This window comes from Marinomonas sp. TI.3.20 (genome assembly GCF_038155025.1).
Classification (GTDB): Bacteria; Pseudomonadota; Gammaproteobacteria; order Pseudomonadales; family Marinomonadaceae; genus Marinomonas; species Marinomonas flavescens.
The window spans coordinates 1-57,671 of the sequence record NZ_JBAKAS010000006.1; the positions used below are offsets into that span (position 1 = coordinate 1).

The following is a 57,671-nucleotide window of genomic DNA, read 5'->3' on the forward strand; positions in this document are numbered from 1 at the left end:
CATAAGTCCCCTGAAGAGCCGTTCGAGACTAGGACGTTGATAGGTTGGGTGTGTAAGTGCTGTGAGGCATTGAGCTAACCAATACTAATTGCTCGTGAGGCTTGACCATATAACACCAAAGTGGTTTAGAAGAGAGAAAAAACTCATCCAAAAGACACATAGAATTACGATTAAGTACTGAAATTGTTCCTGACAATTTTCAGCATTTCCTCCATCCATGGAGGTCATATCGGTTTAACCTTGATTTACGTTATTTCAAAACGAATTGTTAAAGATCCAAGCATGTCTTCGCGTGTTTTGGTTAGCTAGCTGAAAAGTTAGAACCAGAACGAACGCAGCAGAATTGCTTGACGATCATAGAGACGTTGAACCACCTGATCCCATCCCGAACTCAGAAGTGAAAAGCGTCATCGCCGATGGTAGTGTGGGGGATCCCATGTGAGAGTAGGTCGTCGTCAAGCTTATAATTAAGAAGTCCTGAATTATCAGGCATAAGAAAATTTGATTTTATTAGCCAATTGCTACTAAAACATACCAGTTTTCTTGATGATCATAGAGACGTTGAACCACCTGATCCCATACCGAACTCAGAAGTGAAAAGCGTCATCGCCGATGGTAGTGTGGGGGATCCCATGTGAGAGTAGGTCGTTATCAAGATTTATATAAAGAGAAGCCCGTTCTGGTAATGCAGAACGGGTTTTTTTATGCCTGAAATAAGTCGGAAAAATACAGGGCTCGATCTAGCCCTCCCCCTGCCAAGGGGGAGCTGGAGGGGGTCTTTTTTGGGTCTTTTCACTCTGAAAGCAGTGCTTCGGGTGTTTCTTGTTCTTCCATTTGCTTGCGCCTGTCTCGCAAGCTCGACGCGTCAGCGTAAATGAAAAACAAGCACCTCTCACACTGATTGCACAGGCGTTCCTAAGCTTTTTCATCGATATTAATCGCGCCAGATGTGCAGGGTCGATGTGCAGGGTCAGACCCCTTAAACAGTTGTACAGAGTCCAATCAACCACATTACTCGCCGTTTAAGGGCTCTGACCCTCGTCGTAACCGAAGCTTCAGTAGAACAGCCGTTTCTTATTTTCCATTTGCTTGCGCCTGTCTCGCAAGCTCGACGCGTCAGCACAAATGATAAACAAGAACCTCTTACACCAATTGTGCAGGGTCAGATCCCACAAAGACCAACCAACTACAGGGGTCAACGTTTAAGGACTCTGACCTTCGTCGTCACCGATAAATAGGCTAGCACCTAATGCTGTCTTCATATTCAGGACAGGTACCATAACGTCCATGAGGAAAGCTGTAACCGGTCGTTGCGAATGTAGAACTTAATCCAGTAAATACGGTGCGAATTTTATAGCCATGCAATCGTATGTACTGGCGAGTTTCTGTAAAAAGTTTGCTTTTTTCCATGTGGTTCACAAATGCAAAGAGATACTTTTTAAATATATAGCATGATTTGGACTTTCAAGGAGAGGAGGCGCACTTTGTTTTCGTACTTGCCTGTTTATTCGGTTGGTGATATTTTGATCGTTGATAAAGTCAATAGGTTATTGATTTGGTTTACAAGTTTATATGCCATGTTTACCAAAATAGTGTACGTGCATGCTTTTCTAGAAGGGAATATTCAAGCTATGTTAGGTTTCAGAATAAAATCAATTAGTTGCTGCTACAAGCTCGAAAGATTTTTGCCAGGATATCAGCGACGCACAGGAATAAGCCGTTATAGAACTAGGAGCGTCTCGAAATCCCCTGTAGCGTAATTAGAAATTCAGCTAATGATAAGAATAGGGAGATCAAGTGTTCATTAAAGAAGTACGTATCAGAAACTACCGGTTATTAAAAGATGTCCAAATGACATTGGATAAAAGATCTACCTTAATTGTTGGTAGAAATAATACGGGTAAGACCTCACTAACAGAGATATTCAGAAGCTTTTTAGCAGGTCCCTCACCAAAATTAAAATATGAGGATTTTAATCAATCCTCTTTAAGTGGATTTGAAACTGCTTTAGCTGCTTTCCAGGCGGGTGTTGCGGAGGCAGAAGTGCGGCCACAGATTCCTGCGATTGAGTTGGAGCTGTTGGTTGATTATCGCGATGATGCTGATGTTTATGGTTTACTCGGTGATTTCATTATCGATCTTGATGAAGATTTATACGAAACAAAGATATTAGCTTCCTACCAAGTTAAAGATGGGGGAATTAATAGCCTGTTTAGTGATTTAGATTTAACCGATCGGGCTAGTTACTTCAAAGCATTGAAAGAGTCGGTCAGCCTTAATTTTGAAGCTGTGCTTTACGCGATTGAACCGAACAACTCTGATAATAGGGTGAAACTAGATTTCACTAAAATAAAACGTTTGATTCGCTCAGAAGTTATCAATGCTCAACGTGGCTTGGATGATGAAACGCATAATGAGCGGGATGTTTTAGGTAAATCACTAGGTAACATCTTTAATAGTTCATCCAATGCAGGTGCACCTGAAGCATTTAGAGCGCTATCAGGAGAAATCAATGAAGTTGTAGAAGAGTTACAAACAAGAGTTGATACAGATTTTCAAGAAAAGGTGGAGCAACTTTTACCTACGCTCACAATTTTTGGATATCCTGGCTTGCAAGACCCCAATCTGAGTGCATCTACTGAGTTGAATGTAAAATCGTTACTTGAAAGTAATACTAAGGTTTATTATCAGAAAGATGACCATTTTACCTTGCCTGAAACATATAACGGCCTTGGTTTTAGAAATCTCATCTTTATTCTCTTTCGTATTTATGAATATTTCAGAGCTTATCAGGCTGAAGAGACAGCGCCGAAATCTCATATCATCTTTATCGAAGAGCCTGAAGCTCATTTACATCCTCAAATGCAGGAAGTGTTTATTCGACAGCTCGATGAAATAGTTTCGGAGTTTGAACAGACTTTTAATGAAGGAGTAATCTGGCCTATTCAGTTTGTGATAAGTACACATTCAGCGCATATTGCTAACGAAGCAGACTTTAGCAAGGTGAGGTACTTTCTAGCAAAAAATCCTGGCTCTACTCAAATAAAGGACTTAGGGGCAGAGTTTTCAGCCGCAGATCGTCGAGAAGACAAAGAATTTCTACATAAATATTTAACGCTGACTAAGTGTGATTTGTACTTTGCAGATAAAGCAATACTAATAGAGGGAGCTACAGAGAGAATTATATTACCTGAAATAATCAAAAAGGTAGATGAGAGTGAAGATACTTCACTTAGAAGTAAGTATCTTTCAGTTGTTGAAGTTGGAGGTGCATATGCTCATCACTTCTATAAGTTTATTGACTTTCTTGAACTTAAAACTGTGATTATTACAGACCTTGACTCCGTTAGAAGAGATGAAGGTGGTCAGCGAGTTACCTATCCGGCTTGCCCAGTTACACTAGGTACACATTCATCAAATGCAGGTTTGAATAACTGGTTTAATGAAGATGAAAGGCCAGCTTTAGATGAGTTAAGAAATAAAACAGACATTGAAAAAACTACAGGCTATAGAAGAATTGCCTATCAAGTTCCTGAATTAGAATGTGAAGCGTGTGGCAGAAGCTTTGAAGATGCTTTTATTCTTGCAAATAGAGGTGCATTTGATGGACTTCAGGGGGATGAAGAAGTGGATGTTGAATCCTCTGCATACGGTATAGCAGAATCCATTGGAAAGGGAAGTAAAGCTAACTTTGCGCTTAAATATTCCATAGATGAAACTGAATGGAATGTGCCTAAATATATCGTTGATGGGCTTGTTTGGTTAAATAGCAATACTACCTTGCTAGAAGATGCCCCTCTCGCTGCTGAAGGAGAAGAAGAGGCTGATACTGCTGAGGAGCCTGCTAATGTGTGAAGTTAGCCCTGCAGAGCAAGCATCAGTACAAGCTTTGGATGAGATGTTTTCTGCGATAAATGATGGCAGCTGTTTTCGCTTGGAAGCAGGTGCTGGTGCTGGTAAAACTTACTCACTTCTAAAGGCTTTGAAACACCTTATTGACAACCGATCTTTAGAGTTTTCACAAAAAGAGCAGAAGATTGCTTGTATTACTTATACCAATGTTGCTAAAAATGAGATACGTGAAAGAACAGATAATCACCCTGTAATATTTGCAGATACAATACACGCATTTAGTTGGAGCTTTATAAAATCTTTTCAATCACAGATTCGTAATCTTATGCCTGAGCTAAGTGATAGATGGGGAGATCGTATTACTGAAGCGGGAGGAATAAACTGTCAAAAGGTTATCTATGATTTAGGCTTCCCTAAAATTGATGAAGAAGTCATAGAGTTGCATCATGATGATGTTATTAAATTAATGGCTTCTTTGTTGGAGTATCCAAAATTCCAATCACTTCTTAAAGCCAAGTTTCCTATTATTTTCATCGACGAGTATCAAGATACTAATATTGGATTAGCGTCTTCAATTGTTGATAACCTGATTGATAATAACGCTGGAATTTTAATCGGTTTATTTGGTGATCATTGGCAAAAAATCTATGGAAGGGACGCATGTGGCTTAATTGTAAGCACTCAAGGTAATATTGTAGAAATAGGAAAAAACGCAAACTTCCGCTCAGATAAAAATATTGTTCAATGTCTGAATAATATGCGTCCAGAGTTGCCTCAGCATGAATTTGATCCTGAGTCTGATGGACAGGTTTTAATATATCACTCCAATTCTTGGGTTGGAGATCGTCGTACTGGCGGGCATTGGAAAGGTGATTTGCCTGAAGATATAGCACATGAATATTTTGAACATGTGAAAGGAGTTATGGAAGCCGACGGATGGAATTTTGACTCTGAAAACACAAAGGTTTTGATGCTGACAAATAATGTGCTTGCGACAGAACAAGGATATAAAGAGCTTGCTGATTGCTTTAATTATCCAGAAGATTATTTAAAAAAGAATGATCCATACATCAAGTATTTCGTCGATATTATAGAGCCAATTTCGGCCTTTTTTGAAATGCGAAAGTATGGCGATTTATTTCAAGTCATAAACCAGAAGTTCCCTCAGTTGCAATGCCAGAACGATAAGCGGCTATGGGTTGCAAATTTAAACCGGATAAATGATATTCGTTTGAATGGAATTATTGGAGATTTATTAGATTACCTTTTGAATATAAACAAGCCAAGCTTGTCAAACAAAGTTACTCAACTGGAAGCCAGATATCAAGAATTACAAACTGCTAATATTGATGATTTAGATGATAGAAGTCAACGATTCTTAAGGAAGATAACTTCTTTAAGAGCAATTAGCTATCAACAAGTTATACAGCTAACTAAATTTATCGAGGAGAAAACCCCATTTTCTACAAAACATGGCGTAAAAGGCGCTGAGTTCGATAATGTTCTTGTCGTGCTGGGTCGTGGTTGGAATCAGTATAACTGGAATCAAATGTTTGAGTTTATGGCGAATGGTTATCCTGAAAATAAAAAGGATAGCTTTGAAAGAAATCGTAACCTCTTCTATGTTGCCTGCTCTAGAGCCAAGCATAATTTGACTCTATTGATTACTCAAGAATTATCAGATGAAGCATTAGCTAAATTGAGCTACTTATTTGGGGAAGACCAAGTTGTTGGTGAGCTCGATATCCAAAATTAATATTATTACTTCTGACGGTGTAAGATCATCCTATGACAAGTCACTATACTCGGAAATTTTACCCACTGACGCTTCTAAATTTCCGCTGTTGCGGGCGTTAAATTAGAGAAAAGTTATGGATATATCTACATGGAAAGAAAAATATGTCAATGAGCTAAGTATCTTTGAATTGGCGTATGCACATTTAGGGAACGCTGGCTCTTATCGACTCATAGACGGCTGGTTAAAATCAATTTTGCCAATTACATTACGAGAAATTAATCACGCAAGGCATATGGAGTATTCAAAAAACTTTGTCCCTGTTGTTGGTGCTTTTGGAGTGATTGAGCAAATTGGATTTACCTATAAACGAAATGATAAAGTAGAATACCAAAATCAAAATGCCAGTAGTATTAATAAAGCATTATATTACTTTGCTGAATTTGATGAAGGTAGCGAAGATGTAAAAGCTCTTTACGCCTTAAGGAATTCGTTTTTACATAACGCAAGCTTAATGGCTAAAGCACTATATCCAAATAAACCAAGTTATTATTTTGAATTTGACCGTGAAATGGATGTGCTTGTCAAATATCCAGATACTTCATGGGACGGTGATATATCAACTTTCAAACCAGAGTATACAACTTTAATTAATCCCGATAAGGTTATAGATTTAGCCGAAGTTATCGTAGATTCAGCACGGGACTGTTTAGAAAAAAACATGCTTGAGGTTGACTTAGAATGCGATGAAAGAGAGCTTTTTTATCGTTTTCTTAAGCACTTTCCGGATTAAATTTTTAAAAAATATTACAGTCAAACATAATGCTTATTATGGTCTTTAGCGTGTAGAATTCTTCCAAAAAGAACATTTTCATGTTTTTTTATGGCCTGTTTGTTTAGTCATTATTATTTTCTACAGTAGAATAGACGCTGCGCCGGCATAACCTCCGTCTGTGATGTTGAAGGTTTTCTTGTTTGGTTATTCGCGTATGTTTCATCGTTCTACAGGTCGGTATCATTTTCCTGTTGATGCGATATGATTTTTTCGAAGCGTTTTGTAGCATATTTAGGTAAGGACGTTGGGAGTACATAGTCTCTTAGGTTCGTATCATTACCCACTTGGACTAGCATCACCATGCCGAAGTTGAAGTGTGGCAAGCAGACTATTCTATAAATTCCGTTTTGGGTAAGTGTGGTGGTAAATTCTTCATTTACGGCGCCGCGAAAGGTTTTAGCCCCTTTTGGAATCATGTAGTTTATGGTCATGGCGTTATGACCGAAAGTACCGTTAATAAACTCAATAGAATCTCCTGGCTGTATGTGTAGGAGGCTGGGTACAAAGGCCATTTTCCCCATGGGGCCACGGTTTTCCATTTTTACTTGAAAGGTTTCTGAGTAAGCGGTGCTACAAGCCAAGCTTGTTAAAGCTATCATTGTGAGTATGGTTAATTTGATCATATTTCAGCGCCGTTTTTGTTAATTTTTTTAAGTAAGGTTTAGAGAAAAAAATACCAGACAAGGTCTGGTATTTCTGATTATTAAGACTTTCTTATGTGTTTAAGTTTATCTTTAGTCTAAGAAAGGATAGTCAGTATAGCCTTCTTTTCCAGATCCATACATGGTATCGGTATTCAATGTATTTAGCTTAGCGTCTTGTTCTAATCGTTCAACTAAGTCTGGATTGGCTATGTAGTCTTTACCAAAGGCGACAGCGTCAATGACATCGTTTTTGATCAATTCTTCTGCCTGTGCTTTTGTCAGTGCTTCGTTGCCTATAACCGTGCCGCCAAATTGTTTTTTGATTTGAGCAGTTAGACCAGGTTCATTGAAATGTTCTCTGGTAAAAATAAAGGCAATTTCACGTTCTGCTAATGCTTTGGCCACATAGGCAAAGGTGTCGCTTGGGTTGCTATCGCCCATGTCATGAGCGTCGCAGCGTGGTGACAAGTGAACGCCTACACGGCCAGCTCCCCAAACATCAATAGCAGCATCGGTTGCTTCTAGCAAAAATCTCGCTCTATTTTCTAGACTGCCGCCGTATTCATCATCACGTTGATTAGTAGAAGATTGAAGAAATTGGTCGGGTAAATAGCCATTAGCGCCATGTATCTCTACGCCATCAAAGCCCGCTTTTTTAGCGTTTTGAGCACCAAGACGGTAGGCCTTGATGATGTCTTTGATTTCATTCGTTTCTAATGCTCTAGGTTCTACAAATGCTTTGATCGGACGGACTAAACTAACGTGCCCTTCGGCCGCGATTGCGCTTGGCGCTACAGGTTGTTCGCCGTTTAAATAGATAGGGTCTGAGATACGGCCTACATGCCATAACTGCAAAACGATTTTTCCGTCTTTATCATGAACGGCTTTGGTGATTTTTTTCCAGCCTTCAACTTGTTCATCAGACCAAATACCCGGTGTATCAGGGTAGCCAACCCCCATAGGGTCGACAGAAGTCGCTTCACTGATGATGAGTCCAGCGGAGGCGCGTTGAGTGTAATATTCGACCATTAAATCGTTTGGTACTCTTCCTTCGCTTGCACGGCAGCGAGTAAGAGGGGACATGATGATACGGTTTTTAAGTTCTAATTGGCCTACCGTAATAGGTTCGAATAGCTGAGACATGACTGCTCCAAAATTATAAAGTTTGTTTTAGATAGTCTGCAAATTCGTTAATACATGCTTCATTGCGCTGATAGTAAACCCATTGTCCTTGACGTTTGGATACCACCAGACCAGCACGATGAAGATTGGCTAAATGTGAGGACACTGTGGATTGAGATAATCCCGCTTTTTCAAAAATGAGACCCACACAAACTCCATGTTCAGAGTGACCGCATTGATCAGGAAACTCCGTTTTAGGGGATTTAAGCCAGGTTAGTATGTCCCGTCGTGCAGGGTTTGAAAGCGCTTTTATGATGTTATCAAAATCTTTTTGAGTCATTTCTTTAGCCTAAGCAGATGAAGCTTAATTTATATCGTAATATCTCGATATGCAAATACAAAGATCGGATTGCACAATGTTGTCGTTTTCGAAAATGTTAATCTTCCCATTATACCGTGATAGATGAAATTGGACAGAATGCGAAGTGAAATTAACGAAAAGAGAAAAATAAGATAACAGTTAAAAATATTACAGGACTAATTAATTCTTGAATAGTTCAACTATATTATTTAGTGTAGTAAAGGAAATTGAGCTCATAACTTTAATTTATCCTATGGAAGAGGTCTTTAATGAGGTTTTCAGCAAAGAAATATATTATATCTCTAATTACTTTTGCGATGTCGTTGATTGCTATTTCTGCATCAGCGGACACACTAAATGCAATTAAAGAAAAGGGAGAGGTCACTATCGGTGTGGCTAATGAAGTTCCCTATGGTTACACAACAGCCGATGGTAAGCCTGCTGGGGAAGCCCCTAGTATTGCTGTACATGTCCTTCATGAGTTGGGTGTGAAGAAGGTTAATGTGGTGGTTACCGAATTTGGTTCGTTAATTCCTGGTTTACGAGCCGGTCGTTTTGATGTGATTGCTGCTGGTATGTATGTCACTCCGAAACGATGCAAACAAGTGCTTTTCTCTAACCCTACTTACAGTATTGGGGAAGGCTTTTTGGTTAAAAACGGTAATCCAGCCAAACTTCATGGCTATGCTGATGTTAAGAAAAAATCAGTGAAATTGGGCGTTATGTCTGGTGCTGTTGAGTATGGTTATGCAAAAGACTTCGGTATTGATATGAGTAAAATTGTTACTTTGCCGGATTATCCGTCCGGTGTAGCCGCATTGAAAGCCGGTCGTATTGATGCTCTTGCAGGTACTAGCTTGACGATGGCGACTCTAGCTCATAAAGACAGTCATGTTGAATTAGCACAACCTTTTGACGCTTTGATTATTAATGGTAAATCGGTGAAAGGTTATGGTGCATTTGGTTTCCGTCCTGGTGATAAGTCATTAAGAGATGCGTTTAATAAAGAGCTTTCAACCTTTATCGGTAGTAAAGAACATCTTGCGCTGGTTAAGCCTTACGGTTTTGGTACCTATACATTGCCTGGTGATGTAACGACTGCGAAACTTTGTAAATAGTGTTTAGGGAGTAGCTCAATGGAATTTGGAGAAATTGTCTCCGTACTGCTCCAAGGTGCCATTGTCACGATTAAAATCGTGGCAATGGCACTGCCTCTTGCTGCGTTAATGGCATTCATCTTTGGTTTGACCCGTCTTTACGCACCATCCCCCATTAAACAGATTGCGGTTTTATACATAGAGTTTTTTCGTGGAACGTCCGCACTCATTCAGTTGTACTGGATTTATTTTGTATTGCCTTTTTTTGGTATATCCATCGATGCAATGACGGCAGGTGTTGTTGCCTTGGGGTTGAATATAGGTGCTTATGGTACTGAGGTTGTGCGAGGTGCTATTCAATCGGTTCCTAAAGGCCAATACGAAGCATCTGTCGCATTGAACTTTACCTCTACACAGCGTGTGTGGCACATAATTTTACCTCAAGCGCTGGTTAATATGATTCCTCCTTTTGGTAATTTGGCAATCGAGCTAGTGAAAGCAACCTCGCTTGTTTCGTTAATCACTATTGGCGATCTAACATTTAAGGCGAAGGCGCTTGCGGATATGACGTTGCAAGTTGGGGAGATTTTCGGCGTTGTTTTAGTTTTGTATTTTTTAATGGCTCAGTGTTTATCATTATTTTTCCGCTATCTCGAAAAGCGTTTGAGCAGAGGATTAGGGCGTGGGGGGATTGATCAATGATTCAAGTTACTTGGGATTGGGCATTCGCTTGGGAAGTTCTACCAATGATCCTGTCTGCCGCCAAAATCACCTTGTTGGCCACTTTGTTAGGGAGTGTGTTAGCCATAGCCGTTGGATTGGTTTTTGCTTTATTGAGAAGGGGTCGAAGCAAGCCTATTCGTGTCGGTGTTTATTGGGTGATGGAGTTTATTCGTAGCACGCCATTGTTAGTCCAAATATTTTTCCTGTATTACGTGATGCCTGAATTTGGCATTAGCATGTCACCCTTGCTTACTGGTGTACTGGCGCTTGGCGTTCACTATGGTGCTTATTTGTCAGAGGTGTTTCGTAGTGGCATAGAAGGGGTTGATAAAGGGCAATGGGAAGCATCTAGAGCGCTTAATCTATCCACTCTTGATACCTACAGAGACGTTATTTTGCCTCAAGCTATTCGTCCTATGATTCCTGCAACCGGCAACTACATTATTGCGATGTTTAAAGAAACGCCGCAATTGTCAGCGATTACATTATTGGAAATGCTTCAAGTTGCTAAAATTATCGGCTCAGAGAACTTTAGATATATAGAGCCTTTTACTATGGTTGGGGTTTTATACTTAATTTTCAGTGTGGTAGCAGCGTATGGCATTCATCAGGTTGAAAGGCGTTTTCCAAAAGAAGGATTTAATTTGAAATGAAAAAGCCAATTATCGAGTTCAAAAATGTGCAGAAACGATTTGGTGATACGACTATTTTTAACGATTTTAGTTTTCGCGTCGAAGAGAATGAGATTGTTTCAATTATTGGTCCCAGTGGTTCCGGAAAAAGTACACTGCTAAGGATTTTAATGACCTTAGAAGGTATTGATGGCGGTTATATTAATGTTAATGGCGAATCTTTGTGGCATATGCCTTGGAATGGGGCTTATGTACCAGCGTCTAATAAGCATTTGCATAAGATGCGCAATCATTTAGGCATGGTATTTCAGCATTTTAACTTGTTTCCTCATATGACGGTTAAACGAAACATTACTGAAGCACCTATGCGAGTAAAGGGGTTATCTCGACAAGAAGCAGAGAAAGCCGCAGATGATCTTCTTGAATTAGTCGGTTTGGCAGATAAGGCAGATAGTTACCCTAATGATTTATCTGGTGGTCAAAAGCAGCGAGTAGGGATTGCGCGAGCGTTGGCTATGCGTCCTTCTATTTTATTGCTTGATGAAATTACCTCTGCTCTGGACCCAGAATTGGTGGATGAAGTATTAGATGTCATCAGGAATTTGGCGAAAGAACAGAGTTTCACTATGCTGTTAGTGACTCATGAAATGTATTTTGCCCGGGAAATTAGTGACCGTGTTTGCTTTTTTGACAATGGGGCCATTGTTGAAGAAGGTAAGCCAGAAGACATTTTCACAGCCCCGAAAGAGGTTCGTACGAAAGCCTTTCTAAATGCTTATTTAGGCCAGTAAAAGGTAGATAGCAAGTGTGGTTGTTTTAGGTTAAACATAATAGAAGATTTTTTAAAGCCGCTTTGCTTATTGCAATAGCGGCTTTTTTTATGAAATCTACCCAGCTGGCGTTAAAAATGTATACAAAAATAAGATCGTTTCAAATATAGTGATCGTTATCAAAGCTTTGTTTGGAGTGAAAAGGTGATATCTGTATTAAAAGATTTCAGTATAAGTGCCGTTGTTGCAGGTTTTATTGCTGTTTTGATCGGTTTTGCAAGTTCTGTCGCCATTGTTTTCCAGGCTGCGCAAGCGTCGGGTGCGGATTCACATATTATCGTCTCTTGGATCATGGCTTTAGGGTTGGGAATGGGGGCGAGCTGTTTTTTTCTTTCTCTTTGGTATAAAGCCCCTGTCATTACCGCTTGGTCTACTCCAGGAGCGGCATTGTTGGCGACAAGTCTTGGGCATATTACGTATGCCGAGTCGATTGGTGTTTTTATTTTTGCGGGATTGCTCGCATTTTTAACGGGTATTACGGGGTTATTTGATAAGTTAATGCGTTTAGTGCCGTTGCCAATAGCCTGTGCCATGCTGGCTGGCGTGTTGTTCAAATTCGGGTTAGGTATTTTTGAATCTTTGCAAAGTGACACATTTCTTGTTGCTGCTATGCTGTTAACGTATTTAATTGTTAAATGTTTTCTGCCTCGTTATGTCATTCTTGTTGTTCTAGTGGTTGGCGTGCTTTTCTCTGTGTTGAGATCAGATGGGACTATGATGAGTCATATTCCATTGTCTGTTGGCCAGTTTGTTTGGGTATGGCCTGAGTGGAACTTGAGTGCGCTTATTGGTGTGGGAATTCCATTATTTATTGTCACCATGACATCTCAAAATATCCCTGGAGTGGCGGTGATGAGGAGCAGTAATTATCAAATACCTGTATCGCCTTTAATTAGCTGGACTGGATTTACTTCTGTCGTATTGGCGCCGTTAGGAGGTTTTGCGTTTAATCTAGCGGCCATCACAGCGGCGATTTGTTCAGGTGGTGAGTGCCATCGAGATCCTAAACGTCGCTATATTGCTGGCTTATCAGCAGGCGTGTTTTACTTCTTATCTGGGTTAGCTGGTTCATCGGTCGTTGCGTTATTTTCTGTTTTTCCTGACACTATGATTGCTACATTGGCAGGGGTTGCACTGCTTGGCACGATTGGTATGAATTTGAAAAATGCGGTATCAGATGATACGTATCGAGAAGCAGCATTGGTGACATTTTTAGTGACAGTATCAGGTGTATCGTTTTTCGGTATTGCATCTGCTTTCTGGGGTATTGTGTTTGGCAGTCTGTTTTTACTTGCCTCAAAGTTAACAAAAAAGGTGGTTTGAGTTTTTATTATGCTGCTTTATCAAAAAATAAAAGATGATATTTTAAATAACCGATTACCTGTCGGGCGACCGCTAAGACAAACGGAGCTGTCTGATCGTTATGGTGTCAGTCGCATTCCTATTCGTGATGCACTTTTGCGGTTAAAAGCGGATGGTTGGCTTGTTCCTCATGGAAAAGCTGGGCATATAATTCCTGATTTGAATTGGCAGGAAGCAGAAGATATTTTCTTGATGCGATTGGACCTTGAGCCTAGGTTATTTGATTATGCGTTTGATAAAATTAATAAGGTGAATATTGAGTGTGCGGCCCAGCTGATTGAAAAATTGGATAATACGCAATTAACTTTATTAGAAAAAGGAGAGTTGAACTGGGATTTTCACAAAGAGTTATATTTTCCAGCCGATAGACCCGTTTTATATAAAACAGTCCAATCATTAAATCAGCAATATGCCCGTTATTTGGGGTTTCAGTATGGACCTATGGGCTATAAACAGCATAGCCAAAATGAGCATGTTGAGCTATTGCGCTTTATCGAGCTAAACGACAAAAAATCAGCGATGTGTTTGCTTAATCAGCATATTAAAGATGCCGGTCAGTTATTGGTAACCTATTTGAAATCCATCAAATAATAGTGAATTCATAATAAAAAATTAACTATGGGGCTGATTAGGCAATAATTCTTTATTAGGAGGTGGGTGGTTTAAGAGGTTGCACCTGAGTGATAGAAGTGAAGCTCCTTTATGGCATCCTTCACTTCTTGAACAGAGGCTACTGAGGCAAATAAATCGCCAGTTTTGCACCACCTAAACCAGTTGACTTCTCTTTTCTTAAAAAACCTTCTTTATCATTACTGACATGAGCGCTTGCGGAGAGTTTAGCAAAATAAAGTCCAAGCCCTGTATTAGACTCAAGGAATTCCTCGTCTTCCTGTTTGGCTGTGAATCCTTGGCCATCATCTTCAATGCTGATCACTAAAAAGTCATCTTCTAGAGATGCGTTAATTTGTATTTCGGATCGCGCAAAACGAAGTGCATTATAGACAGCGGTACCGACGACGGCAGTCATTAAACGCTCATCAAAAAAACCTGTGAGCTCTGAATCGCAGTGATAGCTTAATTCAAGGTTCTTAGCGTTAGCAGAGGCTAATAAAGCAAATACTTGATCGTCTAAAAATTCGTCAAGTAGGAATTTATCAACATGCAGTTCATAGCCATTAGACGCTAATTTATAGAGATACAGGTATTCGACCCATTCATCATTCAGCTTTTTAAGGGATTCTTCAATGACGATAATTCTTTTTTCATTAGCATTATTCGCTGGCAAAGACTCTTTAAGCCCCTGTAGTTGATATAGTAGGGTACCAACTTGGTTTTTGCTTTCATGTATTGCACTGGCAAGAATTGTACTGATGTCCATTTTTTTCATTTTATACCTCGAAAGCCAATGTGTATTGGGAGCTTTGCTTATCAGTGGGCGCGACAGCAATACCAGCTTCAACATCCTGCGTCCATAATTGAAAGGTGTTCTTTGCACTGTTTATTTCGTTACTATTGAGGAAAACACTGATCTCATATGAATAAGATTTGGCTCTGACAGAAGGATCATCAAAAAATAATTGATGTACCTTTTTCAATGTTATTTGAAATGTCTCTTTCTGCCGTGATGAAATAGGTGTTTTCTCTGACAATTTTGCAAACGTTAACAAGTGATTTAGATACACTTCTGGTGTGTTATAGCAAGAATGTTTCGCTAAAGACACCGCTCTTCTAAAAGCAAATTCAGCGGTAGGGTAGTCTTCAATTATGAGGCTTAGTCTCCCCAATTCCATTTGGCGTAATAAATTTTTCGGTGAGCGTTCCAGTGCATCCACTAAAATAACTTGTGCTGCTTTGTTATCTTTTTGTGCGATCTTAATTTTCGCTAACCAATCGTAGGCACTGACAAAAAAACGATTGTCGAGCATAAGTTGACGAAATTTATTTTCTGATTGTTCTAATTGATTTAAATAGAAACAAGCTCGTGCTTCACCAAATAAAGCCCAAGGCATTTTTCGATTTACTAAAATACTTGAAAAGAGAGATTTTGCTTGTTGATACTCTTTCATTTCTAAATAGCATTCACCAATCACTCTCTGACACTTACCCTCAAGTGAAGGGTATTTTTCCATCACCTTATAAGCTTCTGCAATGGCTTTTGGTAAGTTTTTTTGGTCTAAAGCTTGGTTGACATCAATCAGCTTGTGTTTCGTTTCAAGCAATTTTGATAATCGGCGTTGGAGTACCGCCTGAGAAAAAGGTTTTGTAATATAGCCATCAGGTTGAAATTCAATGGCGCCCATCACCATCTCAATGGATGTTTCGGCAGTGACCATTAAGTACGTTGTGGTATTAGGAATAAGTTTTGAGTATCTGACTTCTTCAAGTAATTGCTGGCCGTCCTTGCCATTACCAAGGTTATAATCAGATAGGATTACATCAAAAGATTGTGTTTTTAATAAATCGATTGCAGTTTCGGCTTTCATCGCTATTTCAATAGTTTCGAAACCAAAATCGCTTAACATCTTTTTTTGCATTATTCTTGCTTCAGCCATATCTTCAATTAGTAAGGCTTTTTGGCTAGAAAAATCAGATTTTCGCATGATAGATGTTCCGTATCTTATTAGTTATGTTAAAGAAACGATTTATTTGGATCCACTACTAAATCTTCTGAAAAAACGTCATCTTCTTCTGAGGTTTGCTGTGGTATAGCATAGCTTTCACTGGCCCATTCGCCTAAATCGATCAACTTACATTTAGCGCTGCAGAATGGACGGTCTATATTTTCTTTAGACCAAGGTGTTTTTTTCTGGCAGGTAGGGCAGGCAATCAACGTCATTTTCTTATTCTCTTTTCTCTAATCTATCTAAAATACGCTTATGCAGCTCCATAACTTTATCATTTAAATCAACTAAATTGCTATCGTTTTTGAGTGTCATGTCAGTAAGGCTGAGACGTTCAGCGTTGCTAAGCTGAGTGGAAATAATACTTTCTGCGAGCGCGTTATCCATATTGTCTCGAGTAATGATCCTTTCAATTTGAAGGCTTGTAGGTACATCAATGCCGACAGTTAATTGGCAAATTTGATCTTGTTTGGTTTCAAATAGCAATGGATGGACGAGCAGTACATACGAAGAGGTTGCTTTTTCTAATTGAGTTGAAATTAACTGGCGTATTTCTGGATGCGTTATCGATTCAAGCCAAAGTCGTTCGTTTTTGTCCTTAAAAACAATCTCTCTAAGCGCTCTGCGATCCAACTGACCGTCACTCAGTAATATATTAGCGCCAAATCGATCAATTATTTTGCTTAAACATTTAGAGCCTGGAAGAACAACCTCTCGGGCAACGTCATCCGCATCGACACTTTGGATGCCTAGCGCATTAAATAATTTCGTTACGGTACTTTTTCCAGAACCTATACCACCGGCAAGTCCTACAATAGGTGAAGCATTGTTTTTTTTCATAATTGAATATAGTAAAAGTGTGCAATTCCAGACAGGGTTAAAAAAGGTCCAAAAGGAATGTTTTGTCTTTCTTTTTTGTGACAGACAGCAGTGTATAAGATCCCTAATAGACTTGCATAGAGCAAAGTAGTGAATAAATGATCTACATAGAGCCAAGCGCCCAAAACAGCCAGTAATTTAGCATCTCCTAGGCCAATGCCTTCCGTGTTTCTAAAATGAAGATAGAGTTCTCGTAGCAGATAAATCATCCCATACCCAAATATGGCACCTAGTACCGACGAATCAAGATTGACCGTTCCGATATTGAGAAAAAAGGCAGCGGCAATGGCAAGGCCACAGCATTCATTAGGAATCAGTTGGTGTTCGTAATCAATAATGGCGGCCATGAGTAAAGAGCTGATAATGAGTGTAGTAAGTAGGAGCTGGTAAGTGCTGCTACACAGGAAAAATAAGGGGAGGCAGACGATTAAAAATAAAGCTTCAATTGCCCAATAGCGGGGTGAAATTGAGTGTGAACAATAGCGACATTGACCTCTTAGTAGGATAAAGCTTATTAACGGGATAGTGTCTTTCCAAGATAAGCTATGTAAACAGTGCATGCATTGGGAGCGTCCGAACGAAATAGATTTTGGACATGCTCTTGTGAACTTCTGAGAGAGTATTTCATGAGCTTCTTTTTCTGCAAGGTATTGATTGGTTCTTGGCCAGCGAATAGAAAAGAGAGCCGCAAAGCTACCAAGACAAAGCAAAGTGCTGGCGTAAAGGAGTAGGTTAAATATCGTTGTCTCTATCATGATAATTTAAGCAAAGGTTTGTAGATGGTTAAAAGAGACGTGACAACAAAGCCCGCTGCAATAAAAAGGCAGCAGGCTGGAATGATTTTTTCAAACCAATAAATAACTCGATGACATTGTTGCTCATGTTCTTGTGCTGCTAGAGTGAGAGCTCTATCTATATCACCATTTTTTGTGGCGGCATGCAGGGCAAGGGCAGATTCTTTTGGAAACCAATAGCTCGGAAAGCTTGCCTGATAGCTTTTTCCTAACTGAAGTGAATAGTAAGCTGAAATAATATCTGTTTTTAAACCTGAATGGCTAAAATGAAGAGGCATTGATATTAAAGCTTGCTGCAGAGGCTTGCCTGTTTTACGGCTAGCATTTAATAGAGCGAGAAGTTTGGTTAGTCGAAAGCTTGAATTTATTTTTTCAAACCAATTGCTTGCGTTCCCATTAGTGAAATTTATTACGATAATTATTTGTATTAACGTTGTAATTAAGTAAATCACAAGATTTAAAATAAGAGATTGGCTGAGACTGTTTTCAGTAAAAAAAACATGTAATAGATTAATGACTAATGCGACTTGAATAATAAAGAAAGGGTATGTCATGCCTTTTAATAGCTTAGATGACCAACTTAACAGTTCCTGTAATTGTTTTATTGAGGTCTCAATACTCTTTTCACAATCCTCTCTTGAGCCGTCTGTTACCAAAAGTTGGCAGTAAGGTTGGCAGCGTTTATCCGATAAACGACTCAATACCTTATTAAATGGCTTCCCAGCATTCAGTTCGTATGTCATGACAAGACAGTTCTTTGCAAGTGCTGAGTTAGTTGAAGACTTAGAAAGGCTGTTAATTGCTTCGTTTAGTTGAAAGCCGTTGTTAAGTGAGCTTTGGATTTCACAAAAAAAGACTAGCAGCGTTTTGTAGTTAAAGAGTTTTGGCTTATAAACCGTGCATTCTAGCTCCCATAGACCTAACTCAACATAATGGAGTAACAGCTCGCTTTCTGAGTTCGCATAATGATAATGGGTCCCAGTATTACATTTGACGCTAAACCAAGGCATTTTTTGCTCCTATTGAACTATGTGTATACGCCTTCCAAAGTGAAGGGGTGGAAATGAGAGCTTCATAGTCCTTAGGTAAATGCTCGTCCCATAGTGGTTGAAGTCCACTGAATAGTGCGTTTTGACTGTTTGATCGGTACTCCATGGATTGGTGGATGATGAGTTTAAGAGAGCTTACTAACGAGAAAAAATCAACCTGCCAGCTGCTGCATCGATGAATAGCATCGAGTGTGGAGTTAGTGTGTAAGGTGGCTAAAACTAGGTGGCCAGTTAAAGACGCATTAATAGCAAGGTTTGCCGTTTCTGCATCTCGTATTTCACCAATCATAATAATGTCGGGGTCTTGCCTTAACAAAGATTTAAGGATGGTTATGGCGTTAAGGCCAATCTCAGGCTTTGGTTCACTTTGGTAAAGCCCATTAACTTCGTGCTCCACTGGGTCTTCAATCGTAAAAATAGTGCGCTTTTCATCATTTATGTGCTCTAAGCATGAGTAAAGTGTTGTACTTTTCCCTGCGCCTGTTGCACCGCATACTAGAATTAAGCCACTTGGTTTTTCTAGTTGGTCTGTTAACTGTTGTTGCAGCAAAGGTGGTAAGCCGAGACTGTCTAAAGTAAATCGGTTCTTTTCGGGTAGTAGGCGAAGTGCAACCTTTTCACCTTTTATGGTGGCGATGATGCTGACACGTATGAACGTGACCTTGTCTTGGTAAGAGAAAGAAAATTGCCCTTCTTGTGTTCGTCTAGTCTCAGAAAGGTCTAAGTTAGAACGCATTTTTATTCTGTTAATTAATGTGTTTTCTGGGTCCAATGTGACGAGCGAAGTGATAATGCCATATTGGCGTGTGCAAACATGTATTGATGACGGTTTTTGTTCAATGTGGATGTCAGTAGCATCCGCATTGATTGAGTTGGATAGGATTTCTTCTAAAGTCATCACTCTTCCTCCTCAACAGTAGTGCATTGTCGAGGCAAAACGTTGCTGGATAAATCTGACTCACACAGCCAATTTCTCTCTTCATTTCGTGAGTATTTGAGATAATTCCCTTCAGAGATCCCTGTATCGTCATTTAAGGTGATAGTGACGCTTCCAGTTTCCTTGTCTTGGTCGCTTACTTTAATGCTTTTAACGATAGAGTTGCTTAGTACAGTAGGTACTATTTCGTTGAAGTTGGATTCCGACGGAAACTCTCCGTTGAGTAGAATATATTCCTCAATGAAAGATTGACTTTGAGTGGCTAGATTCTGAGCTTCAACTAATTTAGCTTTGGTTATTTGTCTAGTGAATGTGGGGGCGGTGATAGCGGCAAGAATTGAAATGATGGCAATAACGACCATCAATTCCAATAACGTAAAGCCATTTTGGTTGGCGCGTAAGCGATTCATATCTTCACTCCTTGAAGAATGTATTGGTAGCGTTAGCGTCCTGCTAAGCATTATTAAAACACTAGACCATTTTTGAGGAAAAACCACGATTATGTTTATTATTATGAATTTAATTAAGTTCAGATTATTCAATCAAACATTGAAAGTGGGGTGCGGTTAATGCTTTTCTAATTGTCACGGAGGGCGTGAAGAAAAATATAGGACGATTTTTTGATTGTTCGGTGAAGAGCTAAATGTCTTAATTTAACAGGTTATTGAGTACGAAAGAGACCTGTTAATTACATTATTCAACGTGTAATTAACAGGTCGTAAATCGCAATGGCTACTATTTGTGTCCTAGTAGTGACTGTCCTGCCTGAATTGCCGTGATGGCAATGGTGTAAACAATGTCATCGACTAAAGCGCCACGGGATAGATCATTTACTGGTTTACGAATGCCTTGAAGCATAGGGCCAATACTAACAACATCGGCACTTCGCTGAACCGCCTTGTAGGTGGTGTTACCGGTGTTTAGATCTGGGAATATAAATACCGTCGCCTTTCCTGCCACCTTACTGTCTGGTGCTTTCTGTTTCGCGACTTTTTCCATAATGGCAGCGTCATATTGCAATGGGCCATCGATGAGTAGGTCAGGGCGACGACGCTGAGCAATAGCGGTCGCTTCTCGTACTTTATCAACGTCGTTTCCGGTGCCAGAACCCCCAGTGCTGTAACTGATCATAGCGACTTTTGGTGCGATGCCAAAAGCAATAGCTGAGTCAGCACTTTGAATGGCAATTTCGGCCAGCTGTTCAGCGGTAGGGTCGGGGTTGATTGCGCAATCTCCGTAGACAAGTACTTGATCTGGTAGGCACATAAAGAAAACAGAGGAAACTAATGAGGCATTTTCAGATGTTTTGATCAACTGCAGCGCAGGTCGAATGGTGTTCGCTGTAGTATGAATGGCACCAGAAACAAGTCCATCAACGTCATTAGTCTGTAGCATCATAGTGCCAAGAACAACATTGTCTTCGAGTTGCTCTCTGGCAATAATATCAGTCAGGCCGCGGTGTTTTCGTAATTCCACCATGGGTGCCACATAGCGTTCACGAATACTATCAGGGTCAAGGATTTCAACGCCATGGCTTAATTCAATGCCATTGTTTTGTGCGATGCGCAGGATTTCAGCTTCTTTACCTAATAAAGTACAACGGGCAATGCCTCGCTCTGCGCAAATCGAAGCCGCTTGAATCGTTCGGATTTCTTCACCTTCAGGCAGAATGATTCGTTTGTTGAGGGATCTAGCCTGTTCAATTAAGCGATAGCGAAACGCTGGAGGCGAAAGCTTTCTTTCTTCTTGATTTAAGGCAAAAGAGTTAACCCAATCATGATCAATACAACGAGCAATATGCTCTTTTACTGTAAGTATGCGCTCTTTGTCATCAAGTGGTATTTCTTGATTGAATGATTGCATAGTAATAACGGTTTCCCAGCTATTAGTATTGACAGAAAGCACGGGCAATCCTTTTGCCATTGCCTTGCCACAAAGGACCATTAGCGCTTCACTTGGTTGGTAGCCGCCAGTTAAAACCAACGCGGCTATTTTGGTGTCATTAAGCGCGGCAATAGCGGTTGCCATAATAATGTCAGTACGATCGCCAGGAGTGAATACTAAGACTCCCGGGCGTAATGCCTCTAGCATGTTTTCAACGCCACGAGCACATAAGGTGTACGACTGGACTCGACGTGTGTCCATTTCCCCAGCATTGACTACTTTTGCTTGAAGAAAATCGGCGACATCTTTGACGCGAGGGTACGTTAGCTCTTCTGAAACAGGTATTTGTCCTAGCAAACTAAAATTACGCTTAAAAATACTACGCTGAGCAAATAAGTCGCCGTAGGATTTAGCGCCCAAGGAGCCCGGCATCGTTTTATTTAAAATACAGCCAATAACATCGTGTGCTTTAATTCCGCCATATGAGCCAGCAGCGATTTCAACATGATGCTCGAGCTCATTGACTCTCATATTATTAGGTGCAGTAACAAGAACAAGTCCAGCATCTAAGGTTCGAGCGATGGCCTTGTTGAGGCGTGTTGCGTAGGGGTGGCCAGGAATAAGAGCAAGCCCTTCAACGATGACGGTCGAATCCGGTTCTACGCTGGCTTGAAAGCGGCCGACAATCTCTTCCATCAGTTCTTCAATATTGTCGTTATACAGATAACGCTCAGCCTCATGCAAAGGAATGGGCTCGGCAGGTGTTAATATTGAGCCTTGAGCAACCATTGCTGTGGATTTATCTGGGCCAGTATCGCCAGGATGAGGTTGGGCAATTGGCTTGAAAAAGCTTGCTTTAAGACCTTGTTGTTCTAAGGCCCGAACAAGTCCAACAGAGACAGATGTTAAACCAACACCGGGACCTGTCGGTACTGTCATTAGCACATTGGTTGACATAATTAAAAGTTCCTACTTGAACAATATATTTGATAAAGATTGCTAAACACTATTGTCGAATCAGATTAATTGTATCCAAAGCAATCATGAGTTCTTCGTTGGTTGGAATGATCCAGACCTTTGTTTGACTCTTTTTAGATTCAATACTCATCGTCGCGCCGCGCAGTGAGTTCTTGTCACTATCAATGTGGATATTAAATGCTTTCAGCTGTTGGCATATGGCTGCACGGATGTAAGAGGAATTTTCACCTATTCCGCCAGTGAATACCAAGTGATCAATACTATTAAGCGTAGTGGCAGTACTTACTAGGTATTTCGCCGTTCTTATGGCAAACATATCTAGAGCTAATTTGGCTTGTTTATTGCCCAGGGCCATTGCTTCTTCAAGAGTACGGCAATCATTAGACAATTCGGATATGCCTAATAAGCCGCTTTTTTTGTTTAAAATATCCAATGCTTCTTCTGAAGAAATATCTTGTGCTTGAGCAATAAAGGTGAGCAAACTTGGATCAAGGCTACCACATCGAGTGCCCATCATAAGCCCTTCAAGTGGTGTGATTCCCATACTGGTATCAGAAGATTTGCCTTTATGAATGGAGCAAGTGCTAGCGCCATTGCCTAAATGAGCAACAAGAACGCCTTGCTCTAAGCTTTTAGGATGAAGTTCTGCAAGCCGACGGCTGATGTAACGATAGCTTGTTCCGTGAAAACCATATTTACGAAAGTGATGCTGTCGATACAGTTCCATTGGAATAGGGTAAAGGTACTGTTCTTGGCTGAGAGTCTGGTGGAATGCAGTATCAAATACAGCGACCTGAGGAATGCCAGGAAAAAGCTCAATAGCGGCATTCATCCCAATAATGTGAGCTGGGCTATGGAGAGGGGCAAAATTAGCGCATTCTGCAATGCCGTCAATAACACTTTGATCAATTAACACAGATTTGCTAAATGTTTCTCCACCATGGACAACCCGATGACCAATGCCGGTCAAGCTATCCAAAATAGCGGGTCTTTGGCTAAGCCATTTTTTTATTTCGGCCACCGCACTTTTATGACTACCGTCTGCTAAATGAATTGACTCTTTATTACCATCTTTTTTAAACGTTACCGTACTGTTGCCTACTCCAAGTCGGTCCGCAATACCTTCTAGTAGTATTGATTGTCCTTCATCGGACAAAACCGCAAATTTTAGAGAAGAGCTACCGCAATTAATGACTAATATACTTTCGCTCATTATGCTTCCTTATTTATGGACTCTTAGTGAAAGATCTATTGCCTGAACATGTTTTGTTAAAGCACCAATAGACACATAGTCCACCCCTGTTTTTGCAACAAGGTGAAGCTTTTCTTGGTCCATATTACCAGAGGCTTCAAATTTTACTTTACCTTTAAATCGAGTGACAGCGGTCGCCATATCATCATAAGTAAAATTATCTAGCATGATGATATCCGCACCGGCTTCAACAGCTAAGGCAACCTCTTCAAGATTTTCGGTTTCAACTTCTATGGTTTTTCCGGGTGCAATCTTTTTTGCCATTTCGACGGCATTAGTAATCGAACCTGCCGCCATTATGTGGTTTTCTTTAATCAGAAAAGCATCATAAAGACCAAAGCGGTGATTTTGAGCTCCACCCACTGTCACCGCGTATTTTTGGGCGCTTCGTAAACCGGGTAACGTTTTTCTAGTGTCTAAAATGGTTAAATTCGTTGCCGAAACGTCTTCTGTGTATTTTCTAGAAATAGTGGCGGTGTAAGACAACGTTTGAATGAAATTTAACGCAGTTCGCTCACCGGTAAGAATAGTGCGAGCATGTCCTTTTAAGGTTAAAAAAGGTTTGTTTGGCTCTAGCAGGTCCCCATCTTTAGCAAGCCATTCTAATGTGACGTTATGGCCTAATTGTCTAAAAACCTCATTAACCCAATCTTGGCCGCATAAAACAGCAGATTCTCTTGAAATAACGGAAGCGGTGATCTCATGGTCATCAGGGATAAGTTGGGCCGTTATATCGCCAGAACCAACATCTTCTTTTAAAGCAAAAGTGACGTTTGATGTCATGTGATTGATTGAATTTTCATTCAACAGTGTCATATTACTTCCTATTTATGATTTCGAGAAAAGATCCATTGTAGCGATAATATTGGGTGTCGTCAGTCTGTGATACGCAGACTTATGCATTTTTCGCTCTTAACTTAATGATGGAAATCACAATTTTGTAAATATCATAAGCCATTGTCACTCAAAGGAAGGTTTTTCATGCACTGGTGTTTAAATATTAGACAAATTTATGGGTTTTGCTGAAATGTAGGCTTTTTAAATATCCATGAAAACCTAGAAGTTGACTAAGTATTGTACCTTTTCCATATAAATTCACTAAAGTTATGGTTGGGATGTCTTTTGTGAATGATCCTGTGCACCTCCAGTATTCTAAAGGGGTTGGCTATATTGGGAGGTTAAAAAACATACTACAAGTGAGCGTTCGTCGCTTTTTTCTTGTATGAAAGTGATTCATTCTTGAGATAGGAGTCTAGGCGATTCTGTTATTAGGTGTTAACCTTACGTTTGATTTGAATACCTATAAGGGATGTATAAACCACCGATTTACTGTAAAAATTAGTAAATCGCGATAGGGAAAATGTTTGCAACATGTCTATTTTAGCAGTAACAAACAACGTGGTTAACAATTTTTCAGCTTTCTATGAACATCCTGCAAAACGGGATGTTATTTTCATATTTAGCTAATTAAGGGCTTAATTAGATATAAGCCCATATGGAAACGAACCTACCAAAACAATTTGGTGGTCGAATTGATGGCAAACTCTAAAATAATAACAACGCCGTTTATTAGACAGAAAAAACGATACCGCTAAACAAATGGTTAGGTATCGTTTTTTCTTGTGTCGGCTGGTTTTTATAGTGTTCTGACTATAGATTCCTCTGGTTCGTTTAAGTCACCTCCAAGGTAAACAATTAAAGTCCTTGGTAGGTTTGAGAACTGTTTTAATAGCGGGGGTTATTATCACTATGACGGAGCAGCATATCCTCGAAGATATCGATCCGATCGAAACAAAAGAATGGGTTGATGCTATCGAGTCTGTCTTTCGAGAAGAAGGACCAGATCGCGCACGATACATTTTGGATCGTTTGACAAAAGAGGCTGCGAAAGCAGGCGCACCAATGCCAGCCTCCATTACAACGTCTTACCGTAATACGATTTCTCCTCAAAATGAGAAGCCGTTACCGGGAGATTTATTTATGGAGCGTCGTATTCGTTCCATAATCCGTTGGAATGCACTGGCAATGGTTATGAAAGCAAACCGCCAAGATTCAACACTTGGTGGCCACATCACTAGTTTCTCTTCTGCAGCAACGCTGTATGACATTGGCTTTAACCACTTTTTCCGTGGTTCAGACAGTGATCAAGAAGCAGACATGGTTTTCTTCCAAGGTCATATTTCTCCAGGCATTTATGCCCGATCTTATATTGAAGGCCGGTTGACAGATGAGCAACTTGATAACTTCCGTCGTGAAGTTGATGGTAAAGGGTTACCTTCTTATCCTCATCCTTGGTTAATGCCTGATTATTGGCAGTTCCCGACCGTTTCTATGGGTCTAGGGCCATTGCAAGCGATCTATCAAGCGCACGTTATGAAATATCAGCATAACCGTGGTTTGATTGATCAAGGCGACCGCAAAGTATGGGCTTTCTTGGGTGATGGTGAGTGTGACGAACCTGAATCTCTAGGAGCTATCGCACTGGCAGGGCGTGAAAACTTAGATAACCTTATTTTTGTTATTAACTGTAACTTACAGCGCCTTGATGGCCCTGTACGCGGTAATGGCAAAATTGTTCAAGAGCTAGAAGGTGTCTTCCGTGGCGCTGGCTGGAACGTTGTCAAATGCTTATGGGGTCGTCATTGGGATGCTCTATTTGAAAAAGACGACAAAGGCTTATTAATTAAGCGTATGAATGAAGTTTGCGATGGTGAACTACAGAATTACAAAGCCAATGGCGGTGCGTACACACGCGAACATTTCTTCGGTAAATACCCAGAATTGTTAGAAATGGTGAAAGATTTATCTGATGACGACATCATGAATCTTAACCGCGGTGGACATGACCCTTATAAAGTTTATGCAGCGTACGCTGAAGCAACGTCTCATAAAGGTCAGCCGACTGTCGTTCTAGCGCAGACAGTTAAAGGCTACGGCATGTTTAAAGCAGCCGAAGCTCAGAATACAGCGCACCAAACTAAAAAATTGGATGAAGAGTCTTTGGCTCAATTCCGAGATAAGTTTGGTATTCCGATTACCGATGAAGAATTGAAGGATCTGCCTTACTACCGTCCAGCGGAAGACAGTCCTGAGATGAAATACTTGCGCGCTCGTCGTAAAGAGTTGCATGGGGATTTCCCTGTTCGTCGTCGTGATTGTGAAGCGTTAGAAGTTCCTTCATTAGACGCTTTTAAAGCTCAAGTTGCCGGTACAAAAGGTCGTGAGATTTCTACGACTATGGCATTTGTTCGCGCTTTGAATGTGATGGTTAAAGACAAAGAAATTGGCAAGCGTGTCGTGCCAATTGTTGCCGATGAAGCTCGCACCTTTGGTATGGAAGGCATGTTCCGTCAGTTGGGTATTTACTCTTCTGAAGGTCAACGTTATACGCCTCAAGATCATTCTCAAGTAATGTTCTACAAAGAATCTGCTGAAGGCCAGATTCTTCAAGAGGGTATTAACGAGCCAGGTGCATTCTCTGCATGGTTAGCGTTAGCAACATCATACAGCAACAGTAATCTACCAATGATTCCTGTGTACATTTACTATTCAATGTTTGGTTTCCAACGTGTTGGTGACTTGGCTTGGGCAGCAGGTGATTCACAAGCTCGTGGTTTCTTGATTGGTGCGACTGCTGGTCGTACGACGCTGAATGGTGAAGGCTTGCAGCACGAAGATGGGCATTCCCATATTCAAGCTGGCTTGATTCCAAACTGTGTTTCTTATGACCCAACTTACTCATACGAAGTCGCTGTTATTGTTCAAGATGGCTTGCGCCGCATGTACAAAGAGAAAGAAAGTGTTTTCTATTACCTAACAGTAATGAATGAAAACTATGCACATGAAGACATGCCAGAAGGTGTTGAAGACGGCATCATTAAGGGTATGTATAAGCTTAAAACTCATGAGAAAAAAGCCAATAAGAAACAAGTTCAATTACTTGGTTCTGGTGTGATTCTTCGTGAAGTTGAAGCGGCTGCAGAAATTCTCTTTAATGACTACGGTGTAAACTCTGACGTATGGAGTGTTACTTCTTTCAATGAATTGCGCCGTGAAGGCTTAGATGCAAGTCGTTGGAATATGTTGCACCCTGAAAGTAAGCCTCGTGAGTCGTATGTAGAATCTTGCTTAACAGACAAAGGTCCAGTGATTGCATCAACAGACCATATTAAATTGTTTGCTGATCAAATTCGCCCTTTCATCAAAGGCACATTTAATGTGCTAGGTACTGATGGTTTCGGCCGAAGTGATACGCGTGCTCAATTGCGCCATTTCTTCGAGATTAACCGTTACTGGATTGTAGTATCTGCTTTGACGGCATTAGTGAAAGACGGTGTAATTGATGCATCTGTAGTTAGTGAAGCAATTGCTAAATTTGGCATCGATCCAGAGAAGCCAAATCCAGTTACTTGCTAATTATAAACAAGCTAGGTATCAGGTTTGAACTTGGTTCAAACCTGATTAGTTATTCAGTTTGATGCGTCTATATGACAAAGGAGATTTCCGTGAGTACTGAAATCATTCGAGTACCGGATATTGGTGGTGCAACTGATGTTGATGTTATCGAGATCAGTGTAAAGGTTGGCGACATTATAGAAGTCGATCAATCTATTCTTGTGCTGGAGACAGATAAAGCGTCTATGGACGTTCCATCTCCAATAGCAGGTAAAGTTGTTAGCATTTCCGTTGAGGAAGGTTCACAAGTTTCAGAAGGTTCTGAGGTTATGGTTCTTGAAGTGGAAGGTGCGACAGCAGCTCCAGTAAAAGAAGAGCCAGCTACAGAAGCGGTTGTCGCTGAGACGACTTCTAACGTAGAGCCAGCACCTCAAGCAGCTGCAGCAACATCCAGCAGCGAAGAGAAAGTATCTATACCAGATATTGGTGGTTCTACTGACGTTGAAGTGATAGAAATCTGCGTTGCTGAAGGCGATATGGTTGAAGAGGGTGATTCTTTAATCGTTCTTGAAACAGATAAAGCTTCTATGGATATTCCTTCTCCGTTCAGTGGTAAAGTAGGAAAAATTCTGATCAGTGTTGGTGATACAGTGTCTGAAGGTTCAGAAGTACTTCTTATGACAACTGAATCAAGTGCTGCAACGACGGGTGCTCAAACACCAGCCCCAGCAGCACCGGCTGAAGCAGCGAAAGTCGCTGAGCCAGTAGCTGTTCCACAAACCATTGCTGGTGGTGTTGAAATCGTTAATGTACCTGATATTGGTGGTGCAGAAGGTGTTGAGATCATCGAAGTAGCGGTTGCTGTAGGTGATTCTGTCAACGAAGGCGATTCTATAATCGTACTAGAGACAGATAAAGCATCGATGGAAATTCCGTCACCTAAAACAGGTGTTGTTAAATCCATTGCCGTAAAAGAAGGTGATAAGGTGTCTGAAGGAGATTCAATTCTTGAGTTAGAATTTGAAGCGACTTCTGCCCCAGCGCCTAAAACAGCGGCACCTAAGCAAGAAGCAGCAACAGCGCAAACTGAAGCTCCTAAAGCTGCACCAGTGGTAGCAAGTGTTGATCAAGCAGCCGTTCTAGCAACGCCTTCTAAGAATGTGCACGCTGGTCCTGCAGTGCGTATGTTGGCTCGCGAATTGGGTGTGGACTTGTCTCTTGTTCGTGCTACTGGACCTCGCAGTCGTATTACGAAAGAAGATCTACATGCTTATGTCAAAGCGGCGGTTCAAAAAGCCGCGTCTGCACCTGCAACTTCTGCAGTCGCTGGCGCAGGCCTACCAACCGTTCCAGACCAAGACTTTAGCAAGTTTGGTGCTATCGACGTTGTTAAAATGACTAAGATCCAAAAACTTACGGCCCAAAATATGGTGCGTAATGCTTTGGTTGTTCCTCAGGTTACACAATTCGATAAAGCGGATATCACTGATCTTGAGTCTTTCCGTAAAGGCTTGAAAGGTGAGATGGAAAAACAAGGTGTTAAATTAACACCTCTTCCATTCTTGATTAAAGCCGTTGCTCAGGCAATGGTTGCTAATCCAAGTTTCAATGTTTCTTTAATGGCAGATGGCGAAAGCTATGTGCAAAAACAATACGTTCATATTGGTATTGCAGTAGATTCCCCAGCGGGTCTTGTTGTTCCTGTATTACGTGATGTTGATAAGAAGTCTATCGTTGAGATTGCAACAGAAGCAAACGCACTTATCAAAAAGGCATTGGCTAAACAGCTAAAACCTGCTGATATGCAAGGCGGTTGTTTCACTATATCGAGTCTTGGTGCGATCGGTGGTACAGGTTTCACACCAATCGTAAATTGCCCAGAAGTTGGTATTCTTGGTGTTTCCAAAGCGGACGTTGAGCCTCGTTGGAATGGTAAAGAATTCGAGCCTCGCACTATGTTGCCTTTGTGTCTGTCATATGACCACAGAGCAGTTAATGGTGGTGATGCGGGTCGATTCATGACTTACTTAAATGCAGCATTAAGCGACCTTCGTCGTCTTACTTTGTAATTAAGAACACTGACTCGTGATTAGTTAAATCTGATCTGTAAAAAAGCCGTTCGTTTTAGCGAACGGCTTTTTTTTGTCAAAAAAATGGCATAAGCATTTTTATGCTGTTTTTCTATGCGTTATCGTTTGCTAAGAAATCGTGAATACGGTCTTTTTCCCACATTGCATCTTTGTAACCTAGCTCGATTAGCGCTCGACAATATTCTGGTGTAAATAACAAGTAACTGGCTGCTGAGCTTGCCGTTTCTGATATTGAGTCACCATTGGCTTTTAATAAATTGCGAATGTTTTTCGGTAGGGTATAAATATAGTGCTCTGCTATATCATTGAGTTCTTCAGAAGGCGAGATTATGAGCGTTTCGGTTGGCAGTGAATGATGTTGCCTTTTTTCTTCTGGTATATCGTTAATAAGTCTATTCATTACTTCTAATTGGCGGATGTCATCTTCTAGGTTGTCGATGAAAGCGCTATTAAGTAACTGACCTAAAATCTGAGCCATGCCTGGTGCGTCAGATGGTTTGTTTCTTTCTGGGGTTAACCATTTCTTTGGGCTTCTGTTTCCGCTGACACCAATAATAAATAACTTTTTCGCACCAAGTTGAAGTGCTGGGTAGATGGCTGATTTTTGTCGAATTGCCCCGTCACCATAGTAATGATCTTGAACTTTATGCGCAGGGAAAATAGTAGGGATAGCGCTTGAGGCCAATAAATGATCAACAGTGAGTGTGTCTATAGTTCCTTTTCTTCTGGTTCCTTGCCATGGTTTTATCCCTTCTTGTGCTTGAAAGAAAGTCGTCGATTCACCAGTACTGTAATTCATTGCGGTAATGGCAAGCGCGGTTAAATTCCCCTCATTTAACGCAGTGTGAATATTAGGAAATTCAAGGAAGTTTTCCAGTAGATTTTTTAAGGGCGAGTTATCCATTAATGCAATGGCATCATTATTATCCTGGAATAAAGAAATAAGTGTTTTGGTTACGGAAGCGGTAATAGGCCAACGTCCAACATTATAGACTTGGTCTGGGGTGAGGTGGCGCCAGACAAATGCAAGCTTGGAAACCGCCTTGGTGAAATTGTCAGCATTAGTGGCAAGCATGGTTGCATTCAATGCGCCGGCGGATGTTCCGCAAAGAATAGGAAAGGGTAGTTTGCTTCCTTTAGTGACCATTTTACCCAGAGCTGAAAGGACGCCGACTTGGTAGGCTGCACGCGCACCGCCACCGGATAAAATTAAAGCACTGTGATCTGTCATGTATGAGGCATCCTGTTCTGCAATTATTGGCTTACAATTATGGGCTAAATTAATAAAAATATGCCATTAAATTAATTATTTACCTGTTTAATTATTGATATAAAAAAACTTTATCGCTCCTTTTTGGTGCGATTGTTTTATTGTCGCTCTTATTTTGTGCGTCGATTCTTGGTTGTTTTCTTCTACCAGATATCGGCATGGAGCTATGGGGCGATAGAAGGGATAAATTCATTGGTTTTTTAAATAACAGTAATTAGATGTATTCGCTATTAATCTTATGCACTGCAATCTTATTCTCTAGTTAGTGCAGGGTAAGCAGTTTCAACATCTATGTATCTATAGTGTTCTAGTAAGAATACCTACGATTATTACTTATAAATAGATCTGTGTTGCTTTATTGGCACATAGGTTGCGATGTAAATATTTCTTATAGTAATAATATGAGCAGTAGATTATGAGTGTGTTGGAAAGCGATAAAATGAATTTAAGCCGAGCCGAGAAACACTGGCTACCTGTATTTGGAGCAACAGGTAAGCTAAGGATGCGATGGAGCTGTTTACTTAATCATAAATCGCAATCCGATATTGAAAACACATTCGAAGGCATTGCTGCAACGCGTGTGCATATATTAACCACTTGGGCCAATACTGTTTGGTCTAGAATGAGTCAGGTTTCTCAACAGAAGACTGACTTACAAAATGAAATTGGGCGTTTTCTACCGTTATTAAAACAAGGACTACCTGATGTATCGGAGGTTTTTGTCTGTGATAAGGATGCTGTGATCATCTCTTCTACTCAGGTTGAGCGGGTGGGTTTGAATCATAGTCAGAAAATGGCATTCGAAAGAAGTAAGCAAGGGCGTTTTTTGCATGGCCCATATAGTGATGAAGTAACCTTACACTTAGGAGCAACAAGCTCTTCTTTTCATGATGCAGTTACCTTGATGTTTTATCTTCCACTGTACTCCAAGCAGGGAGTTTTTGACGGTTGTCTCTGTGTTCGAGTTCCCAACGATGTGATCGGTGATCTTATTCAGCGCGAAGCTGGGCATATATACCACGAGTCGGGAGATAATTACTTATTTATGGTTTCCTCAGTTTTCGACCCATCAATTCAAAAAGGCGTGGCGCTTTCGCGTTCTCGATTTGAAGATAATACTTTCTTTCTAGGTGAGAATTTAAAACAGGGTGTCGGAACCCCTTTTGGAGTGGTTAGAGTAAATAATCACACTGAGCTAGAGTTGAAATTTACTAATCCCGCTACAGATGAGCTTCACCCTGGAGTAAGGGAAACGATTCGTAATGGGAATAACCTATTTGTAGCCTATCCAGGATACTCAGATTATCGACATATCCCCGTCATTGGTAAAGGTGTTACGTTCATAATGCCGGGCTCTGATGACACTTGGGGAATGATGTGTGAAGCGGATTTAGAAGAGGTCTATCGCCCTCGATCCATTCAATATACCAGTGTTTTTCTGTACCTATCGAGCATTTTATCGTTAGCGTTATTTGAATATTTACTTGCGCGGTATATTAGTAATAACAGCGTCATATTTTACGGTTTGATGATTGTTGGCGTCATCCTTGCCACGGTTGTGTTTAATCATTTGGGTCCAATGAGAACCGCCAAACATTTATCAGAGATGACAAAGGTGATTAAAGAGCTATCAGAAGGGGAAGGTAATCTTAAGCAGCGTATGGATCTTAATCTCCTTCCCACGAATGAAGTGGGCGAAATGGGGCGTTGGGTTAATAGTTTTGTTGATAATTTAGATGGTATTGTTGGAGAAGTGATTCTTTCTGCAAAAGAAGTAAATGTTTTGGCAGATGAAATGCAGCTATTCAACGATGAGGTATATTTTGCCTCTTCACAGGTTCGTGAAGCGGCTCAGGAGTCCCTTGTTCTTGTTAAAAAACAAAGCCAAGATGTCACTGTTGCTTCACAAACAGCGCAAGAAATGAAAACCAAAATGCAAGAGGCGGTCATTAACGCACATAAACAATATCAGTTGGTAAGGCAAAGTACAGAAACCATCCGGGATGTCGTGCAGACGTCTGCGGCTTCTGTTATGTCGTTAAGTAAGAACGCTTCCAATGTGGACCATTTTGTCAAAGAAATTACGGATATTACCAGCCAAACGAATTTATTGGCATTGAATGCGGCCATTGAGGCGGCTCGTGCAGGCGAGCATGGTCGAGGTTTTTCGGTTGTTGCCGATGAAGTCCGAGCGTTAGCGGGAAGAACGGCTGCCGCGGCAGCGGATATAGGTCGAGTGGTTGATCGGATACAGGAGGACACCAATAACGCAGTTGAATTTATGGAATCTGGGGTTCAAGAGGTTAACCAGAGTTTAGTGAAAAATGAAGCGGCGACTAATGACAGTGAAGTATTGTCTAGCGTTGCCGATAACATGTTTAGAATTATAGAAAATATATCGCTTAGCAGTCAGCAGCATGGTGACCACGTTCATTCTGTTGCAGCAAGCGCTGAACAAATGAGTCGTTGCATGCAGTCATTACAAATAAGCTCAAGTCAGGTGAAGAACCGCTCAGCAGACTTATCTACTTTGGTCGGCACATTTAAAGTAACTGTCGCTTAGTCAGTAGAAAATTAATTAGGGGAAGAAAGTGCCAGAAGGGATATTAAATCATCCTGATTTGTTGACGGAAGGGCATGGCGATCTTAAGCCCTTTTTTCAACCTATAGTAGAAGTGTCTAGTGGAAAAGTGACGGGCTATGAAGCATTAGCTCGTTTTGTAAGGTCAGATGGTACGGCTGTGTCTGCAGGCTATTTGTTTACCGATAGTCGCATTAGCATTGAGGATAAAAAACGTTTAGATCGTAGTGTACGAGAGCAAGCGATACAAAAGGTTCATCAGTTGCCAGAGCACACTCGAATGACGCTTAATATTTCTCCTCAATGGTTAAGTGTGTCTTCTTCTAAGTCACTTCCTACGCTAGATTTGCTCCTTAAATATGGCGTAGATCCACGTCGAGTAGTGGTTGAGCTGGTCGAGATGAATGGTGATTTGTCTTGTATTTCTCAGGCTGTTGCCAAATATCGTAAAGCGGGCATACGCATTGCCATTGATGATTTTGGCGCTGGGTTTTCGCAGTTCGATCGAGTTATTGCTTTAGAACCAGATATTATCAAATTAGACATGAGGTTATTTCAGCAGGGCGCTCAAGGCGGTGTAGCAGAATATGTGGTCGAATCTTTGGCGACATTATGCACAAAAAGCGGTGCAGTTATCGTCTGCGAAGGAGTAGAAACTGAAGAGGAATTTTACTTTGCTTTGCGCTGTGGTGCGCATCATATGCAAGGTTTTTTGTTTTCCCCAGCAACGGAAGAATTTGTTGATAGAGAGGCTTTTAGTCATCAGGTCGCCGTACTCAGAGCCCGTTTTTTCGAACAGCAAAAAGAACAATTTTGTAAGACTCGAAAGCAGTATCAAGATCTTTATCGTACTGTTGAATTGATCTCTAACCAGCATAAAATAATGGACCAACTCGATATCGAATTTGTATCAACGACACTTTCTCATCTTGATGGCATCATACGGTTTTATGCTGCGCATCCAACGGGGGAGCAATTCACCGCCAATTATGATTATTCTAAAACGACTGGGGTATGGATAAAAGGAGATAGATTCAAAGGGTATAATTGGTCGTGGCGGCCATATTTTTATCAACTCTTTGCTGGTGAATCAACCGTTTTATCACCAAGATATCTTGATATAGATACTACGAAACCCTGTAAGACATTGTCTTTACAAATAACTGAAAACATCATTTTAATGGTAGACATTGAAGTCTATTAATTTTATCAAGAAGAACGCTTAATCATGGATATTTATTGCTGACATCGAGTGTTTACGGCGTCAGCGGGGTATTATAGCTAGGATAGCTCGTTAACCCGTTGAAACCATGTTAAATATAAGCGAGACTATTCATCCTCCTTTACAATTGTTAAATAAGGCTTTTTTTATGGCTATTCATCCTCAAGCGGGCCAGCTTGCGTCTCACGATTCCCTAGTTAATATCCCTGAATTAATGACCGCGTATTTTTTAAAAAAGCCTAGCGTTGATATTGTTGCGCAGAGAGTAAGTTTTGGCACTTCTGGCCATCGCGGTAGCGCGTTTAAAGTTAGCTTTAACGAACATCATATTTTGGCTATTTGCCAAGCGATTGCCGAGTATAGGAAAGGGCAAAAGATTTTTGGCCCATTGTACTTAGGTAAAGATACCCATGCATTATCTGAAGCCGCTTTTCAAACGGCGCTATGTGTATTAACCGCCAATGGTGTAAGAGTTCGAGTGCAAGATGGGGGTGGTTTCACGCCTACTCCAGTTATTTCTCATGCCATACTAACGCACAATGATAAAGCTGATTCCTCAGACATTAGTGATGGCATTGTTATTACTCCTTCCCATAATCCGCCAGAAGATGGTGGTATTAAATATAATTCTCTAAAAGGTGGGCCTGCAGATACAAACATTACAAATTGGGTTGCTAAAAGAGCCAATGAAATATTGTTTGAGGGTTTAGTTGATGTTCTTTATCAGACAGAAGAAGAGGCTGAAGCCAGTGGTTTGATTGAGAAATTCGATTATCTCAATCATTACATCAATGATCTTGAAAATGTCGTTGATATGAAAGCGATTGCCAAGGCAGGAATTAAAATCGGAGTTGACCCTATGGGTGGCTCAGGCATTTATTTCTGGGAGCCAATGGCGAAAAAATACGGCCTTGATATTACCTTAGTAAATAAAGATGTGGATCCTACTTTCCGCTTTATGCCTTTGGACAAAGATGGTCGAATTCGAATGGACTGTTCTTCGCCTTATGCTATGAGTAACCTAGTTAAACTGAAAGATAACTTTGATATTGCGGTAGGTAATGACCCTGATTATGATCGTCACGGCATTGTCTGTGCTGGGTTTGGCCTGATGAATCCAAATTCTTATCTTGCCGTTGCTATTGAGTATTTGGCGTCTCACCGTCCTCTTTGGCCACAAACGGCACAGTTAGGGAAAACGCTGGTTTCTAGCAGCATGGTGGACAGAGTTGTCCTTGGTTTAGGTCGCGTATTGTGTGAAGTTCCTGTGGGCTTTAAATGGTATGTAGAAGGTTTATATAGCGGTGAAATGGCGTTTGGCGGTGAAGAAAGTGCAGGCGCTTCTTTTTTGCGTAAAGATGGTCGTGTTTGGACAACAGACAAAGATGGTTTCATCATGGCCTTGTTAGCTGCGGAAATATTGGCTGTAACAGGCAAAGATCCACAAGAACATTATAATGCGCTAACTGAAAAGTACGGTACACCTCATTATAAGCGTATTGATGTTATTGCTACGATTGAGCAAAAAGCAATTCTTGGCGCGTTAGATGTCAAAGATGTGAAGCAGACTGAGCTTGCTGGAGAAGAAATTCTGAGTGTTTTAACTCATGCGCCCGGCAATAATGCTCCGATTGGTGGATTGAAAGTATCGACACAAAACGGCTGGTTTGCTGCGCGTCCATCGGGCACAGAAAATATCTACAAAATTTACCTCGAGAGCTTTATCTCAGAAGAGCATTTAACTGAGTTAGAGGTTGAGGCGAAAGCCTTGGTGGATAGCGTACTTTCTGTCTAGTATTCGCTTTAAAAAATATCGGTTCTATTTCATGAAAAGCTTACTCATTGAGTAAGCTTTTTTGAATGAGCGGATTGGTGATTGTTAAGCGTCGTACATTTTAGATAACCATCGAGATACTTGAAACCCAAGTTGAGTTGACAGTTTTTGTCCCGCTGCTTTCAGCTCCTTAGCGTTCATGTCATTTTTTTGCTTTCCTGCTAGAACAACCCAATTACCACTGCCCGTATCAAGCGCTCTCACATCCACGAAAATGCGTTTCAGTTGCGCGATTAGCTCAGGGTTATCTTTGTAGTTTCTCCAGCAGTTTAGTACCAACCAGCCATTCTCTTTAATGTTTTTAGCACAATTTTCAAGAAAACTAGTTTCTAAAATGCCTATTTCCATGCCATCTGTGTTGTAAAGGTCGGTCATTAAAATATCGACTTTTTTATCAAAGCCATCCTGAATAAATAGCTGTGCATCTGCATTTTTAATCTGCACTCGTTTTCCTTTAGGCAGTCTAAAATACATTTCTGCAGTATCAATAACTTCTTGTCTGAGCTCAACCGCTGTTATTTGAATACCAGGAATTGCGTGGTATAGCGCATTCAGCAGAGTGCCACCACCTAGCCCTAAAATACCAATGCGTTTTGGTTCAATAAACAACAATGGAATCGTCATGGCTTGTGTGTATTCGTGCTGTAATATATGAGGTGCAGACAATTGGATACGACTCTGCTCATCACCGTCAGCAAACGATAAAATCCGAAATTTACCATCATCATATATGCGTATCGGGCCGTACTCATCCGCGCTATCGTGCAACAAGTTTAGATTATTCATGAATGTCCTTTAAAAAGTTAAGCCAGTATTTTACTGGCTTAATATCTAGCTTAATTAAGCTTAAATGGTTAGCTGCTTGAGGCAATACGAAGGTGCTGAAGCAATACTTGTGCTGGGTGTGGAATGCTTGCGTCATCAAGACGCTTGGCCTGACTGCGGCACGAATAGCCAGTGGCAAGTAGTTTACCTGCAAGTTCCGGGTTGTTCACTTTTTCTTTCCAGGAAAGGTCATAGATTTTTTTAGAGGTTTCCTTATTGGCAGACTCATGACCGTAGGTACCGGCCATGCCGCAGCAGCCAACATTTTCAATGATAAGCTCTAAACCAAGGGTTTTATAAACGCTTTGCCAATCTTTTATTGAGCTAATGGCATTGGTTTTTTCGGTACAATGCGTCAGTAAATGATAAACACTGCCATCTAATGATAATGGTTGTTTACTTAGATGTTCAGTTTTTGTCGCTAACCATTCTTGCATGAGTTGTACTTGAGGCACTTGGCGACTATCGCTAAATGTTTTCATGTATTCTGATCGATAGGTTAGTGTCATCGAAGGATCAATGCCGACAAAGGGTAAGCCGTAAAAAGACAGACTTTGTAGCATGTCTAAATTTTTCCGTGCCGTTTTCTGGAATGCCTTCATAAAACCATGAACATGCAGTGGCTTGCCATTTGGTAAGTAAGGCGCTAAATACGCTTGAAAACCTAAGCGGGTAAGCATTTCCATTGTATCTAATACTAATTCTGTTTCGAAATAGCTGGTGAAGGCATCTTGAATCACGATCACTGCCCGCTTTCGATCTTTTGGGCTTAGAGCCTCAATGGCTAAAGGTGTCGCGAGGCGAATGCCGCGACGTGACATCTCTTTCTTTAAATTGAGTTTGCTCAGCGCTGGACTGTCTACCAATCCGAAGTATTTGCTGGATAATTGATTGATCCAGCGGCGGCTAATAATCCAGTTATAAGGTTGTGGGGCAATGGCCATAATCGGCATCATAAATTCAAGTGAACCTACTAAGTAATCTTTCACAGGGCGTAAGTAGCGACTGTAGTAAAGTTCTAAAAAATTGGCTCGAAATTCAGGAACATCCACTTTTATTGGGCATTGACCGACACAGGACTTACAGGCCAAACAGCCCATCATGGAGTCGTGAACTTCATGGGAAAAGTCATAGGTACCACGACGTTTGGCAATGGTATTCTTGAGGCGTGGAATGAAAGTAATCAGGAAGTTGCTTTCTTTTACATCTTTACTTGCTTGAGTCGTGTCTACTCCTTTTGAGCTCATGCCTCGCAGCCATTCGCGCATTAAAGAAGAACGACCTTTAGGAGAGTGTCGGCGGTCACGAGTGCCTTTCCATGATGGACACATAGCGTCGTTTGGATCAAAGTTATAGCAAGCACCGTTACCGTTACAATACATGCCTTCTTTGAATTGATCGCGGTTCTGGATTGGTATCTGGCGATCAAATTGCCCGCGCAGAGGGACTTGATCAATTTTTAGAAGGTCTGCACCGAGTTCAAAGGGCGTCGCAATTTTGCCAGGATTCAATTGGTTCCTGGGGTCAAATGCACCTTTTACTTGTTGGATGCTCGGATACAAATTGCCGAAAAAAGACGGAGAATATTCTGAACGAACGCCCTTGCCATGTTCTCCCCAAAGTAAGCCGTTGTATTTCTGAGTAAGACTGACTACTTTGTCAGTGATCTCACGAATCATAGGTTCTTGTGATTCGTCTTTTAGATCCAATGCAGGACGAACATGTAAGACGCCAGCATCAACATGACCAAACATGCCATATTGAACGCCATAGCTGTCTAAAACGGCACGAAACTCCATAATATAATCGGCAAGATTTTCGGGTGGTACAGCGGTGTCTTCTACAAATGGAATAGGGCGTTTTTCACCTTTGGCATTACCCAATAAACCAACGGATTTTTTACGCATGGCCCAAAGTTTATTAACGTCACTGTGTCCCATGGCAATGGTGTAACCTAAAGCGCTACTGTTGCCTTGTTTGGTTAGAATATCTAGGTTATCGGTTAATACTTTGATTTTGTCCGCGACTTCTTGTTCGTTGTTGCCAGTGTATTCGACGAGGTTGATACCTTGGATGTCCTCGTTCGCTTTATCTGGAAAGAACATTGAAACGGAATCCCAAATAATATCGTTCTTGGCCAAGCCGAGTACTTTAGAGTCAACGGTTTCAATAGACGTGGGTTTTGCTGCTAATAGTTCACGGGCGTGACGAAGCGATGCCTCAAAACTGTTATAACGAATGTTGACTAAGGCGGCATAGGTCGGAATGACGAGTAAATTAACCTTAGCTTCAGCAATAAAGCCAAGCGTACCTTCTGAACCACATAGCACGGAATTTATGTTAAACATTCCCTTATCTGTGCGAATGTGTGCTAAGTCATAACCTGTTAGGCAGCGGTTAAGATCGGGGAAGGTATCCTTGATTTCTTGTTGTTTGCTTTTTTGGATAGAGTCAACAATACAATGTGCGTGAGCGGAATAGTCACTGCCAGATTGAATGGATTCTAATGTAGCTTCATTAATCGGGCCGGATGTTAGTAAGCTGCCATCCAGTAATACTGTCGTAAGTTCAAGGACATGATCACGGGTTTTACCATAAGTGACAGAGCCTTGACCGCTAGCATCGGTATTAATCATGCCGCCAATAGTGGCTCTGTTACTGGTTGAAAGTTCTGGTGCAAAAAACAAACCGTGAGACTTTACCGCTTTATTTAACTGATCTTTGACCACTCCAGCTTCGACACGAGCCCAGCCTTCTGCAACATTGATCTCCAGTATGCGATTCATGTATTTCGAAACGTCGACGATTAAGCCATCTGATAGGGATTGCCCGTTAGTACCTGTACCACCACCTCTAGGGCTCAGTACAATGTCGTGAAACTCAGGTTCATTGCTGAGCGTTGCGATAAGTTGTAGATCCTGAGTGTTTTTAGGGTAGATAACGCCTTGTGGTAAAACTTGGTAAATAGAATTGTCAGTAGACAGTACCACTCGGTTTGCATAATCAGGGTTGGTGTCACCTGAAAATGCTAAAGCCTTCAGACGTTCAATAAAAGCAAGATATTTGCTTTGAATAGGTGAGAGCTCAGAAAGTAATGGGATCATGGTGTTTCATTCTCTGCAAATAATGGCTGCAAATATTTTAACAAAAAAAAAGATAATATAGTGATTTACCTGATGAAAAATACATTGAACTAACGGACACCGAGTGAGTCGTATATGCGCTATGCAAGACTTGATTGAGTTTCCCTTATTTTACTTACTTCAGCTTGTGATATTATGGCCTCGACTACTTTTAGCCGAGGCTTTTTTTTGTCCGTTATCCAATCATTATATGTGCCAGAATCCTTTCAGAATAATGCTCACCCTTGTGAGTTATTTATTTATCGCGGTGATCTTGAGCATCCACAGGCACCAGGTAATAAGTGGCATAAACTTAAATACCATTTACTTGAAGCCAAACGTGTTAACGCCCAATACATTGCTACTTTCGGCGGGCCGTTTTCAAACCATCTGCATGCTTTTTCAGCGATATTGGCTGAAACCGAGTTTAAAGGCATTGCCATTGTTCGCGGCGAGCTTCATCCAACATTGACGCCGACACTGAATGATGTCGCTAACGCAGGGATTGAGCTATGGCCGTGTTCTCGTAAAGACTACCGACTTGCTGAAAATTCCAATATGGTGGCTCAAATTAATCGCCTTTATCCAAATGTCTATTGGATACCAGAAGGAGGCGGTGGGCAATTGGGTGCTAGGGGGTGTCAAGATTGGGCTGCAGATATAGACTATTTAGGTGATGAATATGATGCTTGGGTCGTGTCCGCAGGGACTGGAACAACGGCTTCAGGTTTGTTGGCCTATGATAATCTACCCTACCTTCATGTGGTTAGTGCGCTTAAAGGCGCAGAATCACAGTCTGATGAAATTTTAGCGTTAGCCGAATCATTACCTCAAGCCCATGCAACGATAGATGAATTAAAACATAAAATGACGTTCCATTGTGATGCTCATGAGGGCGGCTACGCCAAGCAAAGCAAGGCGTTATTGGCATTTTTAGGGGCGTTCGCTGAGTTAAATCCAAAGCAGTTACTTGATCCTGTTTATACGAGTAAAGCGTTGTTTTTAGTCATGCAAAAAATCCATCGAGGAGAGTGGCCTCATAGGCGTACCTTATTTATTCACACCGGAGGCTTACAAGGCTGGAGAGGGTATCTTCCTAATGTTAATCCATTTATCGACTCTTCAGTTGATGGCGATAAGTAAGCCCTTCATGTTAAAGTGGCGCCGCGCTTAGTTGAATGTTCTTTTATAATAAAAGCGATACAAAATCGCTCGCTGAGTTGCATACCATTACTTAGACCGACGGAAAGAGAGTGACACATGAGTCTTTTTAGACGTGTTGGAATAATTGCTCGATTAGATAAACCTCAGATTCTTGATACGGTTAAGAAACTGATGGAGTATCTTCAAGAAAAAGGTTCAGAGCCTGTATTGGAAACCGATTTGGCGACCATGCTACCAGGTGTCAAAGTAGATTCGTCGCCATTAAAAGAATTAGGCAATCACTGTGATTTGGTGATGGTTGTTGGTGGCGATGGCAGTTTTTTGGGCGCCGCCAGAGCGATTAGTAATTATGATGTTCCTGTGATTGGTATAAACCGCGGGACGCTTGGGTTTTTAACGGATATTTCTCCTCATGCGTTAAGAGAGGAGTTAGAGCCTATTTTTCGTGGTGAATACTTCGAAGAAAAACGTTTTATGATTGAAGCAAAAATAAAACGTAAAAACCGCCCTAGTGGTGAAGGCATTGCGCTGAATGATTTGGTTCTCCATCCTGGCAAGTCTGCTCGAATGATACGATTTGATCTATTTATTGATGATCAATTTGTGATGAATCAGAAATCAGATGGTTTGATTGTCGCCACCCCAACAGGATCGACTGCTTATGCGCTATCTGCTGGTGGACCAATCATGCTACCAAAGCTTGATGCGCTTGTTTTAGTGCCAATGCACCCTCATACATTAAGTAATCGGCCGATTGTGATTGATGCTAATGCGAGAATTCGTATTGTGGTCTGTGAATCTAATCTTACTTATCCAAGTGTTAGTTGCGATGGACAATTGAATATAACGGCTGCACCGGGTGATGAAATTCATATCACCAAAAAGGCTGGGAACATTCGATTGATACACCCTAAAAATCATGATTTTTATAACGTGTGTCGTGACAAATTAGGGTGGCAAAGTAGCTATCGAGCGTAAATAGCGCGTTCTTGTCTGAAGTAGATCTGCGAAGAGGTGTTTGACTTAAATTATGTATTTAGTTTATCAATTCGATACAAGTGATGATCCAGCGCTTCTTAGCGAGACTTTGTGGAGATTGAAAATCTCTCATCAAATTATTGTTAAAGGTGCCCATAAAGAGCTTTGGGTACCTGACCCATCGTACCAAGATGCTGTTTTGCAATTGATTCAAATCTGGAAAAATGACCCAGCTTCACTTTCTAGTGTTAAAAGAAACCGAGATTCTAGGTCTTCTAACAACTCCAGTAGTCTGATCAATCAACTTCGTGATGCGCCGGCGACTTTCTTCGTTATTTTAGCCGCAGTGATCGTCGCGATCATTACGCAGCTAGGCTCAGATTTAACGACGGTCAGCTATTTTACTATTAGCCCATTGACAGTCATTGGTAATCAAATACGCTTTTTTCCTTTGTCTGAGGTTATTTCTCAGGGTGAATATTGGCGTCTTATTTCGCCTGCATTACTGCATTTTAGTGTTATGCACATTGCTTTCAATGCCTTATGGGTCTGGGATGTTGGTCGCCGTTTAGAAAAAATTATAGGCTCGTTTTTCTGGTTGCTTGGCGTTTTGATTATTGCTGTCGCTAGTAATATTCTTCAATTTGAAATATCACCTAATCCTCTATTTGGTGGTTTATCAGGCGTTGTTTATGGATTGATCGGTTTTGCGTGGTTTATGCCCATGGTGAATCGTAGTTGGCCAGTCATTATTCATAAGCCTTTAATGACCTTCTTTATGGTATGGCTCGCAATTGGTTATACCCCGCTCACTGAAATGATTGGCTTGGGCAGTATTGCGAATACGGCTCATAGCATAGGTTTGATTTCAGGGTTGGCTTTAGGGGTTGTTTATTGGTTTGTAACAAAATTATATTCACTTAGAAAAGTTTAAACGCTGCTTAGTGAGCAGCGTTAGATGAGAGTATTTCATGAATTTTAAAGAAATGATCGACAATATGTCACCGGAAGTTTACGTCAGCTTAAAACAAGCCGTTGAGCTTGGTAAATGGCCAAATGGTGTTTGTCTCACCAAAGAGCAAACAGAGCTTTGCTTACAGGCTGTTATTACGTATGACCACAATAATAAGCCTGAAGAAAGCCGAGTTGGCTACATTGATCGTGGTAGTAAGCAAACTAAGTTTGAAGAAGACAATAAGGACAAAGTAGATAGTATTAAATGGGTAAATGACGCGCCTAAAGGAAAAGTGTAATGCTATCTGGTAATTTGAAAAAAATGTCTGTATCTGCAGAAAATGGCAAGGTTCAATATGTTTTAACCTTGGGTGACAATAGCGTTAACGTTAATGAGCTTATTGGAAAAAAAGTAGCGCTGCATTTTAAAGGTCCGATTAATTGCGTTAACTGTGGACGCGTAACCAATAAGTCTTTTAGCCAGGGTTTTTGCTTTCCTTGTTTCAAGAAACTGGCCGCCTGTGATTCGTGCATGATGAGTCCAGAGAAATGTCATTTTCACTTAGGTACTTGCCGTGAACCCGAATGGGCAGAAAAGTATTGTATGCAAGACCACTACGTTTATCTGGCCAATTCATCTGGGCTAAAAGTGGGCATTACTCGCGGTGATCAATTGCCAACAAGGTGGATTGATCAAGGTGCCACTCAGGCTAGGGCGTTGTTCAGAGTTTCTACTCGACGAATGTCTGGTCTGGTTGAGACCTTGTTTAAAGACCAAGTCGCTGATAAAACAAATTGGCGCAATATGCTCAAAGGCACTCCGGTTGAGCTAAACCTTGAGTATGAACAAGAAAGGCTAATTGGTTTGCTCTACGATGGACTAGATTCCTTACAGAATGAATTTGGTTTGCAGTCAATTATTGATCTTTCTGATGAAAATGAAACCCACGAATTTGTTTATCCAGTTTTAGAATATCCAACCAAAATAACCAGCCTGAATGCCGAAAAAACACCAGAGATAGAAGGGGTGTTAATGGGCATAAAAGGGCAATACTGGATGCTTGATACGGGCGTGATTAATATCCGCAAATACACAGGCTATCAAGCATCACTAACATTTTAGGAGAGAACACATGAAAGAGAGTCAGCCCTCAGCAATATATCTAAAAGATTATAAAGTTCCTCCATTTCTCATCGACAAAACTGAACTGACTTTTGATCTTGATGAAGCCACAACGGTAGTAACGTCTAGGTTGCATATGCGCCGTAATCCTTTAGACGGAAAATCCACGGCACCACTTGTTTTGGATGGTGGCGAGGATGTTAAATTGATTGGTATCGCGATGGATGGCTATGCATTACCTCCTGAAGAATACCAATTAATTGATGATAAATTGATTATTACCGCGACAGCGGATACGTTCATCTTGACGTGCGAAACCTTGATTGAGCCGCAAAATAATACGCGTTTAGAAGGCTTGTATCGCTCTTCGTCAATGTTCTGTACTCAGTGTGAAGCGGAAGGTTTTCGCCATATTACGTACTACCTAGATCGCCCTGATGTGATGTCGATTTTTACAACGACTATTATTGCTGATGAATCTCGTTATCCTGTGATGTTGTCTAATGGTAATGAGATTGAACGTGGTAAAACGGATGAAGGTAAAACGGTTGTTGTTTGGCATGACCCTTTCCCAAAACCCGCTTATCTGTTTGCGTTGGTCGCAGGTGATCTTGCGGTGAAAAATGATATTTTTACAACACAGAGCAAGCGCGACGTTAAGCTGCAAATATTCACTGAATCGCATAATATCGATAAAGTAGATTACGCAATGGAAGCCCTGAAACGCTCAATGCGCTGGGACGAAGAAACCTACGGGCGTGAGTACGATCTTGATATCTTTATGATCGTGGCTGTTGATGACTTTAATATGGGAGCGATGGAGAATAAGGGGTTAAATATTTTTAACTCATCTTGTCTGTTAGCTAGCCCAAAAACGACGACAGACGATACTTTCTTGCGCGTTGAGGCGATTGTTGCCCATGAATACTTTCACAACTGGTCAGGCAATCGTGTTACTTGTCGTGACTGGTTTCAATTAAGTCTTAAAGAAGGTTTTACGGTTTTTCGTGATCAAACCTTTTCTGCTGATATGCATTCTGCGACAGTGAAGCGTGTTGAAGATGTCTCCTTCTTAAAAACAGCACAATTTGCTGAAGATGCAGGCCCAATGGCGCACCCAGTAAGACCGGCTTCTTTTATTGAAATCTCTAATTTTTATACGCTCACCATCTATGAAAAAGGCGCTGAAATTGTTCGCATGATTCATACCTTGTTGGGCGATGAGCTGTTCCGTAAAGGTTCAGATTTGTATTTCGAACGTCATGATGGTCAAGCGGTTACTTGTGATGATTTTGTTGCCGCGATGCAAGATGCTTCTGGCATTGATTTAACGTTATTCAAACGCTGGTATTCGCAAGCAGGCACACCAATTGTTTCGGTTACTGATGAATATTTTCCCGCAGAGAATCGTTATACCTTAACCGTTAAGCAAGAAACGCCAGCGACACCGGGGCAGCCAACAAAACTGCCTCTGCATATTCCAATCCGAGTAGGATTGTTGAATGAGCAAGGCGAAGAAATACAAGCGCAGTATAATGGTGAATTAGCAAATGATGTTACCTTGCTGTTGACTGAGTCAGAGCAAACATTTGTCTTTAATAATATTAACAGTAAGCCAGTCCCATCTTTGCTTCGATCTTTCTCAGCGCCAGTTAAGCTACGCTATGGCTATACAACGGAGCAGTTATTGCTGCTTATGTCATCAGATACGGATGGTTTTAATCGTTGGAGTGCCGCTCAACAATTGGCTGTTAATGAGTTAACCCAGTTAATTGAGCAAGCGTCACAAGGGCAGGCGCTGTCTATAGACTCTCAACTTGTGACTGGCTTTAAAGCTTTGTTAGAAGATGAATCATTAGATCCTGCCATGGTGGCTTTGATCTTGGCACTGCCAAGCCAAGCTTACTTGTCTGAATTGGCTGATACGATTGATCCACATGCGATCAAAAAAGCGCGCCATTTCTTAAAAGTAACCATAGCGAATGCTCTTTCAGAACATTTTGCTCAAGCTTATCTGAATAATATTATCACTTCTGAATACCAAGCTACGGCACAAGATATAGCGCGCCGTTCATTAAAAAGCATCGCGTTATCATATTGGTCTGAATCTTCAGATACAAAAGCACAAGACGCTATTTATGAGCAATTTACGACAGCAGACAACATGACAGATCAGTCTTCTGCATTGTCAATTGCCGTTCAGTCGAATCATGATAAAGCCGCGGCTATGTTGCACGCTTTCTATGAACAATGGAAAGATGAGCCACTAGTTGTGAACAAGTGGTTGATGTTGAGCGCTTCTCAAGAGGGAGACGATGCATTGTCACTGGTGCAAAGCTTAATGAAGCATCCTTCGTTTGATCTTAAAAACCCGAATAAAGTACGTTCTGTATTGGGCGGGTTTGGACAAAGTATTTCAGGTTTTCATAAGGAAGATGGCTCTGGTTATCGTTTCCTTGCGGATCAAATTATTGTGTTGAATAAGCGCAATCCTCAGTTAGCTTCTCGTTTGTGTACACCCCTAACAAGATGGAAAAAACTGAAACCTGACTTAAGTCTGAAAATGAAAGCGGAGCTACAACGAATTATGGCTCAAGATTTATCAAAAGATGTTTATGAGGTTGTTTCTAAAAGCCTCGCATAATTAATCATTCATCAAAAAATACACTCCAAAATACCCAAGATCTTTGATCTTGGGTATTTTTTTATCTAACTCTAGATGCTGAAATCAACAAATCTATGAAATAAAAACAATAACTTGACGCCTTTTTTGCATTTCAGTCTAAATTCTGGCATAAGTGAGTTAACTTATTGTTGACCTTGGGTTTGTTAAGGAGTGGATAATGAAAACGCGCACCACCATTTTAATTCCTTTGGCTTTAGGATTGATGGTATCAGCATGCACTACGACGACCAGTACTTCCTCTCAAGGGCAAGGTACCAAGCTGATAGAGGGAGCAACACCTTCCCAAACCACCACTGAAATCATGTCAAAAAATGCTATTTTCACTCAGGAAATGGGTAAAAATAATCAAAAAATAGAATCTCTTAAACAGACATTAGTAAAAAATAACGAGCACCTTCTCAGTTTGCAAAAAACGCTTGATGCACAAGATAAGTCGATTGCTGCTTTAAGTCAGTCGCCATCTGATGCTGAATCATTGGTTAACATAGAAAAAGAAAAGCGATTACGGGAAAGTGCTGAATCTCAGTACGCTGAATTGAAAATAGAAAATGACCATCTTGTTAGTCAAATCAAACGTTTAGAAGGCAAAAATACAGCCCTTAGAAACAAAATAACAAAAACGATTCCAAGCGAACAGACAAGTCGAGAGTTTCTTTCCTTAAATGACAGTTTTCAAACATTGGATTCAGCACATTATGCTTTGAGTCAGGAATACCAGACTTTAGGCAAAGAGCAGAGACTGCTGCAACAAAAATACGATAGCTTAAATAAAGAGAATCAGGACAATCAGCAGTCGTTAGTCTCTCTTAAAAAAGACAATGGACGGTTGGGTGAGATAATCGCAAAGGCGAGGGCGCAAAATAGCGCTTTATTAGCAGAGATTGGTGCTCAGCGTAACAGTATTGATGCTTTACAAAAGGGAACGTCAGCCGCCCCTGATCAAGTTCGTTTGGATGCGCTCGATACTGATCAATTACGCAGTGAAATTGCTAAACTCAAAAGCGTCATTGCTGCTCAAAAATCATTGATAGCAGATTATCAAGGTGATGTGTTGGAGCTAACGACTTCTCTAAGTGCCGGCGCTGACAATAAAGCAAAAATACAAGCATTAGCGAAACGTTTAGCGGCACTCGGTGCGATGAATACATCAGTGAATAGAAAACTCACTAGGAGTCAGTCGGCATTGCAAGCGAGCCTAGCTGATCAGAATATGCTGGCCAAGTCTTTAGCCAGTTCGCAAGCACAACAAGCCGAGCTCCAAAAACAATTAGAAGCGATCAAAGCGGAAACCAAAGGACGTGAATCGCAACAAATGCAGCTTGAATCTCAAATAAATAATTTGATCCCGTTCCAAGCTGAAGTGAATGCCTTACAGTCACAAATCAACTCTGGATTGAGCAATGTAAAGTGGCAAGTGCCCAATAAGATGTCATTGCATAACAACTTTGAAATCTTGGTTACGGCAACGGTTGAAAATCCTGTGGCTGGACAAACCTATGTTGCTGAATTGGTGACCGACAGTGCAATACAGATGGTTAGTGCTAGTGAAGCGGAAGCGGTCCTTAAAGATGGTCAGCTGCAATGGCGCTGGCGTGTAAGTGGCTTAAATGAGCGTCCCAAAGCCAAACTTAATTTGTTTGTTTCTCAGCAGATGAATTATCAAGGACAGCGCATCATGAGGCAGGTTTATCGAGACAGTGATACGGTTGCTCTGACAAATGATGACTTGTTCGATAAGTACGGTTACTGGAGTATTGCGATATTAGTGGGTTTATTGGGCGGATTTTTGGTGGGTCGTATTAACCGAAAAGGTAAAAACAGTTAACATCCTTTCTTTTTAAACAGGCTGTTGCCAAGCGGCAGCCTGTTTCATTCTTAGATCATTCAACTTCTCATTACTATTATTCAACACCAGAGTCGTGGTATTTGGGTATAGTGACTGTGCATATTTTTTTTGAGGTAATGACAGTGGTAAAGTCCAAATCGTATTCCATTATTGAGAAACGTTTAGCAGAAAACGTTCTGATTCTCGATGGTGCCATGGGAACCATGATTCAATCTTATAAGCTTGAAGAGGAAGATTATCGTGGAGAGCGATTTGAAGACTGGAAGAGTGATGTCAAAGGGAACAATGATTTACTGTCATTAACACAACCTAAAATCATTAAAGACATTTACTCTGCTTACCTTGCGGCTGGCGCAGACATCATTGAAACTAATACTTTCAATGCTAACTACATCTCCATGCTTGATTACCACATGGAAGCGTTAAGCTATGAGTTGAATTTCGAATCTGCTCGTCTTGCCCGTGAAGCTGCGGATGAATTTACGCAACAAAACCCGGATAAGCCGCGTTTTGTTGCGGGCGCAGTAGGGCCAACAAGTCGTACCTGTACTATTTCACCGGATGTTAACGATCCAGGCTTTCGTAATGTGCACTTTGACGAATTAGTTGAAGCCTATACCGTTGCCGTAGATGGCTTGGTGAAAGGGGGTGTCGATCTCATTTTGATTGAGACTATATTTGATACCTTGAATGCCAAAGCTGCGATTTACGCGGTACTGGATTACTTTGAAAAAAGTGGTGTGCGTTATCCGATTATGATCTCAGGTACCATTACCGATGCATCAGGGCGTACACTGTCTGGTCAAACAACTGAGGCATTTTGGAATTCTATTTCTCACGCCAAACCTATTTCTGTTGGCTTGAACTGTGCCTTGGGACCAAAAGATTTACGTCAATACATTGACGAACTTTCACGAATCGCCGACACACACATCTCTGCTCACCCGAATGCGGGTTTGCCAAATGCTTTTGGTGAATACGATGAAACGCCAGAAGAAATGCTCAATGAAATTAAAGGCTGGGTAGATTCCGGTTTTATAAATATTATTGGCGGTTGTTGTGGAACTGGGCCAAGTCACATAGATGCATTTGCGACCGCGTTCAAGGACGCCGTGCCACGAGTTATCCCAACGATTGAAAAAGCTTGTCGATTATCTGGCTTAGAGCCTTTTAATATTGATGGTAATAGTTTGTTTGTTAACGTTGGTGAGCGAACTAACGTTACAGGCTCAGCCATGTTTAAACGCCTTATTAAAGAAGGTGACTTTGACACTGCTCTTAGTGTGGCTCGTCAGCAAGTTGAAAACGGTGCGCAAATTATCGATATCAACATGGACGAAGGCATGTTGGATTCGAAAGGAGCGATGGAAAGATTCTTGAAACTGATCGCCTCTGAACCTGATATTTCACGTGTTCCTATCATGTTGGATTCTTCTAAGTGGGAAATACTTGAGGCGGGCTTGAAATGGATTCAAGGTAAGGGCGTTGTTAACTCCATTAGTATGAAAGAAGGGGAAGACAATTTCAGAGAGCAAGCACGCAAGCTAATGAAATATGGTGCGGCTGTGATTGTGATGGCCTTCGATGAAACCGGTCAAGCGGACACTCGTCAACGTAAGATTGATATTTGTCGTCGCTCGTACAAAATTTTAGTCGATGAAGTTGGTTTTCCGCCAGAAGACATTATTTTTGACCCAAACATTTTTGCGATTGCAACAGGGATAGAAGAGCACAACCGTTATGCGTTGGACTTTATTGAGGCGACTGGCGACATCACGCGTGAATTACCGTATGCGAAAGTCTCTGGTGGTGTATCTAATGTGTCCTTTTCGTTCCGTGGCAACAATCCTGTAAGGGAAGCCATTCACTCTGTCTTTTTATATCATGCTATCAAGCAAGGCATGACAATGGGGATTGTTAATGCTGGTCAGTTGGCTTTGTATGAAGACATTCCGGCCAAGTTACGCCATGCAGTAGAAGATGCGGTTCTTAATCGTACGCCGGATGCGACAGACAATTTATTGGCGATGGCAGGTGAATTTGCAGGTACGGGTGAAGTTGCCGAGAAAGAAACACAAGAATGGCGAACCTTGTCTGTAACCGAGCGTTTGAGCCATGCGTTGGTTAAAGGTATCACTGAATTTATTGATGAGGACACTGAAGAGGCGCGCCAGTTTTTTGATCGTCCATTAGAGGTGATAGAAGGTCCCTTAATGGATGGGATGGGAATTGTAGGCGACTTATTTGGTGCCGGTAAAATGTTTTTGCCACAGGTTGTAAAATCGGCTCGGGTAATGAAGAAGGCCGTTGCGTATTTGATGCCTTATATCGAGGAAGAAAAAGCTCGCAACATGGATACTGCCTCTTCCAGTAATGGCAAAATTGTCATGGCGACAGTGAAGGGGGATGTCCATGATATAGGGAAAAATATAGTCGGTGTTGTGTTGCAGTGTAATAATTTTGAAGTCATCGACTTAGGAGTCATGGTTTCCGCTGAGAAAATTTTGCGCACCGCAAAAGAAGAAGGTGCTGATTTAATTGGCTTGTCGGGCCTTATCACTCCGTCACTTGATGAAATGGTTCATGTGGCAAAAGAAATGCAGCGTCAAGGCTTTACTTTACCTGTGATGATTGGAGGGGCAACCACATCTAAAGCGCATACCGCAGTAAAAATAGAGCAAAACTACAAAAATAATCAGGTCGTACATGTTACCAATGCGTCACGCAGTGTTGGTGTGGCGAGTGCTTTACTGAGCAAAGACACAGAACGTCGCCAGAAATTTGTCGATGACATTAAGCTCGATTATGAAAAAACACGATTGCGCTATAAAGATCGAGCGAAAGCAGGTCGTCGTGTGTCGCTTGATAAGGCACGTCTGAATAAAGCACCGATCGCGTTTGATGAAACTAACATAGTAACGCCGAAAAAATTGGGCATTACGGTACTGACAGAAAATGATATTGATCTTAATGTTGTGAAAGCTTACATCGATTGGACGCCATTCTTTCAAACATGGGAGTTGGCAGGTTCATATCCTCGGATCTTGACGGACGAGGTTGTTGGTGTCGAAGCGACTCGTGTTTATAACGACGCATTGGCAATGTTAGAGGAAGTTATCGCCACGAAAAGCCTAAAAGCGCGAGCCGTGATTGGTTTGTTTCCGGCGAATCAGGTGAATCACGATGATATAGAGATTTACGCTGACGAAAGCCGTACGGAAGTTATTGAGCGTTTGTCCTTTTTGCGAATTCAAAACGAACTGACTGCTCCAGGAAAGTACAATCACAGTTTGGCTGATTTTGTCGCACCAAAGGACAGTGGTGTAGGGGATTACATTGGTGCTTTTGCTTGTGCTGCGGGTTTTGGTATTGACCCATTAGTGGCCGCATACGAGGCGGATTATGATGATTACAATTCAATCATGATCAAAGCGGTAGCAGATCGTTTAGCTGAAGCGGTAACGGAATATCTTCATGAGAGAGTCCGTAAAGAATATTGGGGTTATGCGGCAGATGAAGACCTCACAAATGAGCAGCTGTTAAAAGAAAAATATCAGGGTATTCGCCCAGCACCTGGTTATCCTGCTTGTCCAGATCATACCGAGAAGGCCAAGTTATGGACCCTTCTTAATGTGAAAGATAAAATTGATATGGAAATTACAGAAAGCTTTGCTATGTTGCCTACGGCGGCAGTCAGTGGCTGGTATTTTGCGCATCCAGACAGCACATTTTTTGGTGTCGGAAAAATAGGGCCTGATCAAGTAGATGACTATGCGGCTCGTAAAGGCATGTCAAAAGACGATGCGGAACGTTGGTTAGCTCCAAATCTTGGTTACGACCCAGAAGATGATCGTATTTAACAAATAGAATGTGTGCTATTGAAACCTTATTTATGCTGAAACATAGATAAGGTTTTTTTTATTATCTAATATTTTATGGAGAATAGAATGGCGAAAACCATTAAAGATCCAGAGCAACATCAGTTACGCATGCAGGCGATCAAAAAACACGTGGACCAGCGGATTGCTAAAGCACAAGAAGACAAAGGCACCTTTGTTTTATTAACTGGTAACGGTAAGGGTAAATCTAGCTCTGCATTAGGAATGGTGGCTCGAGCATTGGGTCATGGCATGAAAGTAGGCGTGGTGCAGTTTTTGAAGGGCGAGTGGAATACCGGTGAAATAGATTTTTTTAAAGCACAACCCAACGTGCAATGGGAAATTATGCCGTCTGGCTTTACTTGGGAAACACAAAATCGTGAGGCGGACATCGCTTCGTCGCAACAGGCATGGCAACAAGCAGTTGTTATGCTGGCAGACCCAAGTTTTGATCTAGTGGTATTGGATGAGTTGACGTATTTGCTGCACTACGAATATCTTGAAGAAGGTTTAGTGTTGGATGCGCTGATGAATCGCCCAGAGACACAACATTTGGTCGTGACGGGCAGAGGAGCGTCGGAGTCGCTTATTGAGTTGGCTGATACGGTGAGCGAAATAAAAGAAGTGAAACATGCTTTTAAACGCGGCATTAAAGCGCAGAAAGGACTGGAGTTTTAGTTTTTAATAGTGCGTTATTTCTTATGATAATTGTTTTTAAGTGGGATACTCTTTTTTTATTTTGTTAATATTGTCCGCATTCTCAGGTCTACACAATCATTATAGGAATTTTTTATGTCTATTACTCGTATGGAAACCGCTCAGCGTATGAGCCGTATCGTTAAGCATCAAGGAACAATCTACCTTTGTGGTCAAGTAGGGGCAGATGCCAATACCGATATCTCAGAGCAAACTGCCACTATGTTGGACAAAGTAGATACGTTACTAACACAAGCAGGTTCTGATAAAGAGCACATTCTTTCAGCGACTATCTATATTCGTGATATGAAAGACTTTGCGGCAATGAATGCGGTTTGGGATGCTTGGGTACCAGAAGGCTATGCACCAGCACGAGCGTGTGTTGAAGCTCGCATGGCAAGAGCAGAATTGTTGGTTGAAATTTCAGTCGTAGCGGCCGAAAAATAAATCAATATGATTAACAGGTTGATCGCTGTATCGACCTGTTAATGTCTTATGTTGTTACTATCATATGTCACTTTACACAGTGACGTTTATGTCGTTTGTAACCAATGCGTTGCTCAGCTCTCGTATATTTCGAGCCATGTCTCTGGCTAGATTCATCAGTAGTATCCCAAAATCAAAGGGGTAGTTATCATGAAAATCACTGAACAGCTGGCTTGATATCTCAAGTAGTAGGCTGGCTTCTTTTGCGTAAGCATTGCCGACACGGTCGTGGAGGGCAATCATTGAGACAAAACCAATTGATTCACCAAATTCAACAAACCTTGTGTGCATTGCTTTATCTTCATGTTGTTTGAAGAAATCTAAACTGCCGTGAAGTACTGTGTAAAAACTCCCGCCTTTACTGCCATATTTGAAAATTTCATCCCCTTCGTCTGCACAAAGAATGCTTCCATTATCGATGAGATATTGAATAGACTCATTTGATAAAGCGCCGAATATAGAGCCTTCTTTTAGCTTTTCTGGTGAAATATCATAACTTACTGTATTTACTTGGACGGTGTGCATTATGTTCTCCCGTCAGTGTTTGTCTTTTAATGTCATCGGCTATCAAATGACTTTCTTTATATCGGCACATTATTAATTGCTTTAACGTGTTGAGTGGCGAAAGAAAGGCCGATATTGAGCTATTTTGCCAAACGTTGATGATAAGTAGAGTCTATTTTTAATCATCTGTTCAAAAAAAGAATGTATTTTTTCTTTAGAAAGAAGCTTGCCAAATTTTTACACCGTTTAATGTGCCCAATAGTGACTTTGTCACTTAAAGAATGGTGGGGGTTTGTGCGATAATACGTCACATCAATGGTTGCTGACATTAAGCGCCTAAATTTACGTCATGAAAAGTGGAAGATTACCTTGTTAACAACAGCCAATATCACCATGCAATTTGGTGCAAAACCTTTGTTTGAAAATGTTTCCGTAAAATTTGCTGAAGGCAAGCGTTACGGTTTAATCGGTGCGAACGGATGTGGTAAATCCACTTTCATGAAGATTCTTGGTGGCGACTTAGAGCCAAGTTCAGGTAATGTCTCTAAAGATCCTAATGAGCGTCTTGGTAAATTGAAGCAAGATCAATTTGCTTACGAAGATTTTTCTGTAATTGATACTGTGATCATGGGTCATACAGAGCTTTGGGCGGTTAAGGCTGAGAAAGATGCCATTTATGCCAATCCAGAAATGACGGAAGCAGATGGCCTTCGCGCTGGTGATCTTGAATCAGAATTTGCTGAAATGGATGGTTATACCTCTGATGCGCGTGCCGGCGAGTTATTGCTTGGCGTGGGTATTCCAACAGAGCAACATTACGGACTAATGAGTGAGGTTGCTCCAGGCTTGAAGCTTCGAGTTTTGCTGGCTCAAGCGTTGTTTTCTGATCCTGAAATATTGTTGCTTGATGAGCCTACCAACAACTTGGATATCAATACTATTCGTTGGTTGGAGGGTGTTCTTCTTGAGCGTAATTGCACCATGATCATAATTTCCCATGACCGTCACTTTTTGAACTCTGTTTGTACTAATATGGCGGATTTGGATTACGGTGAAATACGTCTTTTCTCAGGTAATTATGACGAATACATGATGGCTTCAACACAGGCCCGTGATCGTCTTTTGTCTGATAACGCTAAGAAAAAAGCGCAAATCAATGAGCTTAAAGCCTTTGTTAGTCGCTTTTCAGCGAATGCATCAAAATCTAAGCAAGCAACGTCTCGAGCTAAACAAATCGATAAGATTCAACTTGAAGATGTTAAGCCTTCAAGTCGTCAGAATCCGTTTATTCGCTTTGAACAAGAGAAAAAACTACACCGTACCGCGGTGCAAGTTGAAAACTTAGCCAAATCATATGATGAGCAATTGTTTAGTGGCTTAAACATGATGGTTGAAGTGGGTGAGCGCATTGCGGTTATCGGGCCAAATGGTATCGGTAAAACGACATTATTGAAGTGTCTAGTGGGTGATACTGATCTTACTAAAGGTATGGTGAAATGGTCTGAGAATGCCAACATTGGTTATTACGCTCAGGATCATGCTCACGAATTTGAAAAAGACGTAGGTTTGATTGAGTGGATGTCACAATGGGGTCAAGAGGGCGATGATGAGCAAATCATACGTGGCACTTTGGGTCGTTTGTTGTTCTCTCAAAATGACATTAAAAAGTCTGTAAAAGTTCTTTCTGGTGGTGAACAAGGTCGTATGTTATTCGGTAAGTTGATGCTTCAAAAGCCCAACGTATTGGTAATGGATGAGCCGACTAACCACATGGACATGGAGTCTATTGAATCGTTGAACTTGGCGCTAGATAACTATCCTGGCACCTTGATCTTTGTTTCTCATGACCGAGAGTTTGTTTCGTCCTTGGCGACACGAATTGTTGAAGTGACAAGCGAAGGTGTTGTCGATTTCCATGGTACTTATGACGAATACCTAGCCAAACAAGAGGCTTAATAAGCGCGTCTTAAATGCCTAATAAAAGGGAAGCTATTATGGCTTCCCTTTTTTAATGCCTGTTAAGTGCTGCTTAGCTCTCATTCGGTTTGATGCGTCTGTCTTCTAATGCTGGAGCGTCTTGGTATTCTAAGACTTCTACCCTGTCTCCTTGATGAATAGTGCCGCTGTTTTCTGCAATAAGATTAATTCCAAACAAGACGCCTTCTTTTTTTATCAGGCGGAATTTGCCTAGTGTTTTCATGGGTTCACCCTTTTTGCTACGTTCAGCTGTATCAGGGTTAACGGTAGTGAATATGCAGCGTTCACAAGGTTTGACGTTCTCAAAAATGACGTCGCCTATTTTAATTCGCTTCCATGTGTCTTCCTCGAAAGGTAGGCTTCCTTCGACCACTATGTTTGGTCTAAATTGTGCCATTTGGATGTGCTCTGGGCAGTGTTGGTTAAGCTCATCAAGTGAGGCGCGGGTGGTCA

At 41.1% G+C, this 57,671-nt stretch carries 45 protein-coding genes and 3 rRNA genes (1 of these 48 running past the window's edge); 28 read left to right on the top strand and 20 right to left on the bottom strand.

The genetic code is table 11. The features are described 5' to 3' along the window. From V6259_RS07885 to rrf (V6259_RS07895), 3 genes are all read left to right on the top strand, one after another. Nucleotides 1-109, top strand: a 23S ribosomal RNA gene (locus tag V6259_RS07885); the annotation flags it as partial. A 237-nt stretch (nt 110-346) separates the two neighbouring features. Beyond that, nucleotides 347-461 (top strand): 5S ribosomal RNA (gene rrf, locus V6259_RS07890). 81 nt (nt 462-542) lie between these two features. Further along, nucleotides 543-657, top strand: a 5S ribosomal RNA gene (gene rrf, locus V6259_RS07895). Between the two features lie 582 nt (nt 658-1,239). Here rrf (V6259_RS07895) and V6259_RS07900 read toward each other — a convergent pair. Further along, nucleotides 1,240-1,410 (bottom strand): hypothetical protein, encoded by a 171-nt coding sequence (locus tag V6259_RS07900; RefSeq protein ID WP_341584101.1) that lies wholly within the window; start codon nt 1,408-1,410, stop codon nt 1,240-1,242. A 387-nt stretch (nt 1,411-1,797) separates the two neighbouring features. On the opposite strand from V6259_RS07900, the gene V6259_RS07905 reads away from it, so the two are divergent. The 3 genes from V6259_RS07905 (at nt 1,798) to V6259_RS07915 (ending at nt 6,380) form a co-directional block, all read left to right on the top strand. Continuing rightward, nucleotides 1,798-3,855, top strand: a complete 2,058-nt coding sequence (locus V6259_RS07905; protein ID WP_341584102.1) for an ATP-dependent nuclease — start codon at nt 1,798-1,800, stop codon at nt 3,853-3,855. Beyond that, on the top strand, nt 3,848-5,608 hold the full coding sequence (locus V6259_RS07910) for a UvrD-helicase domain-containing protein (RefSeq protein ID WP_341584103.1): 1,761 nt from the start codon (nt 3,848-3,850) through the stop codon (nt 5,606-5,608). Before V6259_RS07905 ends, V6259_RS07910 begins: the two co-directional genes overlap by 8 nt. 115 nt (nt 5,609-5,723) lie before the next feature. Continuing rightward, nucleotides 5,724-6,380: a hypothetical protein gene (locus V6259_RS07915; protein WP_341584104.1), complete on the top strand. Its 657-nt coding sequence runs from the start codon at nt 5,724-5,726 to the stop codon at nt 6,378-6,380. A 209-nt stretch (nt 6,381-6,589) separates the two neighbouring features. Here V6259_RS07915 and V6259_RS07920 read toward each other — a convergent pair whose 3' ends face one another. The 3 genes from V6259_RS07920 to V6259_RS07930 form a co-directional block, all read right to left on the bottom strand. Beyond that, nucleotides 6,590-7,045 carry a pseudoazurin gene (locus tag V6259_RS07920; RefSeq protein WP_341584105.1) on the bottom strand — a complete coding sequence of 152 codons (456 nt, stop codon included), beginning with the start codon at nt 7,043-7,045 and terminating at the stop codon, nt 6,590-6,592. Nucleotides 7,046-7,156: 111 nt separating this feature from the next. Beyond that, a complete protein-coding gene (locus V6259_RS07925) occupies nt 7,157-8,209 on the bottom strand; it encodes an alkene reductase (protein WP_341584106.1) in 1,053 nt (350 codons plus the stop codon). A gap of 13 nt (nt 8,210-8,222) precedes the next feature. Next, nucleotides 8,223-8,528 (bottom strand): ArsR/SmtB family transcription factor, encoded by a 306-nt coding sequence (locus tag V6259_RS07930; RefSeq protein ID WP_133012505.1) that lies wholly within the window; start codon nt 8,526-8,528, stop codon nt 8,223-8,225. Between the two features lie 290 nt (nt 8,529-8,818). Between V6259_RS07930 and ehuB the strand changes: the two genes are divergently transcribed. The 6 genes from ehuB (at nt 8,819) to V6259_RS07960 (ending at nt 13,784) form a co-directional block, all read left to right on the top strand. Then, nucleotides 8,819-9,667, top strand: a complete 849-nt coding sequence (gene ehuB / locus V6259_RS07935) for an ectoine/hydroxyectoine ABC transporter substrate-binding protein EhuB (protein ID WP_341584107.1) — start codon at nt 8,819-8,821, stop codon at nt 9,665-9,667. Between the two features lie 18 nt (nt 9,668-9,685). Next, nucleotides 9,686-10,348, top strand: coding sequence for an ectoine/hydroxyectoine ABC transporter permease subunit EhuC (ehuC, locus tag V6259_RS07940; protein ID WP_341584108.1), 663 nt, complete (start codon nt 9,686-9,688; stop codon nt 10,346-10,348). Beyond that, nucleotides 10,345-11,022 (top strand): ectoine/hydroxyectoine ABC transporter permease subunit EhuD, encoded by a 678-nt coding sequence (gene ehuD, locus V6259_RS07945; RefSeq protein WP_133012502.1) that lies wholly within the window; start codon nt 10,345-10,347, stop codon nt 11,020-11,022. The genes ehuC and ehuD overlap by 4 nt, the downstream gene beginning before the upstream one ends. Then, nucleotides 11,019-11,792, top strand: coding sequence for an ectoine/hydroxyectoine ABC transporter ATP-binding protein EhuA (gene ehuA / locus V6259_RS07950; RefSeq protein WP_133012501.1), 774 nt, complete (start codon nt 11,019-11,021; stop codon nt 11,790-11,792). Before ehuD ends, ehuA begins: the two co-directional genes overlap by 4 nt. A 183-nt stretch (nt 11,793-11,975) precedes the next feature. Beyond that, nucleotides 11,976-13,154, top strand: coding sequence for a benzoate/H(+) symporter BenE family transporter (locus V6259_RS07955; RefSeq protein ID WP_341584109.1), 1,179 nt, complete (start codon nt 11,976-11,978; stop codon nt 13,152-13,154). A 9-nt stretch (nt 13,155-13,163) separates the two neighbouring features. Continuing rightward, a complete protein-coding gene (locus V6259_RS07960) occupies nt 13,164-13,784 on the top strand; it encodes a GntR family transcriptional regulator (protein WP_341584110.1) in 621 nt (206 codons plus the stop codon). Nucleotides 13,785-13,923: 139 nt separating this feature from the next. Here V6259_RS07960 and V6259_RS07965 read toward each other — a convergent pair whose 3' ends face one another. The 11 genes from V6259_RS07965 to nadC form a co-directional block, all read right to left on the bottom strand. Continuing rightward, a complete protein-coding gene (locus V6259_RS07965; protein ID WP_341584111.1) occupies nt 13,924-14,580 on the bottom strand; it encodes a sensor histidine kinase in 657 nt (218 codons plus the stop codon). 1 nt (nt 14,581) lies between these two features. Further along, on the bottom strand, nt 14,582-15,793 hold the full coding sequence (locus tag V6259_RS07970) for a response regulator (protein WP_133012497.1): 1,212 nt from the start codon (nt 15,791-15,793) through the stop codon (nt 14,582-14,584). A gap of 29 nt (nt 15,794-15,822) precedes the next feature. Further along, nucleotides 15,823-16,029: a DNA gyrase inhibitor YacG gene (locus tag V6259_RS07975; RefSeq protein ID WP_133012496.1), complete on the bottom strand. Its 207-nt coding sequence runs from the start codon at nt 16,027-16,029 to the stop codon at nt 15,823-15,825. A gap of 4 nt (nt 16,030-16,033) precedes the next feature. Continuing rightward, nucleotides 16,034-16,654 (bottom strand): dephospho-CoA kinase, encoded by a 621-nt coding sequence (gene coaE, locus V6259_RS07980; protein ID WP_341584112.1) that lies wholly within the window; start codon nt 16,652-16,654, stop codon nt 16,034-16,036. Further along, nucleotides 16,651-17,448, bottom strand: coding sequence for a prepilin peptidase (locus V6259_RS07985; RefSeq protein WP_341584113.1), 798 nt, complete (start codon nt 17,446-17,448; stop codon nt 16,651-16,653). The genes coaE and V6259_RS07985 overlap by 4 nt, the downstream gene beginning before the upstream one ends. Next, the gene (locus V6259_RS07990) at nt 17,445-18,497 is read right to left on the bottom strand and encodes a type II secretion system F family protein (protein WP_341584114.1); all 1,053 of its coding nucleotides are present in this window, start codon (nt 18,495-18,497) and stop codon (nt 17,445-17,447) included. The genes V6259_RS07985 and V6259_RS07990 overlap by 4 nt, the downstream gene beginning before the upstream one ends. Beyond that, nucleotides 18,484-19,434 carry a GspE/PulE family protein gene (locus V6259_RS07995; RefSeq protein ID WP_341584243.1) on the bottom strand — a complete coding sequence of 317 codons (951 nt, stop codon included), beginning with the start codon at nt 19,432-19,434 and terminating at the stop codon, nt 18,484-18,486. The genes V6259_RS07990 and V6259_RS07995 overlap by 14 nt, the downstream gene beginning before the upstream one ends. Then, nucleotides 19,434-19,883 carry a pilin gene (locus tag V6259_RS08000; protein WP_133012492.1) on the bottom strand — a complete coding sequence of 150 codons (450 nt, stop codon included), beginning with the start codon at nt 19,881-19,883 and terminating at the stop codon, nt 19,434-19,436. Before V6259_RS08000 ends, V6259_RS07995 begins: the two co-directional genes overlap by 1 nt. Nucleotides 19,884-20,208: 325 nt before the next feature. Further along, nucleotides 20,209-22,314 (bottom strand): phosphate acetyltransferase, encoded by a 2,106-nt coding sequence (gene pta / locus V6259_RS08005; RefSeq protein WP_133012491.1) that lies wholly within the window; start codon nt 22,312-22,314, stop codon nt 20,209-20,211. Nucleotides 22,315-22,363: 49 nt separating this feature from the next. Beyond that, nucleotides 22,364-23,548, bottom strand: coding sequence for an acetate/propionate family kinase (locus tag V6259_RS08010; RefSeq protein ID WP_341584115.1), 1,185 nt, complete (start codon nt 23,546-23,548; stop codon nt 22,364-22,366). Between the two features lie 9 nt (nt 23,549-23,557). After that, nucleotides 23,558-24,403: a carboxylating nicotinate-nucleotide diphosphorylase gene (gene nadC / locus V6259_RS08015; protein ID WP_341584116.1), complete on the bottom strand. Its 846-nt coding sequence runs from the start codon at nt 24,401-24,403 to the stop codon at nt 23,558-23,560. Nucleotides 24,404-25,336: 933 nt separating this feature from the next. Between nadC and aceE the strand changes: the two genes are divergently transcribed. Further along, complete coding sequence (aceE, locus tag V6259_RS08020; RefSeq protein ID WP_341584117.1) at nt 25,337-28,003, top strand: pyruvate dehydrogenase (acetyl-transferring), homodimeric type; 2,667 nt, start codon at nt 25,337-25,339, stop codon at nt 28,001-28,003. An 89-nt stretch (nt 28,004-28,092) separates the two neighbouring features. Further along, nucleotides 28,093-30,051 carry a dihydrolipoyllysine-residue acetyltransferase gene (gene aceF / locus V6259_RS08025; RefSeq protein WP_341584118.1) on the top strand — a complete coding sequence of 653 codons (1,959 nt, stop codon included), beginning with the start codon at nt 28,093-28,095 and terminating at the stop codon, nt 30,049-30,051. Nucleotides 30,052-30,163: 112 nt separating this feature from the next. On the opposite strand, the gene V6259_RS08030 is transcribed toward aceF, so the two are convergent. Further along, nucleotides 30,164-31,303 carry a patatin-like phospholipase family protein gene (locus V6259_RS08030; protein ID WP_341584119.1) on the bottom strand — a complete coding sequence of 380 codons (1,140 nt, stop codon included), beginning with the start codon at nt 31,301-31,303 and terminating at the stop codon, nt 30,164-30,166. Nucleotides 31,304-31,757: 454 nt separating this feature from the next. On the opposite strand from V6259_RS08030, the gene V6259_RS08035 reads away from it, so the two are divergent. From V6259_RS08035 to pgm, 3 genes are all read left to right on the top strand, one after another. Continuing rightward, on the top strand, nt 31,758-33,905 hold the full coding sequence (locus V6259_RS08035) for a methyl-accepting chemotaxis protein (protein WP_341584120.1): 2,148 nt from the start codon (nt 31,758-31,760) through the stop codon (nt 33,903-33,905). A gap of 28 nt (nt 33,906-33,933) precedes the next feature. Continuing rightward, on the top strand, nt 33,934-35,127 hold the full coding sequence (locus V6259_RS08040) for an EAL domain-containing protein (protein WP_341584121.1): 1,194 nt from the start codon (nt 33,934-33,936) through the stop codon (nt 35,125-35,127). 166 nt (nt 35,128-35,293) lie between these two features. Further along, complete coding sequence (gene pgm / locus V6259_RS08045; RefSeq protein WP_341584122.1) at nt 35,294-36,940, top strand: phosphoglucomutase (alpha-D-glucose-1,6-bisphosphate-dependent); 1,647 nt, start codon at nt 35,294-35,296, stop codon at nt 36,938-36,940. Between the two features lie 84 nt (nt 36,941-37,024). Here the strand turns inward: pgm and V6259_RS08050 are convergent, their stop codons facing one another. Both V6259_RS08050 and ydiJ read right to left on the bottom strand, forming a co-directional pair. After that, entirely contained in the window at nt 37,025-37,765 is a 741-nt protein-coding gene (locus V6259_RS08050; RefSeq protein ID WP_341584123.1) for a spermidine synthase, read from the bottom strand. 68 nt (nt 37,766-37,833) lie between these two features. Continuing rightward, complete coding sequence (gene ydiJ, locus V6259_RS08055; protein ID WP_341584124.1) at nt 37,834-40,908, bottom strand: D-2-hydroxyglutarate dehydrogenase YdiJ; 3,075 nt, start codon at nt 40,906-40,908, stop codon at nt 37,834-37,836. A gap of 207 nt (nt 40,909-41,115) precedes the next feature. On the opposite strand from ydiJ, the gene V6259_RS08060 reads away from it, so the two are divergent. The 10 genes from V6259_RS08060 (at nt 41,116) to V6259_RS08105 (ending at nt 54,698) form a co-directional block, all read left to right on the top strand. After that, nucleotides 41,116-42,069: a 1-aminocyclopropane-1-carboxylate deaminase/D-cysteine desulfhydrase gene (locus V6259_RS08060; RefSeq protein WP_341584125.1), complete on the top strand. Its 954-nt coding sequence runs from the start codon at nt 41,116-41,118 to the stop codon at nt 42,067-42,069. A gap of 117 nt (nt 42,070-42,186) precedes the next feature. Further along, the gene (locus V6259_RS08065) at nt 42,187-43,068 is read left to right on the top strand and encodes an NAD(+) kinase (RefSeq protein ID WP_341584126.1); all 882 of its coding nucleotides are present in this window, start codon (nt 42,187-42,189) and stop codon (nt 43,066-43,068) included. Nucleotides 43,069-43,120: 52 nt separating this feature from the next. Next, nucleotides 43,121-44,002 carry a rhomboid family intramembrane serine protease gene (locus V6259_RS08070; RefSeq protein WP_341584127.1) on the top strand — a complete coding sequence of 294 codons (882 nt, stop codon included), beginning with the start codon at nt 43,121-43,123 and terminating at the stop codon, nt 44,000-44,002. Between the two features lie 37 nt (nt 44,003-44,039). After that, nucleotides 44,040-44,321 carry a YeaC family protein gene (locus V6259_RS08075; protein WP_341584128.1) on the top strand — a complete coding sequence of 94 codons (282 nt, stop codon included), beginning with the start codon at nt 44,040-44,042 and terminating at the stop codon, nt 44,319-44,321. Beyond that, the gene (locus tag V6259_RS08080; RefSeq protein WP_341584129.1) at nt 44,321-45,145 is read left to right on the top strand and encodes a DUF2797 domain-containing protein; all 825 of its coding nucleotides are present in this window, start codon (nt 44,321-44,323) and stop codon (nt 45,143-45,145) included. Before V6259_RS08075 ends, V6259_RS08080 begins: the two co-directional genes overlap by 1 nt. A gap of 10 nt (nt 45,146-45,155) precedes the next feature. Beyond that, entirely contained in the window at nt 45,156-47,789 is a 2,634-nt protein-coding gene (pepN, locus tag V6259_RS08085; RefSeq protein WP_341584130.1) for an aminopeptidase N, read from the top strand. A gap of 199 nt (nt 47,790-47,988) precedes the next feature. Then, nucleotides 47,989-49,656: a hypothetical protein gene (locus tag V6259_RS08090; protein ID WP_341584131.1), complete on the top strand. Its 1,668-nt coding sequence runs from the start codon at nt 47,989-47,991 to the stop codon at nt 49,654-49,656. A gap of 137 nt (nt 49,657-49,793) precedes the next feature. Beyond that, nucleotides 49,794-53,537 (top strand): methionine synthase, encoded by a 3,744-nt coding sequence (gene metH, locus V6259_RS08095; RefSeq protein WP_341584132.1) that lies wholly within the window; start codon nt 49,794-49,796, stop codon nt 53,535-53,537. Between the two features lie 87 nt (nt 53,538-53,624). Beyond that, a complete protein-coding gene (gene cobO / locus V6259_RS08100) occupies nt 53,625-54,233 on the top strand; it encodes a cob(I)yrinic acid a,c-diamide adenosyltransferase (RefSeq protein ID WP_133012472.1) in 609 nt (202 codons plus the stop codon). 114 nt (nt 54,234-54,347) lie between these two features. After that, nucleotides 54,348-54,698, top strand: coding sequence for a RidA family protein (locus V6259_RS08105; RefSeq protein ID WP_341584133.1), 351 nt, complete (start codon nt 54,348-54,350; stop codon nt 54,696-54,698). 72 nt (nt 54,699-54,770) lie between these two features. Here the strand turns inward: V6259_RS08105 and V6259_RS08110 are convergent, their stop codons facing one another. Then, a complete protein-coding gene (locus V6259_RS08110; RefSeq protein ID WP_341584134.1) occupies nt 54,771-55,262 on the bottom strand; it encodes a Crp/Fnr family transcriptional regulator in 492 nt (163 codons plus the stop codon). Nucleotides 55,263-55,610: 348 nt separating this feature from the next. Here V6259_RS08110 and V6259_RS08115 point away from each other — a divergent pair, with 348 nt between their 5' ends. After that, nucleotides 55,611-57,197 (top strand): ABC-F family ATPase, encoded by a 1,587-nt coding sequence (locus V6259_RS08115; RefSeq protein WP_133012518.1) that lies wholly within the window; start codon nt 55,611-55,613, stop codon nt 57,195-57,197. Nucleotides 57,198-57,270: 73 nt separating this feature from the next. Here the strand turns inward: V6259_RS08115 and V6259_RS08120 are convergent, their stop codons facing one another. Continuing rightward, nucleotides 57,271-57,671: the 3' end of an MOSC domain-containing protein gene (locus V6259_RS08120; RefSeq protein WP_341584135.1), read on the bottom strand. The gene runs 454 nt beyond the window's last position; 401 of the gene's 855 nt are visible here — the last part of the coding sequence; its start codon lies beyond the right edge, outside the window; it ends in the stop codon at nt 57,271-57,273.

Excerpts from the sequence above, each read along its gene's own strand:
- V6259_RS08065 (WP_341584126.1), top strand. The coding sequence starts at position 42,187 with ATGAGTCTTTTTAGACGTGTTGGAATAATTGCTCGATTAGATAAACCT.
- V6259_RS07900 (WP_341584101.1), bottom strand. The coding sequence starts at position 1,410 with ATGGAAAAAAGCAAACTTTTTACAGAAACTCGCCAGTACATACGATTG.
- V6259_RS07965 (WP_341584111.1), bottom strand. The coding sequence starts at position 14,580 with ATGAAAAAAATGGACATCAGTACAATTCTTGCCAGTGCAATACATGAA.
- V6259_RS07970 (WP_133012497.1), bottom strand. The coding sequence starts at position 15,793 with ATGCGAAAATCTGATTTTTCTAGCCAAAAAGCCTTACTAATTGAAGAT.
- ehuB (WP_341584107.1), top strand. The coding sequence starts at position 8,819 with ATGAGGTTTTCAGCAAAGAAATATATTATATCTCTAATTACTTTTGCG.
- ehuD (WP_133012502.1), top strand. The coding sequence starts at position 10,345 with ATGATTCAAGTTACTTGGGATTGGGCATTCGCTTGGGAAGTTCTACCA.
- ydiJ (WP_341584124.1), bottom strand. The coding sequence starts at position 40,908 with ATGATCCCATTACTTTCTGAGCTCTCACCTATTCAAAGCAAATATCTT.
- V6259_RS07920 (WP_341584105.1), bottom strand. The coding sequence starts at position 7,045 with ATGATCAAATTAACCATACTCACAATGATAGCTTTAACAAGCTTGGCT.
- V6259_RS08105 (WP_341584133.1), top strand. The coding sequence starts at position 54,348 with ATGTCTATTACTCGTATGGAAACCGCTCAGCGTATGAGCCGTATCGTT.
- pgm (WP_341584122.1), top strand. The coding sequence starts at position 35,294 with ATGGCTATTCATCCTCAAGCGGGCCAGCTTGCGTCTCACGATTCCCTA.
- coaE (WP_341584112.1), bottom strand. The coding sequence starts at position 16,654 with ATGAAAAAAAACAATGCTTCACCTATTGTAGGACTTGCCGGTGGTATA.
- V6259_RS07975 (WP_133012496.1), bottom strand. The coding sequence starts at position 16,029 with ATGACGTTGATTGCCTGCCCTACCTGCCAGAAAAAAACACCTTGGTCT.
- V6259_RS08050 (WP_341584123.1), bottom strand. The coding sequence starts at position 37,765 with ATGAATAATCTAAACTTGTTGCACGATAGCGCGGATGAGTACGGCCCG.
- V6259_RS07930 (WP_133012505.1), bottom strand. The coding sequence starts at position 8,528 with ATGACTCAAAAAGATTTTGATAACATCATAAAAGCGCTTTCAAACCCT.
- V6259_RS08030 (WP_341584119.1), bottom strand. The coding sequence starts at position 31,303 with ATGACAGATCACAGTGCTTTAATTTTATCCGGTGGCGGTGCGCGTGCA.
- V6259_RS08010 (WP_341584115.1), bottom strand. The coding sequence starts at position 23,548 with ATGAGCGAAAGTATATTAGTCATTAATTGCGGTAGCTCTTCTCTAAAA.
- metH (WP_341584132.1), top strand. The coding sequence starts at position 49,794 with ATGACAGTGGTAAAGTCCAAATCGTATTCCATTATTGAGAAACGTTTA.
- V6259_RS08075 (WP_341584128.1), top strand. The coding sequence starts at position 44,040 with ATGAATTTTAAAGAAATGATCGACAATATGTCACCGGAAGTTTACGTC.
- pepN (WP_341584130.1), top strand. The coding sequence starts at position 45,156 with ATGAAAGAGAGTCAGCCCTCAGCAATATATCTAAAAGATTATAAAGTT.
- V6259_RS07910 (WP_341584103.1), top strand. The coding sequence starts at position 3,848 with ATGTGTGAAGTTAGCCCTGCAGAGCAAGCATCAGTACAAGCTTTGGAT.
- nadC (WP_341584116.1), bottom strand. The coding sequence starts at position 24,403 with ATGACACTGTTGAATGAAAATTCAATCAATCACATGACATCAAACGTC.
- V6259_RS08070 (WP_341584127.1), top strand. The coding sequence starts at position 43,121 with ATGTATTTAGTTTATCAATTCGATACAAGTGATGATCCAGCGCTTCTT.
- V6259_RS07985 (WP_341584113.1), bottom strand. The coding sequence starts at position 17,448 with ATGATAGAGACAACGATATTTAACCTACTCCTTTACGCCAGCACTTTG.
- ehuA (WP_133012501.1), top strand. The coding sequence starts at position 11,019 with ATGAAAAAGCCAATTATCGAGTTCAAAAATGTGCAGAAACGATTTGGT.
- V6259_RS07925 (WP_341584106.1), bottom strand. The coding sequence starts at position 8,209 with ATGTCTCAGCTATTCGAACCTATTACGGTAGGCCAATTAGAACTTAAA.
- V6259_RS07990 (WP_341584114.1), bottom strand. The coding sequence starts at position 18,497 with ATGCCTTGGTTTAGCGTCAAATGTAATACTGGGACCCATTATCATTAT.
- cobO (WP_133012472.1), top strand. The coding sequence starts at position 53,625 with ATGGCGAAAACCATTAAAGATCCAGAGCAACATCAGTTACGCATGCAG.
- ehuC (WP_341584108.1), top strand. The coding sequence starts at position 9,686 with ATGGAATTTGGAGAAATTGTCTCCGTACTGCTCCAAGGTGCCATTGTC.
- V6259_RS07995 (WP_341584243.1), bottom strand. The coding sequence starts at position 19,434 with ATGACTTTAGAAGAAATCCTATCCAACTCAATCAATGCGGATGCTACT.
- V6259_RS07915 (WP_341584104.1), top strand. The coding sequence starts at position 5,724 with ATGGATATATCTACATGGAAAGAAAAATATGTCAATGAGCTAAGTATC.
- pta (WP_133012491.1), bottom strand. The coding sequence starts at position 22,314 with ATGTCAACCAATGTGCTAATGACAGTACCGACAGGTCCCGGTGTTGGT.
- V6259_RS08080 (WP_341584129.1), top strand. The coding sequence starts at position 44,321 with ATGCTATCTGGTAATTTGAAAAAAATGTCTGTATCTGCAGAAAATGGC.
- V6259_RS08110 (WP_341584134.1), bottom strand. The coding sequence starts at position 55,262 with ATGCACACCGTCCAAGTAAATACAGTAAGTTATGATATTTCACCAGAA.
- V6259_RS08035 (WP_341584120.1), top strand. The coding sequence starts at position 31,758 with ATGAGTGTGTTGGAAAGCGATAAAATGAATTTAAGCCGAGCCGAGAAA.
- V6259_RS07960 (WP_341584110.1), top strand. The coding sequence starts at position 13,164 with ATGCTGCTTTATCAAAAAATAAAAGATGATATTTTAAATAACCGATTA.
- V6259_RS08090 (WP_341584131.1), top strand. The coding sequence starts at position 47,989 with ATGAAAACGCGCACCACCATTTTAATTCCTTTGGCTTTAGGATTGATG.
- aceE (WP_341584117.1), top strand. The coding sequence starts at position 25,337 with ATGACGGAGCAGCATATCCTCGAAGATATCGATCCGATCGAAACAAAA.
- V6259_RS08000 (WP_133012492.1), bottom strand. The coding sequence starts at position 19,883 with ATGAATCGCTTACGCGCCAACCAAAATGGCTTTACGTTATTGGAATTG.